Origin of the sequence: Rhodococcus phenolicus, from assembly GCF_001646785.1 — a bacterium.
Lineage (GTDB): Bacteria > Actinomycetota > Actinomycetes > Mycobacteriales > Mycobacteriaceae > Rhodococcus > Rhodococcus phenolicus.
Genome location: NZ_LRRH01000034.1, coordinates 1 through 56098, shown reverse-complemented (window position 1 = coordinate 56098; position 56098 = coordinate 1). Strand labels below are relative to the sequence as shown.

56 protein-coding genes, 1 tRNA gene and 1 pseudogene (1 of these 58 cut by a window edge) are annotated in these 56098 nt (G+C 69.5%); 30 read left to right on the top strand and 28 right to left on the bottom strand.

What is annotated here, in order from left to right; genetic code table 11:
• Positions 1-168, top strand: the 3' end of a protein-coding gene (locus A8G15_RS10675) for an arabinosyltransferase domain-containing protein (protein WP_068158936.1). It extends 3102 nt beyond the left edge of the window; only the last 168 of its 3270 coding nucleotides appear in the window; the start codon falls outside the window, past its left edge; it ends in the stop codon at positions 166-168.
• Positions 169-191: 23 nt separating this feature from the next.
• On the opposite strand, the gene A8G15_RS10670 is transcribed toward A8G15_RS10675, so the two are convergent.
• From A8G15_RS10670 to A8G15_RS10645, 7 genes and pseudogenes are all read right to left on the bottom strand, one after another.
• The gene (locus A8G15_RS10670) at positions 192-707 is read right to left on the bottom strand and encodes a hypothetical protein (protein ID WP_068158885.1); all 516 of its coding nucleotides are present in this window, start codon (positions 705-707) and stop codon (positions 192-194) included.
• A gap of 9 nt (positions 708-716) precedes the next feature.
• Positions 717-1364, bottom strand: a complete 648-nt coding sequence (locus A8G15_RS10665) for a Type 1 glutamine amidotransferase-like domain-containing protein (RefSeq protein ID WP_068158882.1) — start codon at positions 1362-1364, stop codon at positions 717-719.
• A gap of 26 nt (positions 1365-1390) precedes the next feature.
• Positions 1391-2239, bottom strand: a complete 849-nt coding sequence (locus A8G15_RS10660) for a maleylpyruvate isomerase family mycothiol-dependent enzyme (protein ID WP_068158881.1) — start codon at positions 2237-2239, stop codon at positions 1391-1393.
• Positions 2236-2676, bottom strand: coding sequence for an HIT family protein (locus tag A8G15_RS10655; RefSeq protein ID WP_068158934.1), 441 nt, complete (start codon positions 2674-2676; stop codon positions 2236-2238). Before A8G15_RS10655 ends, A8G15_RS10660 begins: the two co-directional genes overlap by 4 nt.
• A 5-nt stretch (positions 2677-2681) precedes the next feature.
• Positions 2682-3065: pseudogene (locus tag A8G15_RS10650) on the bottom strand (SIR2 family NAD-dependent protein deacylase).
• Positions 3062-3232: a hypothetical protein gene (locus A8G15_RS31065; RefSeq protein ID WP_169833881.1), complete on the bottom strand. Its 171-nt coding sequence runs from the start codon at positions 3230-3232 to the stop codon at positions 3062-3064. Before A8G15_RS31065 ends, A8G15_RS10650 begins: the two are co-directional and overlap by 4 nt.
• Positions 3232-3594, bottom strand: a complete 363-nt coding sequence (locus A8G15_RS10645; protein ID WP_068158877.1) for a DUF488 domain-containing protein — start codon at positions 3592-3594, stop codon at positions 3232-3234. Before A8G15_RS10645 ends, A8G15_RS31065 begins: the two co-directional genes overlap by 1 nt.
• Positions 3595-3835: 241 nt before the next feature.
• Here A8G15_RS10645 and A8G15_RS10640 point away from each other — a divergent pair, with 241 nt between their 5' ends.
• Genes A8G15_RS10640 through A8G15_RS10630 form a run of 3 tightly spaced genes read left to right on the top strand, consistent with a single transcriptional unit; the run spans position 3836 to position 6726 of the window.
• Entirely contained in the window at positions 3836-4963 is a 1128-nt protein-coding gene (locus A8G15_RS10640; protein WP_068158875.1) for a Re/Si-specific NAD(P)(+) transhydrogenase subunit alpha, read from the top strand.
• Positions 4964-5296, top strand: a complete 333-nt coding sequence (locus A8G15_RS10635) for an NAD(P) transhydrogenase subunit alpha part 2 (protein WP_068158873.1) — start codon at positions 4964-4966, stop codon at positions 5294-5296. It abuts the gene before it with no gap.
• Positions 5296-6726: an NAD(P)(+) transhydrogenase (Re/Si-specific) subunit beta gene (locus A8G15_RS10630; RefSeq protein WP_068158872.1), complete on the top strand. Its 1431-nt coding sequence runs from the start codon at positions 5296-5298 to the stop codon at positions 6724-6726. Before A8G15_RS10635 ends, A8G15_RS10630 begins: the two co-directional genes overlap by 1 nt.
• Positions 6727-6738: 12 nt before the next feature.
• Here the strand turns inward: A8G15_RS10630 and A8G15_RS10625 are convergent, their stop codons facing one another.
• From A8G15_RS10625 to pdhA, 4 genes are all read right to left on the bottom strand, one after another.
• Entirely contained in the window at positions 6739-7839 is a 1101-nt protein-coding gene (locus A8G15_RS10625) for an MFS transporter (protein ID WP_245687792.1), read from the bottom strand.
• Positions 7840-7962: 123 nt separating this feature from the next.
• Complete coding sequence (locus A8G15_RS10620) at positions 7963-9243, bottom strand: dihydrolipoamide acetyltransferase family protein (RefSeq protein WP_068158933.1); 1281 nt, start codon at positions 9241-9243, stop codon at positions 7963-7965.
• Positions 9244-9255: 12 nt separating this feature from the next.
• The gene (locus A8G15_RS10615; RefSeq protein ID WP_068158867.1) at positions 9256-10239 is read right to left on the bottom strand and encodes an alpha-ketoacid dehydrogenase subunit beta; all 984 of its coding nucleotides are present in this window, start codon (positions 10237-10239) and stop codon (positions 9256-9258) included.
• Positions 10236-11339, bottom strand: coding sequence for a pyruvate dehydrogenase (acetyl-transferring) E1 component subunit alpha (gene pdhA / locus A8G15_RS10610; protein ID WP_068158931.1), 1104 nt, complete (start codon positions 11337-11339; stop codon positions 10236-10238). The genes A8G15_RS10615 and pdhA overlap by 4 nt, the downstream gene beginning before the upstream one ends.
• A 168-nt stretch (positions 11340-11507) precedes the next feature.
• Here pdhA and A8G15_RS10605 point away from each other — a divergent pair, with 168 nt between their 5' ends.
• Complete coding sequence (locus A8G15_RS10605) at positions 11508-11978, top strand: Lrp/AsnC family transcriptional regulator (RefSeq protein ID WP_068158865.1); 471 nt, start codon at positions 11508-11510, stop codon at positions 11976-11978.
• A 107-nt stretch (positions 11979-12085) separates the two neighbouring features.
• Here A8G15_RS10605 and fepB read toward each other — a convergent pair whose 3' ends face one another.
• Entirely contained in the window at positions 12086-13129 is a 1044-nt protein-coding gene (gene fepB, locus A8G15_RS10600; protein WP_245687790.1) for a Fe2+-enterobactin ABC transporter substrate-binding protein, read from the bottom strand.
• An 80-nt stretch (positions 13130-13209) separates the two neighbouring features.
• Here fepB and fes point away from each other — a divergent pair, with 80 nt between their 5' ends.
• Positions 13210-14403: an enterochelin esterase gene (gene fes, locus A8G15_RS10595; protein WP_068158861.1), complete on the top strand. Its 1194-nt coding sequence runs from the start codon at positions 13210-13212 to the stop codon at positions 14401-14403.
• On the opposite strand, the gene A8G15_RS10590 is transcribed toward fes, so the two are convergent.
• The 3 genes from A8G15_RS10590 to A8G15_RS10580 all read right to left on the bottom strand — a co-directional run bounded on the left by A8G15_RS10590 (position 14400) and on the right by A8G15_RS10580 (position 17442).
• Positions 14400-15572 carry a thiolase family protein gene (locus tag A8G15_RS10590; protein WP_068158860.1) on the bottom strand — a complete coding sequence of 391 codons (1173 nt, stop codon included), beginning with the start codon at positions 15570-15572 and terminating at the stop codon, positions 14400-14402. The genes fes and A8G15_RS10590 overlap by 4 nt on opposite strands.
• Positions 15573-15670: 98 nt before the next feature.
• Positions 15671-16156, bottom strand: coding sequence for an acyl-CoA thioesterase (locus A8G15_RS10585; RefSeq protein ID WP_068158857.1), 486 nt, complete (start codon positions 16154-16156; stop codon positions 15671-15673).
• A 71-nt stretch (positions 16157-16227) separates the two neighbouring features.
• The gene (locus tag A8G15_RS10580; RefSeq protein WP_082899807.1) at positions 16228-17442 is read right to left on the bottom strand and encodes a benzoate/H(+) symporter BenE family transporter; all 1215 of its coding nucleotides are present in this window, start codon (positions 17440-17442) and stop codon (positions 16228-16230) included.
• A 274-nt stretch (positions 17443-17716) separates the two neighbouring features.
• Here A8G15_RS10580 and A8G15_RS10575 point away from each other — a divergent pair, with 274 nt between their 5' ends.
• Positions 17717-18148 carry a YciI family protein gene (locus A8G15_RS10575; protein WP_068158852.1) on the top strand — a complete coding sequence of 144 codons (432 nt, stop codon included), beginning with the start codon at positions 17717-17719 and terminating at the stop codon, positions 18146-18148.
• A 4-nt stretch (positions 18149-18152) separates the two neighbouring features.
• Positions 18153-19421, top strand: a complete 1269-nt coding sequence (locus A8G15_RS10570; protein ID WP_068158850.1) for an RNA polymerase sigma factor — start codon at positions 18153-18155, stop codon at positions 19419-19421.
• 238 nt (positions 19422-19659) lie between these two features.
• Here the strand turns inward: A8G15_RS10570 and A8G15_RS10565 are convergent, their stop codons facing one another.
• The 3 genes from A8G15_RS10565 to A8G15_RS10555 all read right to left on the bottom strand — a co-directional run bounded on the left by A8G15_RS10565 (position 19660) and on the right by A8G15_RS10555 (position 22744).
• Entirely contained in the window at positions 19660-20946 is a 1287-nt protein-coding gene (locus A8G15_RS10565) for a DUF1214 domain-containing protein (RefSeq protein ID WP_068158849.1), read from the bottom strand.
• 258 nt (positions 20947-21204) lie between these two features.
• Positions 21205-22023 carry a shikimate 5-dehydrogenase gene (locus tag A8G15_RS10560; RefSeq protein WP_068158846.1) on the bottom strand — a complete coding sequence of 273 codons (819 nt, stop codon included), beginning with the start codon at positions 22021-22023 and terminating at the stop codon, positions 21205-21207.
• A 73-nt stretch (positions 22024-22096) separates the two neighbouring features.
• Positions 22097-22744, bottom strand: a complete 648-nt coding sequence (locus A8G15_RS10555) for a dihydrofolate reductase family protein (RefSeq protein ID WP_068158845.1) — start codon at positions 22742-22744, stop codon at positions 22097-22099.
• A 190-nt stretch (positions 22745-22934) separates the two neighbouring features.
• Here A8G15_RS10555 and A8G15_RS10550 point away from each other — a divergent pair, with 190 nt between their 5' ends.
• Positions 22935-23294, top strand: coding sequence for a YciI family protein (locus A8G15_RS10550; RefSeq protein WP_245687791.1), 360 nt, complete (start codon positions 22935-22937; stop codon positions 23292-23294).
• Positions 23291-24562 carry an RNA polymerase sigma factor gene (locus A8G15_RS10545; RefSeq protein WP_068158843.1) on the top strand — a complete coding sequence of 424 codons (1272 nt, stop codon included), beginning with the start codon at positions 23291-23293 and terminating at the stop codon, positions 24560-24562. The genes A8G15_RS10550 and A8G15_RS10545 overlap by 4 nt, the downstream gene beginning before the upstream one ends.
• Here A8G15_RS10545 and A8G15_RS10540 read toward each other — a convergent pair.
• The 3 genes from A8G15_RS10540 to A8G15_RS10530 all read right to left on the bottom strand — a co-directional run bounded on the left by A8G15_RS10540 (position 24529) and on the right by A8G15_RS10530 (position 26631).
• Complete coding sequence (locus A8G15_RS10540) at positions 24529-25272, bottom strand: HNH endonuclease family protein (protein WP_245687789.1); 744 nt, start codon at positions 25270-25272, stop codon at positions 24529-24531. The two genes, A8G15_RS10545 and A8G15_RS10540, sit on opposite strands and share 34 nt — an antisense overlap.
• Positions 25273-25325: 53 nt before the next feature.
• Complete coding sequence (locus tag A8G15_RS10535; RefSeq protein WP_068158842.1) at positions 25326-25652, bottom strand: hypothetical protein; 327 nt, start codon at positions 25650-25652, stop codon at positions 25326-25328.
• 76 nt (positions 25653-25728) lie between these two features.
• On the bottom strand, positions 25729-26631 hold the full coding sequence (locus tag A8G15_RS10530) for an NADP-dependent oxidoreductase (protein ID WP_068158840.1): 903 nt from the start codon (positions 26629-26631) through the stop codon (positions 25729-25731).
• Positions 26632-26738: 107 nt separating this feature from the next.
• On the opposite strand from A8G15_RS10530, the gene A8G15_RS10525 reads away from it, so the two are divergent.
• The 7 genes from A8G15_RS10525 (at position 26739) to A8G15_RS10495 (ending at position 35891) form a co-directional block, all read left to right on the top strand.
• Positions 26739-29537, top strand: coding sequence for a DEAD/DEAH box helicase (locus A8G15_RS10525; RefSeq protein WP_211270146.1), 2799 nt, complete (start codon positions 26739-26741; stop codon positions 29535-29537).
• Positions 29538-29539: 2 nt separating this feature from the next.
• A complete protein-coding gene (locus tag A8G15_RS10520; protein WP_068158838.1) occupies positions 29540-30295 on the top strand; it encodes an SWIM zinc finger family protein in 756 nt (251 codons plus the stop codon).
• Positions 30296-30427: 132 nt separating this feature from the next.
• On the top strand, positions 30428-31960 hold the full coding sequence (locus A8G15_RS10515) for a CoA-acylating methylmalonate-semialdehyde dehydrogenase (protein ID WP_068158835.1): 1533 nt from the start codon (positions 30428-30430) through the stop codon (positions 31958-31960).
• Between the two features lie 38 nt (positions 31961-31998).
• A complete protein-coding gene (locus A8G15_RS10510; RefSeq protein ID WP_068158834.1) occupies positions 31999-33153 on the top strand; it encodes an isobutyryl-CoA dehydrogenase in 1155 nt (384 codons plus the stop codon).
• A complete protein-coding gene (locus A8G15_RS10505) occupies positions 33150-34208 on the top strand; it encodes an enoyl-CoA hydratase/isomerase family protein (protein WP_068158832.1) in 1059 nt (352 codons plus the stop codon). The genes A8G15_RS10510 and A8G15_RS10505 overlap by 4 nt, the downstream gene beginning before the upstream one ends.
• A 1-nt stretch (position 34209) precedes the next feature.
• Positions 34210-35118: a 3-hydroxyisobutyrate dehydrogenase gene (mmsB, locus tag A8G15_RS10500; protein WP_068158830.1), complete on the top strand. Its 909-nt coding sequence runs from the start codon at positions 34210-34212 to the stop codon at positions 35116-35118.
• Positions 35115-35891 carry an enoyl-CoA hydratase gene (locus tag A8G15_RS10495; RefSeq protein WP_068158829.1) on the top strand — a complete coding sequence of 259 codons (777 nt, stop codon included), beginning with the start codon at positions 35115-35117 and terminating at the stop codon, positions 35889-35891. Before mmsB ends, A8G15_RS10495 begins: the two co-directional genes overlap by 4 nt.
• 82 nt (positions 35892-35973) lie before the next feature.
• On the opposite strand, the gene A8G15_RS10490 is transcribed toward A8G15_RS10495, so the two are convergent.
• Positions 35974-36501 carry a MarR family winged helix-turn-helix transcriptional regulator gene (locus tag A8G15_RS10490; protein ID WP_068158827.1) on the bottom strand — a complete coding sequence of 176 codons (528 nt, stop codon included), beginning with the start codon at positions 36499-36501 and terminating at the stop codon, positions 35974-35976.
• 202 nt (positions 36502-36703) lie between these two features.
• Here A8G15_RS10490 and A8G15_RS10485 point away from each other — a divergent pair, with 202 nt between their 5' ends.
• On the top strand, positions 36704-37264 hold the full coding sequence (locus A8G15_RS10485; RefSeq protein ID WP_068158826.1) for an arsenate reductase/protein-tyrosine-phosphatase family protein: 561 nt from the start codon (positions 36704-36706) through the stop codon (positions 37262-37264).
• A 76-nt stretch (positions 37265-37340) separates the two neighbouring features.
• On the opposite strand, the gene A8G15_RS10480 is transcribed toward A8G15_RS10485, so the two are convergent.
• Genes A8G15_RS10480 through A8G15_RS10470 form a run of 3 tightly spaced genes read right to left on the bottom strand, consistent with a single transcriptional unit; the run spans position 37341 to position 40503 of the window.
• Positions 37341-38489 (bottom strand): sulfotransferase family protein, encoded by a 1149-nt coding sequence (locus A8G15_RS10480; protein WP_068158824.1) that lies wholly within the window; start codon positions 38487-38489, stop codon positions 37341-37343.
• A 59-nt stretch (positions 38490-38548) separates the two neighbouring features.
• A complete protein-coding gene (locus tag A8G15_RS10475) occupies positions 38549-39340 on the bottom strand; it encodes an SDR family oxidoreductase (RefSeq protein ID WP_068158821.1) in 792 nt (263 codons plus the stop codon).
• Positions 39337-40503 (bottom strand): hypothetical protein, encoded by a 1167-nt coding sequence (locus A8G15_RS10470; protein WP_068158820.1) that lies wholly within the window; start codon positions 40501-40503, stop codon positions 39337-39339. The genes A8G15_RS10475 and A8G15_RS10470 overlap by 4 nt, the downstream gene beginning before the upstream one ends.
• Before the next feature lie 84 nt (positions 40504-40587).
• On the opposite strand from A8G15_RS10470, the gene A8G15_RS10465 reads away from it, so the two are divergent.
• From A8G15_RS10465 to A8G15_RS10440, 6 genes are all read left to right on the top strand, one after another.
• On the top strand, positions 40588-41538 hold the full coding sequence (locus A8G15_RS10465; RefSeq protein WP_068158818.1) for an IclR family transcriptional regulator: 951 nt from the start codon (positions 40588-40590) through the stop codon (positions 41536-41538).
• A gap of 149 nt (positions 41539-41687) precedes the next feature.
• Positions 41688-42620, top strand: coding sequence for a sulfate adenylyltransferase subunit CysD (cysD, locus tag A8G15_RS10460; protein WP_068158816.1), 933 nt, complete (start codon positions 41688-41690; stop codon positions 42618-42620).
• The gene (cysC, locus tag A8G15_RS10455; RefSeq protein WP_068158815.1) at positions 42620-44443 is read left to right on the top strand and encodes an adenylyl-sulfate kinase; all 1824 of its coding nucleotides are present in this window, start codon (positions 42620-42622) and stop codon (positions 44441-44443) included. Before cysD ends, cysC begins: the two co-directional genes overlap by 1 nt.
• The gene (locus A8G15_RS10450; RefSeq protein WP_068158813.1) at positions 44440-45561 is read left to right on the top strand and encodes a 3'(2'),5'-bisphosphate nucleotidase CysQ; all 1122 of its coding nucleotides are present in this window, start codon (positions 44440-44442) and stop codon (positions 45559-45561) included. Before cysC ends, A8G15_RS10450 begins: the two co-directional genes overlap by 4 nt.
• A 60-nt stretch (positions 45562-45621) precedes the next feature.
• Positions 45622-46620, top strand: a complete 999-nt coding sequence (locus A8G15_RS10445) for an MBL fold metallo-hydrolase (protein ID WP_068158811.1) — start codon at positions 45622-45624, stop codon at positions 46618-46620.
• Between the two features lie 31 nt (positions 46621-46651).
• Positions 46652-47017, top strand: a complete 366-nt coding sequence (locus A8G15_RS10440; protein ID WP_068158809.1) for a limonene-1,2-epoxide hydrolase family protein — start codon at positions 46652-46654, stop codon at positions 47015-47017.
• 56 nt (positions 47018-47073) lie between these two features.
• Here A8G15_RS10440 and A8G15_RS10435 read toward each other — a convergent pair.
• The 3 genes from A8G15_RS10435 to A8G15_RS10425 all read right to left on the bottom strand — a co-directional run bounded on the left by A8G15_RS10435 (position 47074) and on the right by A8G15_RS10425 (position 48797).
• Positions 47074-47149 (bottom strand) — tRNA-Arg (locus tag A8G15_RS10435).
• Positions 47150-47253: 104 nt separating this feature from the next.
• A complete protein-coding gene (locus A8G15_RS10430; protein ID WP_068158806.1) occupies positions 47254-47961 on the bottom strand; it encodes a DUF305 domain-containing protein in 708 nt (235 codons plus the stop codon).
• A 2-nt stretch (positions 47962-47963) separates the two neighbouring features.
• Positions 47964-48797 carry a thioredoxin-like domain-containing protein gene (locus A8G15_RS10425; protein ID WP_068158805.1) on the bottom strand — a complete coding sequence of 278 codons (834 nt, stop codon included), beginning with the start codon at positions 48795-48797 and terminating at the stop codon, positions 47964-47966.
• Between the two features lie 145 nt (positions 48798-48942).
• Between A8G15_RS10425 and argS the strand changes: the two genes are divergently transcribed.
• From argS to A8G15_RS29805, 6 genes are all read left to right on the top strand, one after another.
• Positions 48943-50595: an arginine--tRNA ligase gene (gene argS / locus A8G15_RS10420; RefSeq protein WP_068158803.1), complete on the top strand. Its 1653-nt coding sequence runs from the start codon at positions 48943-48945 to the stop codon at positions 50593-50595.
• On the top strand, positions 50592-52013 hold the full coding sequence (gene lysA, locus A8G15_RS10415; RefSeq protein WP_068158801.1) for a diaminopimelate decarboxylase: 1422 nt from the start codon (positions 50592-50594) through the stop codon (positions 52011-52013). The genes argS and lysA overlap by 4 nt, the downstream gene beginning before the upstream one ends.
• Complete coding sequence (locus A8G15_RS10410) at positions 52010-53335, top strand: homoserine dehydrogenase (RefSeq protein WP_068158799.1); 1326 nt, start codon at positions 52010-52012, stop codon at positions 53333-53335. The genes lysA and A8G15_RS10410 overlap by 4 nt, the downstream gene beginning before the upstream one ends.
• A complete protein-coding gene (gene thrC, locus A8G15_RS10405; protein WP_068158797.1) occupies positions 53332-54423 on the top strand; it encodes a threonine synthase in 1092 nt (363 codons plus the stop codon). The genes A8G15_RS10410 and thrC overlap by 4 nt, the downstream gene beginning before the upstream one ends.
• A 73-nt stretch (positions 54424-54496) precedes the next feature.
• The gene (gene thrB, locus A8G15_RS10400) at positions 54497-55426 is read left to right on the top strand and encodes a homoserine kinase (protein ID WP_068158796.1); all 930 of its coding nucleotides are present in this window, start codon (positions 54497-54499) and stop codon (positions 55424-55426) included.
• A gap of 348 nt (positions 55427-55774) precedes the next feature.
• A partial coding sequence (locus A8G15_RS29805) for a Rho termination factor N-terminal domain-containing protein (RefSeq protein ID WP_211270145.1) occupies positions 55775-56098 on the top strand: 324 nt, incomplete at its 3' end.

The following is a 56098-nucleotide window of genomic DNA, read 5'->3' as shown; positions in this document are numbered from 1 at the left end:
GGGGCGCGCACGATCCCGTCCTATCTGGAACACGACTGGGGACGCGATTGGGGCTCGATCGAGCAGTTCGTCCCGATCGACCGTGCGGCCGGTCCGGCACGGATCGAGACCACCGCCGTGACCCGGCCGGGATGGTGGACACCGGGTCCGATCAACATCACGTCCTGACCGGGCCGGCGTCGGGATTCCGCTCAGGAACCCGGCGCCGCCGGAGGATGCGCGGCCCGGACCGCGTCGACGAACCGGCGTTTCTCGGTGACGTAGCGGTCCCGGAACGCGTCGGGGTCGTCGGTGCCGTCGCTCGACGACGCGGTGAGGAAGGCGAACGCGGATTCCGCCGCGGCGAGCACCGGATCCGGTGCGGTGAGCCGCATCTCGTTGACGATGGCGTCGAGGTCGACGATGCCGCGCGCGATCGCACGAAGGTGCGGATCGTCCGAGTGCAGCGCTTCGGCGAGTTCGACGTCGGCAAGTGCGGACCGGTCCAGTTCGAACAGATGGTTGTGCACGGTGTCCGCGGTGTGGAGGAACCGCACGTGCAGGGCGCGATCGCTCGCGCGCAGCGTCGGCGCGGGCGCCGGCTGACGGGCCGATCTCCGGCCGGCCCGCGTGGCGACGATCCCGAGCACCACGCCGACGACCAGCGCCACGGGCGCCGCCCACCAGGGTGCGGTCCCGGCGGTGAACAGATCCGACAGCGACTCCATCGTCGGATGTTAGCAGTGAGAAGTACCTGTTCCCTCCGACGTGTCCACGACGATCGCCTCGTCGTCGGTCAGCGCGCGGAACGCGATGTCGTTGCGCGTCAGGTGATCCACGGCGCGGCCGCTGCCGCCGTCGTCGAACGGCGACCCACCCGCGTGCGGCACGATCGCGAACTCCACCAGGCCCAGACCGTCCCACTGAGGGTCGATCCCGCACGTCGGCGGCACCTCGGCCGGATCGTCGGAGAACTCGACGCCGCTCAGCGTCGGTGTCACCACGCACGCCCCGGCGCTGTAACCGGCGTACGCGAGCGCCCCGGACCGCACGAGTTCGGTGAGCACGGAATCACCGCCGGACCGTGCGAGCTGGGCCCGCAACACGAACGTGTTGCCGCCGCGCACCCACACCGCCTCGAAATCGGCCAGGCGGGCGCGGAGCGATGCCGGCGAGCCGAGATGGTCGCGCAGATCCACCTCGACGGGATCGAACCCGAGTTCGCGCAACGGACCGAACTCGCTGAGCACCGTGGACCGCCGGGCCCGAGCGGGCCATGCGTCGGCGGCGTTCGCGATCACCGCGATCGGCCCGGGCGGGCCGGTGATGCGCAGCAGCGCCGCCGGGTCGGCGCCGAAACGATAGGAGGACAGGAACAGACGCATCGGCGTTGTCGGATCCGTGAACGCGGTCAGATGGTGAACGCGAGGTTCTCGACGATGCGCCGGCCGGTGGTGGTGTCGCCACCGAGCGTGATCTCGTCGAGGTGATCGAACGCGTGGACGCGCCCGCCCGCCAGCCGTGCGAACAAACCCGAATCCAGCGTGATCGTGCTGGTCGCCGGACCCGACAGTTCGGGAACCAGCGCGGCCCGTCCGTGGACCTCCAGGTGCAGGGTGCGGGCGAGCGGGCCCGTCAGTTCGAACGTGATGCGCGACCCGTCCGGGGCCTTGCCCAGCTTGCCGACGACGTACGCCAGCGACCCGACGATCTCGGCGACCGCCAGTTCCGCGCGCGCACCGCCCTCGTCGCCGGGAGTTCCGAGCGCGTCCCGGATGTCGAGTTCGTGCATCCAGCAATCGAATACGCGGATACGCATGAACCGCCCGTATGTCGCCGGACCCGCAGGGGTCTGCGCGGGCGCGTCGAACCATTCCTGCGTCATCGACGCGAGCTGGTCGTGGCGACGCGACACGATCCGCCGGTACCGGTCGAGGACACCGGCGCCCGGGGTGCCGCGCAGCGACTCCACCCACCGCTCGTTGAGCGCGCCGATCTCGTTGTGGACGTGCCCGAGAGCGTGCACGTCGATGTCGACGTGCGGAGTGTCCTCGCCCGCGAGGATCGACTCGGTACCGATCAGGTGCGCCACGATGTCCTTGACGGTCCAGCCCGGGAGCGTCGACGGCGTGAACCAGGTGTCCCCGTCGACGCCGGCGAGCAGATCGTCGATCACCGCGAACTGCTCGAACAGCAGCGAACGGATCTGCTCGACGGGAAACTCCGGGGTGGGGGATTCGGGAGTGTGTTCGGTGCTCAACGGGGGTCCTCCGCTTCCAATCGGTCCAGTCCGGCGCGAATCAGGGCTGCGATCGCGTCCGGATCGTGGGGACGGCGCCGGGCCAGCCCGGCCGCCAGGCGCAGTCGGTCGCCGCTCCAGCGGGGCAGCACGTGCAGGTGTGCGTGGGCGACGGTCTGGAACGCGGCCCGCCCGTCGTTGAGCACCAGATGCGCGCCGTCGGGCGCCAGGTCCGAACGGGTCAGCGCCCGCGACAGGTGCTGCGCGGTACGGAACATGGCCGCGCCGTCGTCCGGATCCAGGTCCTCGAGCCGTGCCGCGTGCGCACGAGGCACCACCAGGGTGTGACCGCGCGTGATCGGCCGGATGTCGAGGAACGCGACGACGTTCTCGTCCTCGAACACCGGTGTCGCCGGGGCTGTGCCGGCCACTATGTCGCAGAACACACAGGTTCCCACGTTCGTCACCTTAGCGCCGCGACCAGTTCGGGCAGTCCCACCGCCGCCGTGGTGCGCCACACGTGATCCGTCCGGTCGGAGATCTCCGTCGGTTCCGGCCCGATCTCGACGACCGGCACGCCGTGACCGCGAGCGAGATCCGGGCAGCCCGGCCGCGGGATACACCACACCCGAGGTGCCGACGACGGGCAACAGATCGGCGTCGGCGACGCATCGGCACGCCACCCCTCCGGGGTTGCAAGGGAGGTCGCGTCGAATTCGGACCACAGGCCGGCCCGGGCGTCCCGGAACGTCGGGACCCCGCTCTCGGCGGACATGCCCGCGCCCGTGAGTACGGTGACGCGGCGCGCGGCGCGAGCCGGGTCGAGGATCTCGGACGGAACGCTCATCGGGGTGACGGTAGGGGATCGACGCGATCGGTGTTCCCGGGTCCGTCGGCGTGTCCGCAGCGGGGGCAGGGCTCGTCCACGTCCTCGAGGAACAGTCCGCACTCCGGGCAGACCCGGTCGAGCCAGCACACCGGGTCGCCACCGGTGTCGTGGTCGCGGGCCGTCATCACGCCCCCCTGAGATGTTCGGCAAGGACCACGGCGCCGCTGTGGTCGAGATCGTGCGTCGCGGTGAGCAGCACGAGGGGGCGCCCGTCGGCGAGGCGGTCGAGCCGGGCGACGGCGTCGCGTCCGGATGCTGCCGTCAGTTCGTGGATGTACCGGATGCGGAATTCCGAGAACAGCGCGGCGTCGTGCGCGTACCACTTGCGCAGTTGCGCCGACGGCGCGAGGTCCTTTGCCCACTCGTCGTAATGGAACGCGTCCTTGCGTAGACCGCGCGGCCACAACCGGTCCACCAGGACGCGGAATGCGTCCTCGTCCGCGGGGTGGTCGTATACGCGCTCGACATCGACTGTGCGACGTGACATCCGGTTCCTCCTTGCTTGCACTCACGTCCGCTGGGCAGGATATGTGAAGTGAGCTGCATCACAATTCTTGCACCGCTTTCCTGTTCGGACTCGATTCAGACAGATCGGGCCGCTTGCAGTGGCGTCGCCACCACGGTAGGTCTGCTTTAGCCCATCGGCCCGGCGCGAAATGCTGTGGCCTCGATGTACGCAGCCCGCCGCCCTCGCGGCGAGGCATTTTCTCGAAGCAGGAGTCAGGGGAATGGATACCGAAGGATTGAGCACGGAAAGTGAGGCACAGCGTCGTCCGACCGTCGGCGTCGTTCGCGAGTCGAACGACGGTGAGCGTCGCGTCGCGCTGGTCCCGAAGATCGTTCCGTCACTGATCGGCAAGGGCCTCGACGTGATCGTCGAGGCCGGTGCCGGCGAGGCGGCGCTGATTCCCGACGAGGCCTACGCCGAAGCCGGCGCCACCCTCGGTGACGCCTGGGCCGCGGATGTCGTGGTCAAGGTCGCGCCGCCGTCGGACGCCGAGGTCGCGCGACTGCGCTCGGGTCAGACCCTCGTCGGGTTCCTGGCGCCGCGCAACGCCGAGAACCAGATCGGTGCGCTCACCGCGGCCGGCGTCCAGGCCTTCGCGGTGGAGTCGATCCCGCGCATCTCGCGTGCACAGGTGATGGACGCACTCTCGTCGCAGGCGAACGTGTCCGGATACAAGTCGGTGCTGGTCGCCGCGTCGGAATCGACGCGCTTCTTCCCGATGCTCACCACCGCCGCGGGCACCGTCAAGCCCGCGACCGTGCTGGTGCTCGGCGTCGGTGTGGCGGGTCTGCAGGCGCTGGCCACCGCCAAGCGTCTCGGTGGTCGCACCACCGGCTACGACGTGCGCCCGGAGGTCGCCGACCAGGTGCGTTCGGTCGGTGCGCAGTGGCTGGACCTGGGCATCGACGCCGCCGGTGAAGGCGGGTACGCCCGTGAGCTGACCGAGGCCGAGCGGGCCCAGCAGCAGCAGGCGCTCGAGGAGGCCATCAAGGGTTTCGACGTGGTCATCACGACCGCGCTGGTCCCGGGTCGCCCCGCGCCGCGTCTGGTCACCGCCGCCGCGGTCACCGGCATGAAGCCGGGCAGCGTCGTGGTGGACCTGGCCGGTGAGACCGGCGGCAACTGCGAGCTGACCGAACCGGGACAGACCGTCGTCAAGCACGGGGTGACGATCTGTTCGCCGCTGAACCTGCCGGCGACGATGCCCGAGCACGCATCCGAGCTCTACTCGAAGAACGTCGCCGCCCTGCTCGAGCTGATGCTCGACGACAACGGCGCGCTGGCACCGGACTTCTCCGACGAGATCCTCGACGGCGCGTGCGTGACCCGCTCGAAGGAGAACGCGTAGATGTACACCGAACTGCTCGCGAACATCGCGATCCTGGTGCTGGCCGGGTTCGTCGGGTTCGCCGTCATCTCCAAGGTCCCGAACACGCTGCACACGCCGCTGATGTCGGGCACCAACGCCATCCACGGCATCGTCGTGCTCGGCGCGCTGGTCGTGCTCGGGCACCTGCCCGGTGACGCCCCGTGGAGCATCAAGATCATCCTGTTCGTCGCGCTGGTGTTCGGCACCTTGAACGTGGTCGGCGGCTTCGTCGTCACCGACCGCATGCTCGCGATGTTCAAGCCGAAAAAAGACGCTGTGAAGGTGTCGGCTGAGAAGGGGGCTGACTCCTGATGACGTATCTCGTCACGATTCTGTACATCGTCGCGTTCGCGATGTTCATCTACGGTCTGATGGGCCTGACCGGCCCGAAGACCGCGGTGCGCGGCAACTACATCGCCGCGGTCGGTATGGGTGTCGCGGTGATCGCGGTGCTCATCGACATCCGCGAAACCGACAACTGGGGTCTGATCATCGGCGGCCTGGCCGTGGGTGTCATCCTCGGTGTCCCGCCGGCACTGAAGACCAAGATGACCGCGATGCCGCAGCTGGTCGCGCTGTTCAACGGCGTCGGCGGTGGCACGGTCGCGCTGATCGCGTGGGCCGAGTTCCTCGACTCGAACGGCTTCACCACCGTCGACACGGTGCCGTCGGTGCCGTTCATCGTCGGATCGCTGTTCGCCGCGATCATCGGCTCGATCTCCTTCTGGGGTTCGCTGGTGGCGTTCTCCAAGCTGCAGGAACTGCTGAACAAGAACTTCGAGAAGAAGGTCGTCGCGTCGGCGAAGCTGTTCCAGCTCGCCAACATCGTCCTGGCGATCGCCGCGATCGCGATCGCGATCTACATCGGTGTGCAGGCGAATCCGGCGAACGAGCCGACCTCGGGGATCTGGATCGCGCTGCTGCTCGTCGTCGCCGGTCTGATGGGCCTGTTCGTGGTGCTGCCGATCGGTGGCGCCGACATGCCGGTGGTCATCTCGCTGCTCAACGCCCTGACCGGTCTGTCCGCGGCGGCTGCGGGTCTGGCGCTGAACAACCAGGCGATGATCGTGGCCGGCATGATCGTCGGCGCGTCCGGCACGATTCTGACCAACCTCATGGCCAAGGCCATGAACCGCTCGATCCCGGCGATCGTGTTCGGCTCGTTCGGTGGCGACGGCGGCACCGGCGGCGCGGTCTCCGCCTCGGGCGGCACCGTCAAGGCGACGTCCGCGGCGGATGCGGCGATCCAGATGGCGTACGCCAACCAGGTCATCGTGGTGCCCGGCTACGGTCTGGCCGTCGCGCAGGCGCAGCACGCGGTCAAGGAGATGGCGGCGCTGCTCGAGGAGCGCGGCGTCGAGGTCAAGTACGCGATCCACCCGGTCGCCGGCCGCATGCCCGGTCACATGAACGTGCTGCTCGCCGAGGCCGATGTCGCGTACGACGCGATGAAGGAGATGGACGACATCAACGGTGAGTTCTCGCGCACCGATGTCACCATCGTCATCGGCGCCAACGACGTCACCAACCCGGCGGCACGGCAGGATTCGTCGAGCCCGATCTACGGCATGCCGATCCTCAATGTCGATCAGTCGAAGTCGGTGATCGTGCTCAAGCGGTCCATGTCGTCCGGTTACGCCGGTATCGACAACCCGCTGTTCACCGCGGATCAGACGTCGATGCTGTTCGGCGACGCGAAGAAGATGGTCGGCGAGGTCACCGAGGAACTCAAGGTCCTCTGACACCGATCGGCTCTACCCGGGACGCCCGCGCACCCTCGTTGCGCGGGCGTCTTCGCGTACCTGCGGGGCCATCGCCGCCGCGCCCAGCACACACGCCAGGGGCACCGCCATCGCCGCGGTCAGCGACGTCGCCTCCGACACCCAGCCGATGCACGCCGGGCCGGCCAGGAAACCGATGTAACCCATTCCGACGACCCGCGACATGTTCGCGCCCGGCGAGCCGGTCGTCATGTTCCCGGCGGCGGTGAACAACTGCGGAACCGAGCCGGCCAGACCCGCCCCGAACAACCCCCATCCCGCCAGTGTCAGCGGCAGCCACGGTGAGACGATCACCGCGGCCATACCGGCGGCGGCGACCAGCGCGCCGTAACGCACCAGCGCCACCGGCCCGATCCGCGCGGCGATCCGGTCCGCGGTGAACCGTCCGATCGTCATCGTCGCCGAGAACACCCCGAACGCGAGCGCCGCCACCGAATCGCTACTGCCCAGGTGCTCCTTGACCTGCAGGGCGCTCCAGTCGTTGGCGACGCCCTCGCACAGCATCAGAACGAATGCGAGCCCGCCGAGCAGCACCACCCGTCGCGAATAGCCGCCGTGCGGTACGGCGCCGGCGTGGTGCTCCCGGCGTGGCACCGTGACCAGGTGCCCGGACGCGACCGCGACCACCACCAGTCCCATCGCGCCCGTGGCGGCGAGTGACATCGCCGGAGCCCATCCCGCCGCGAGCGTCGCCGCCCCCACCAGAGATCCGGCGACGCCACCCACGCTGAACAGTCCGTGGAACGCCGCCATGATCGGCCGGCGGTAGCGCTGCTCGACGACCACGGCCTGCGAATTCATCGACACGTCCAGAGCGCCGTTCGCGAATCCGAACAGCACCAGAGCGGCCCCGAGCTGCCACGGCTGGGACGCCAGTCCCGGGCCGACCGCCGTGATCGCCAGGGCCGCCGCGGCGACGGTGGTGGTGCGGTCGCTGCCGAACCGGTCGGCGAGCCGCCCGGTCGCCTGCATGCCACCGATCGCGCCGACGGCGAGCATCAACAGGAGGGTGCCCAGCGTCGCGTTACCGATCCCGGCGCGCTGCTGGACCGCGGGAATGTGCACCACCCACATCGCGAGCAGGAACCCGTTGATCCCGAACACGGCGAAGACGGCGGCTCGCGCACGGCGATATTCGGCAGCGGTCACGGGATTCGACGCTACCGCTCTCGCGTGGACCGCCGCCGGGTGCGCGGGTCAGCGCCCCAGCAACGCGGGCACCGGATCACCGAGGACGGTGCCGATCCCGGCGAGCGCCCGCCCCGCCTGCTCACCGTCGACGAGACGATGGTCGAACGACAGCGACAGCGTGACCACGCGGCGCACCGCGAGCATGTCGTCGACCACCCACGGCCGGGGAGCGATCGCGCCGATCGCGAGGATCGCCGCCTGGCCCGGCACGAGGATCGGGGTGCCGGCGTCCACGCCGAACACCCCGACGTTGGTGATCGAGATCGTGCCACCGGTCAGGTCGGAAGGGGTTGCCCGCCCGGCCCGCGCGGTCGCGGTGACGGCCGCGATCGCTCCGGCGAGTTCCGGTAGCGACAGCACTTCGGCGCCCCGGATCACCGGAACGAGCAGGCCCTCGTCGGTGGCGGTCGCGATGCCCAGGTTCACATGGCCGGGTGTCGCGATCTCGCCGGCGTCCTGATCCCACGTCGCGTTGAGGACCGGCTGGTCCGCGACCACGCCCAGCAGCGCTGCCGCAACGATCGTCAGCGCGGTCGGATGCCGGTCCGCGAACGACGGGTGCGCGCGCAACCGTTCCACGAGGTCGACGGTCGCGGTGGCGTCGCACGTGAGGAACACGGTCGCGTGCGGTGCGGTGAACGCGCTGCGCGTCACGGCCTCCGCGGTGCGTCTGCGTACCGCGGTGACCGGCACCCGTGTTTCCCGTCCCGGCTCGGCCCGCACGCCCCGATCGGCAGCGCGCCGGACATCCGAGCGGGTGACGACCCCGCCGTTGCCGGTTCCGGTCACGGTGGTGAGGTCGACGCCCAGGCGTCTGGCTTCGCGTCGCGCCGACGGTTTCGCGTCGGGGCGCTGTGGCTCGGCGTGCAGGTGGGGTTCGGTGTGTCCGTCCGTCGACGGCACTGCCGGCGCCGGGACGCGGGTGGCGCGCCGGCTCACCGGTGCGGAGCCGGGACCGTAACCGACGAGCACCGGGGTCGGTGGTGTGGCGCCGCCGCCTGCGGCGTCGCGGTTGCCGTCGGTGTCCTGGCCGGCATCGGTGGTCACCGCGATCCGGATGATCGGTGTCCCGACCGGCACCGTCGTGCCGGGCTCGGCGAGCAACTCGGCGACCGTACCCGCGAACGGCGACGGCAACTCCACCATCGCCTTCGCTGTTTCCACTTCCGCGACAACCTGATTGAGCTCGACGCGGTCGCCGACGGCGACCGTCCAGGACACGAGGTCCGCCTCGGTCAGACCCTCACCGAGATCCGGCATCCGGAATTCCTCGACGGACCGATTCATGCGCATGTCCTCTCAGGCCGCGAGACTGCGGTCGACGGCATCGAGGATGCGGTCGGGGTCGGGCAGGTGGTGTGCCTCGAGTTTCGCCGGGGGATAGGGGATGTCGAATCCGCCGACCCGCAGCACCGGCGCCTCGAGTTGATAGAAACACCGTTCCGCGACCTGTGCGGCGATTTCCGCGCCGAGCCCGCAGGTCACCGGGGCCTCCTGTGCGACCACGAGCCGGCCGGTGCGGCGCACCGACTCCTCGACGGTGTCGACATCGAGCGGGGACAGCGACCGCAGATCGATCACCTCGATCGAGTGTCCTTCTGCTGCAGCGATGTCCGCTGCCTGAAGGGCCGTCGTCAGCATCGCGCCGAAGGTCACGAGCGTGACGTCGGTGCCCGGCCGGGTGATGCGCGCCCGGTCCACGGGCAACTCCGGCGGGGTGTCGAGATCGACCTCGCCGCGGTCCCAGTACCGGTGCTTCGGCTCGAGGAAGATCACCGGATCGTCCAGCGCCACCGCCTGCTGGATCATCCAGTAGGCGTCCGACGGGGTACCCGGGCTCACCACCCGCAGGCCCGCGGTGTGCGTGAAGTACACCTCGGGGGATTCGGAATGGTGCTCGACGGCACCGATCCCGCCGCCGTAGGGGATCCGGATCGTCAACGGCGCGGTGACCGCGCCCGCGGTGCGGTAGTGGATCTTCGCGACCTGGGAGACGATCTGGTCGAAGGCGGGATAGACGAACCCGTCGAACTGGATCTCGCACACCGGACGGTATCCGCGCAACGCCATCCCGAAAGCGGTTCCGACGATGCCGGATTCGGCGAGGGGAGTGTCGAGCACCCGGTTGTCACCGAAGTCCTTCTGCAACGTGTCGGTCACACGGAAGACGCCGCCGAGCCGGCCGACGTCCTCACCCATGATCACGACCTTGCGGTCGTGCTCGAGCGCGCGGCGCAGGCCGGCGTTGAGGGCGGCCCCCAGGGCCAGCGTGGTGGTGGTCACGACACGACCTCCTCGTGCGATGCGGACTCGAAACCTGCGAGGTACTCGGCGTAGCGGGCGCGTTCGCCGGCGAGCGCCCGGTGATCGGTGGCGTAGACGTGGTCGAACACGGTGAGCGGCTCGGGGTCGCGGGCGGTCACCGTGCCCGTGCGCAGGCGGTTCGCGGCGTCGTCCGCGTCGGCCTGCACCGCGGCGAGGTAGGTCTCGTCCGCGAGGCCTTCGCGGTCGAGCAGCAGCCGCATCCGGTTCAGCGGGTCGCGATTTCTCCACTCCTCGAGTTCGGCGGGGGTGCGGTAGCGGGTCGGGTCGTCGGACGTGGTGTGCGGGCCCATGCGGTAGGTGAGGGCCTCGACGAATGTGGGGCCGGCGCCGTCGCGGGCGCGGCGCGCGGCCTGCCGCGTGACGGCCAGGACGGCGAGGACGTCGTTGCCGTCGACCTGCACGGCGGGCATGCCGAATCCTGCCGCCCGGTGGGCGAGCGGCACCGGGCTCTGCACGTGCACGGGAGAACTGATCGCCCAGTGGTTGTTCTGGCAGAAGAACACCACTCCGGCGCTCCAGCTCACCGCGAATCCGAGGGCCTCGGAGATGTCGCCCTGACTGGTCGCGCCGTCGCCGAAGTAGGCGACGGTCGCGATCTCGGCGCCGTCCAGATGGGCGCCCATCGCGTAGCCGGTGGCGTGCAGTCCCTGCGATCCGACGACGATCGCAGGGTTGGTGGTGTTGACGGTCGACGGATCCCAGCCGGAATGCGTGCAGCCCCGCCACATCCGTGTCATGTCGGCGGGGTCGACACCGCGGCACCACGTGACGCCGTGTTCGCGGTAGCTGGTGAAGACGTAGTCGTCGGGTTCGAGCGCGTGTGCGGATCCGACCTGGGCGGCCTCCTGGCCGAGCAGGGAAGCCCAGAGGCCGAGTTCGCCCTGACGTTGCAAGGCGGTGGCTTCGGTGTCGATGCGACGCACGACGACGAGGTCGCGGTAGAGGGTGCGCAGCTCTTCGGGACCGATGTCGGCGACGAGCGCGGAGTGCTCCGGGTTGTGAACCCGCCGGCCGTCCGGCTGGATCAGCTGGACCGGGTAGGCAATCTTGTCGACCACCGTGACCACCTCGTTCGGGCCGGCCCGGGCGCCCTTGTGGGGCGATCCCCGGGCATACCTGTGTTGTACCTCACATCATCCACGCCGGGGACAGTTGCGCAATCGATTCGAGAAGGATTGCGCAGAACGCACGGTTCCAGGGGGCCAGCCGGTGTCATACTGCGGATTGTGACCAGTCTCGATGCGACCGACGCCCGGCTGCTGCTCGAGCTGGCCCGCACGCCGCGGGCCACGGGGGTCGAGTTGGCGGCGCGACTCGGATTGTCGCGCAATACGGTTCAGGCGCGGCTCGCGCGCTGGGAGGCGGACGAGGTGCTGGCGTCGTTCGAGCGGCGCGTGGACCCGCGCGCGCTCGGTTATCCGCTCGCCGCGTACGTCGCGACGAGGGTCGACCAGCACCGGCTCGACAGCGTCGTCGCGGCGCTGGCGGAGATCCCCGAGGTCACGGAGGTCTACGGGATGACAGGGCAGACGGACCTGTCGGTGAAGGTCGTCGCGACCGACGCGGACGACCTGTACCGGCTGGCCGGGCAGATCCTCGAGATTCCCGGCGTCGAGCGCACCAACATGGCGTTGGTGATGCGGGAACTGGTGCCGCAACGTACGGCGCCGCTGCTGCGGCGGTTGTCGCAGGCCTGATGCGCGGGCGCCCGGCCCCCGCTCCGCCGGGTTCGCATCGGTCGGGACGACGGTGGCCGGGCACCGTACGGTGCCCGGCCACTCGTCGCGTCCGGTTCGGAAGCGATCTACGTCAGCGCATCCACGATGCGGTCGACGACGTTGTTCGCGCTGTAGTAGTCGAGACGGAAACTGTCGAAGCCCAGCGCGTAGATCCTGCCCGACTGCACCGACGGGGTTTCCGCGAGCAGCGTATCGGTCTTCATCCGCTCCTCGGCGGACTCGTCCGCGCTGATGATGAACGTGACGGTGCCGGGCAGGGCGCGGGAAAGGTTCTCGACACCGGCGGGGACGACGTCGGCGCGACCGGCCATGGTTCCCTTGTCGGCGTTCTCGATGTCCTCGGGCAGCGCTGCCGTCACGAGGCCCAGGCGCTCGGCGAGCTGGCCCTGCGCCGACACGGCGGTGAAGATCCGTGAGTCCTGCGGAGAGTTGTAGGTGAGGATGTTGGCCTCGTCGGACTCCGCGAGCGCGGGCGCGATCGCGGCGCGGGCCTCGTCGACCTTCGTGTCGAACTCGGTGATCAGTTCGGTGGCGCGGTCCTCGGCGCCGATGGCGTCGGCCAGCTGCGTGGTGATCTCCTGCCACGACTTGTCGGTGTAGTCGAAGACGAGGGTGGGTGCGATCCGGGACAGCACGTCGTAGCTGTCCTTCGTCGAATCGGCGCCGCTGGCGGAGACGATGATGAGGTCGGGAGCCGCCGCGGTGATGCGCTCGACGTTGATCTCGCCCTGGTAGAGCGTCTCGACGTCCCGTTCGGCGGCCACCTCCGCCCACTGCCTGAACAGGCCCTGCTCTGTGGTGGCGGAGTTGGCGCCCGAGCTCGGGGGCTGGGCGCCGGTGCCGACGAGAGGTGCGTCGAGTGCGAGCAGGGAACCGGTGAGCGTGACACTCGTCGAGACGATGCGTTCCGGCTGCGTTTCGAGCGTGACCGGGCCGTCGGCGGTCTCGACGGTGCGCGGCCATTCACCGGATCCGGTGGTCACCGGGGATGTCTCCGCGACGTCGTCGTTCGAGGAGCATGCGACGGTGGCGGCACCGATGGCAAGCGCGCCGAGCGCCACCGCGAACCGGGCGGCGAATCCTCGGCGACGAGGCATTGTCGGGGACAAAGGAAATCCTCCTGTGAGCAGCAGTGGTACTGCGCTGTACCCTACTGTTAGGTGAGGTTGTCCTAAGAAAAGGGGTCCTGGTGTTCGATGCGGATCTGGTGGAGCGCCGCCTGAGGGACGAGGGTTCCCCGCTGATCGATCCGGGGCCGCCGGGCCGGGTGACCGCAACGTTCGTGTTCCGCGTTCCCGCCGGCTCGGGCATACGTCACGTCTATCTCGAGGCCAACGGGATCACCGATCGTCACGACCCCGAGGCTCACGCGCTGAAGCCGCTCGGGGAGGGTGATCTCTGGTCCGTCTCCGTGGTGTTGCCGGAAACCTGGCGCGGCGGCTACGGGTTCCTGCCCCGGACGGAACCCGTCACGCGGCCGTCGGACGATGAGACCGAGTGGGAATGGTGGCGTGGTGTCCTGGGCGATCTGGTGACCGATCCCTGGAACCGGCTGCCGAGCTACTCGTCCATGGGGCAGCGTCCACGATCCGAGGCCGTGATGCCCGGTGCGCCGGCGCAACTCTGGTGGCGGCACGCGGCGGAGGAGGCTCGAGGCGTCCTGACCGAGGAGATGCGTGAACTCGCGGGTGTGCGTCGCCGGATATGGATCTACGAGCCACCAGGGCTCGCCGAGGCCGGCCGCCCCGTCCTCGTGGTGTTCGACGGCAAGGTCACGGCCGTGGAGATCCCTCTCGCCCCGGCCCTCGACAGGCTCGCCGAACGCGGAGTCCGTGTTCCGCTGGTGGTGATGATCGACAGCATCGACCCCGCGACGCGATCGCGTGAACTACCGTGCAGCGCAGACTTTCTCGACGCCCTCACCGGCGACCTTCTGCCGTGGCTGCGAGCGGAGTGGAGGACGACCGCGTCGGCCGCATCCGTCGTGGCGGCCGGCTCCAGCTACGGCGGGCTCGCGGCAACCTACGCGGCGTTGCATGCTCCGCGGCATTTCGGTGGCGCCGTCAGCCTGTCCGGGTCGTTCTGGTGGCCGCGACCCGGCATGCCCGGGCAACCCGACGAGGAAGCGCAGTCCGTGCAGCAGCAACTCGACGGCCTCGACGTACACGGCTCACGGTTCTGGATGACCGCGGGCGAGCTCGAGCCGCGGTTGATCGCGGAGAATCGCGAGGTGCGGGACCTCTTGCGCGCAAAGGGGTTCGACGTCGAGTATCGCGAATTCTGCGGTGGTCACGACTATGTGCACTGGCGCGACGCGCTGGTGGCCGGGGCGGCGGCACTGCTGGGTCCGGCCGCCGCCCGCGAACCACGTCGTCGCGGTTAGAGGATCTCGTAGATGGTGGCGTTGGCGGTGCCGCCGCCCTCGCACATGGTCTGCAGGCCGTAACGACCACCGGTGCGGCGCAGGTGGTGGATCAGCGTCGCGGCGAGGCGTCCACCGGAACCGCCGAGCGGGTGGCCGAGCGCGATGGCGCCGCCGAGCGGGTTCAGCTTCTCGATCGGGGCGCCGGTCTCGCGCTGCCAGGCCAGCGGCACCGACGCGAATGCCTCGTTGACCTCGAACGCGTCGATGTCGCCGATCGACAGGCCCGACTTCTTCAGCGCCAGCGCAGTCGCGGGGATGGGGCCGGTGAGCATCTTGACCGGGTCGTCGCCGGTGACGACGGCGGTGTGGACGCGGGCGAGCGGCGTCAGGCCCAGGGCCTTCGCCTTCTCGGAGGTGGTGACGAGGAGGCCGGACGCGCCGTCGGAGATCTGCGAGGCATTGCCCGCGGTGACGACACCGTTCTCGCGGAACGGAGCCTTGAGGCCGGCGAGCTTCTCGACGGTGGAACCGCGGCGCACACCTTCGTCGGTGTCGATGACGGTGCCGTCGGGCAGGGTGACCGCGGCGGTCTCGTCGGCGAACAGTCCCTCGTCCTGCGCGCGGGCGGCACGCTCGTGCGACTGCACCGAGTACTCGTCGAGTTCGGTGCGGGAGATGCCCCACTGCTCGGCGATGATCTCGGCGCCGACACCCTGGTTGAAGCGGCCGTTGAAGCCGGGGGCGGTGAGCTCGTCGGCGTAGCGTTCGCGGGCCGGGCCGCCCATCTGGCCGGTGCCTTCCGGTGCGGACGAGCCGAGCGGGATCGCGGACATGATCTCGACACCACCGGCGACGATCAGGTCGGCCTGGCCGGAGATCACCGCGGCAGCGGCGGTGGAGATGGTCTGCTGCGACGAGCCGCACTGGCGGTCGACGGTGAAGCCGGGGACGGATTCGGGCCACCCGGCGCCGAGCACGGCCATACGGCCGATGTTGCCGGACTGCATCCCGACGGACTGGACGGTGCCCCAGTGCACGTCGTCGACGAGTGCCGGGTCGATTCCGGTCCGCTCCGCGATCGCGCGCAGGATGTGGGCGGACAGCTCGACGGCGTGGACGCCGGACAGGCCGCCGTTGCGCTTGCCGATAGGGGTGCGTACAGCTTCGACGATTACTGCGTCACGCATGTGTTCGGATCACTTTCCCTCGATGGAACTGCAGTTTCGAGGAGTCTAATCCGGTAGATGAATGTTCTGCCAAGCGGATGCTTGGTCAGAGGTTGGTGTCAGGGTGCCGGACGCTCCGGCGAGCCCTTGACCAGCTGGATCACCGCCTTGCGGATCTCGTCCGGAATCGGCACCGGCCGGCGTGTGCGGGCATCTACGTAGACGTGGACGAACCGGCCGGTCGCGGCCGGAACCAGCGCCCCGTCCGCGCCTTCGCGGAAGATCGCCAGCTGGTAGGTGATGCTGCGGGTGCCCAGCCGGTCCACGGCGATACCGACCTGGAGTCGATCCGGGAACGACAGTTCCGCGAGATAACGGCAGGACGTCTCCGCGACTACGCCGATCGCCTCGAGCTCGCGGATGTCCACACCCGTCGTCGCCATGAGCCAGCCGTTGACCGCGGAATCGAAGTATGAGTAGTACGTGACGTTGTTGACGTGGCCGTAGTGGTCGTTGTCGGCCCAGCGCGTCTGCATCGGCCACAGCGCCGGGAACCGGGCCGGGTCGGGCTGAGCGTCGGGGGTCGTCGGCTGGCGGTTGGTCACTCGATCATTGTGTCAGGAAGCACGGAACTTCACCGGAAGAGAGAACCTCGAGGGTCGTACGGTCCGAATCGTTACCGCTCCACAATCTTTCCTGCGTCCGAATTCGGCCGTTCGGAGGACAGGACCAGCCGCACCACGAGGCCCGCCACCAGCGCCCAGAACGCGGCGCCGATACCGAAGACGCTCAGGCCCGACGCCGCGACCAGGAAGGTCACGACCGCGGCTTCGCGTCCGTCGCTGTCGCGCAACGACGATGCGAGCGCACCGCCCAGGGTCGCGAGGAGCGCGAGACCGGCGACCGTTTCGACGACACCTTCCGGGGCGAGGGCCACCAGGGTCGCCACCGCCGTCGAGAGCAGCGCGAGCACCAGATACGACCAGCCCGCGGTCCATGCCGCGATCCAGCGGCGTTTCGGATCGGGGTCGGCCTCGGGCGCCGCCGCCAGGGCCGCGCTGATCGCCGCGAGGTTGACGGCGTGCCCGCCGGACGGGGCACCGAGTACCGTCCCGAGTCCGGTCACCGTCATCGCCGCACGCCAGGGCGTCCTGTACCCGAACGACGAGAGCACCGCGGTCCCCGGGATGTTCTGTGAGGCCATCGTGACGATGTACAACGGCAGGGCGATACCGAGCAGCGCCTGCCAGGTCCACGCCGGCGTGGTGAACGTGATCGACGGCAACAGATCCGCCGGCGCCGGACGCGTGCCCGATCGTGCGAGGCCGATCGCGATCACGATCGCGGCCGCCGCGAAGGCGGCCGGTACCGCCCAGCGCGGCCGTAGCCGCAGCATGATCAGCCAGGTCAGCGCGACCGGGGCGATGGCCGCCGGATCTGCGACCAGTGACGTCACCGGGGCCAGGCACAACGGCACCAGAACCCCGGCGAGCATGGCCTGCGCCAGCGACGTCGGAATCGCCGCGATCACCCGGCCGAGATGGGGGGACAGGCCGGTCGCGGCGATCGCCACACCCACCGTGATGAACGCACCGACCGCCGCGGGCCAGCCGCCTGCGGCGGCCCCGGCCCCGGCGAGCAGCGCCGCACCCGGCGTCGACCACGCCAGGGTGATCGGAATGCGGTAGCGCCGGGCCAGCCACAGGATGCCCACGGCCTGTGCCACGCACAGCGTGAGCAGCCCGGATGCGGCCTCCGGCCCCGACGCGCCCACTCCGCGCAGACCGGTGAGCACGACCGCGAACGAACTGGTGAATCCGACCAGCGCCGTCACGATCCCGGCGCCGATCGGCTGGGACAACGGAACCGGAGTCTGCGAGGCGGTGGTCACCGACCGGATTCTGCCTCAGCCCCGACCGTGACGTCCGCCGCAGGGCACCCGCATCGCGACGGGGTCGGCACCGCCTGCGGCACCGATCCCGGGCCGGTTTCGGGCCGGACGGTCGTCCCCGTCCGGGTGTCCGACTACGGTCGACTGCGTCGGCCCCGGATCGCCTCCGGAAACTCCGCGAAAAAATTCTCGCGGATGTGTCGATCGGCGGCCGCATCGTTCGACGTGTACATGAACGGACCGGACACGCGGTCCCGCGACGGAGGAGAACCTCATGAAGTACATGCTGATCCTGCGAGCCACCGACCAGGCCGTCGAAGCGGCGAAGAACGCGGATTTCGAGGAGATCGTCAACGCGATGGGCCGGTACAACGAATCGCTCATCAAGGCGGGCGTTCTGCTCGCCGGAGACGGATTGGCCGACGCCGAGGAAGGATTCGTGGTCGACTTCGACTCCGATCCGCCGCTGGTCTCGGACGGTCCCTACGGCGAGACCAAGGAACTGTTCTCCGGGTTCTGGATCATCCAGACCTCGACGAAGGAAGAAGCGGCGGAGTGGGCGAGGCGCTGCCCGCTGGGGCCCGGCAGCAAACTCGAGGTGCGCAGGGTGACCGAGCTCGAGGACTTCGATCAGGACAACGAGTACATCCGGAAGGAAGCGGGCTGGCGCGAGCAGCTGGGCACGGACCGCCCGGTCGCCGGCTGAGCCTGTGCCGGAGAACGCTGCCGAACCCGCGGCGCGCCGGGCGGTCGAGGCGGTGTGGCGCATCGAATCGGCGAAAATCGTTGCGGCGCTGACTCGCATCGTCGGCGATCTCGACCTCGCCGAGGACGTCGCCGGCCAGGCCCTGCTCGAAGCCGTCGAGCAGTGGCCGGCCCGCGGGGTCCCCCGCAATCCCGCCGCCTGGCTGACCGCCGTCGCCAAGCGCCGGGCGCTGGACGGGGGGCGGCGCCGGGACCTGCTCGACGAGCACTACTCGGCCATCGCGCGGGACCTCGACCGCGACGCCTCGCACGTCGACGGCGACGCGTGGGATCCCGACCGCATCGACGACGACGTGCTCCGGCTGATGTTCGTCGCATGCCACCCGGTGCTGGGCCGCACCGCGCAGGTCGCATTGACGCTCCGGGTGATCGGTGGCCTGACCACCGAGGAGATCGCCCGGGCATTCATGATCCCGACCGCCACCGTGCAGCAGCGCATCGTCCGCGCCAAGAAGACACTCAGCGCGGCGAAGGTTCCGTTCGAGGTGCCGCCCCGCGCCGAATTCGCGAACCGTCTCGGAGCGGTCCTCAACGTGCTCTATCTGGTGTTCAACGAGGGATACGCGGCGTCCTCGGGGCCCGAATGGATGCGGGCCGACCTCGGCGCCGAGGCGCTGCGGCTGGCCCGGATTCTCGCCGAACTCGTTCCGCGGGAACCCGAACCACACGGGCTCGTCGCACTGATGGAACTCACCGCGGCGCGTTTCGGGGCGCGCACCACCTCGACGGGAGAACCGATCCTGCTGGCGGACCAGGACCGCACGCGGTGGGACCGGGCCCAGATCACCCGCGGTGCGGCCGCGCTGGCCCGCGCCGACGCGATCGGCCGCGGTCGCGGCCCGTACGCCCTCCAGGCGGCGATCGCCGAGTGTCATGCGCGCGCCGCAACCTTCGAGGACACCGATTGGAAGACGATCGTCCTGCTCTACGAGGCGCTCGCGCAGATCGCCCCGTCACCGGTCGTCGAACTCAACCGGGCCGCCGCCGTGTCCATGGCATACGGCCCGGCGCCCGCCCTCGAACACGTCGACAGGCTCGTCGCCGACGGGGACCTCGCCGGATACCACCTGCTGCCGAGCGTGCGCGGCGAGCTGCTCCGGCAGCTGGGGCGCATCGACGAGGCCCGTGCCGAACTGCTCGAGGCGGCGCGCCTGGCCGGGAACGAGCGGGAGCGGGCGGTTCTCACCGCGAAGGCCGAGGAACTCGGGACTTGACGTCTCTCCTGCCTGAAGGGCAGGAGATTCCCGGCTCAGACCGCAACCGCCCTACCCCGAAGGGAGGTGATCCGTTTGACTCACGTCGTCCCGACACCAGTGTTTTCGTCGGCGATGGGGATCGGCAGCGCGACGCGGGTCACCGCGAACGAGGCCGCGCGATGTCTGAAACCGCAGGTCGCGAAACGGCTCTGGCGGACACTGCGTGACGACCATCAGTTCGCTTCGGGTGTGCGCCTCACTGCCTGGCCGTGTCGTCGACTCGCGTCACGGGTGGTGGTGCCCAGTGGCCACCGCCGACGGAGGGCTTGGGCACGTAGCAGCGGAACGTCAGGGAGAAAGGGCTGCCCGGAGCGGTGGGAAGCCAGTTCGATTCGGCAACGCCGGAAACCGGCTGTGTGCCGAAGGCGAGGTCGAGGGAGCCGTCAGCGTTGTAGGTGAGGGCGGAATTGCTGTTGAAGTTGTATCGGTGCAGAGCATTCGGTACGACGCGGAAGTCCGGCACCGATACCAGGATCACCGACCAGTAGCCGTTGACGGCATCGGCGGGCAGCTTGTCGGCGGGAAAGTGCAGTGTGTAACTTCCGTCACCGGTGAGGGGTTGTTCGGTGGCGTCGTGGCTGGCGACGAAGTAGATCACCTCGTCTGCGGTGTTGGCCCAGATTCCGACGAGGTTGGCCACGCTGCGCAGTGTGTAGTTTCCGTCGTAGTTTCCGACCGCGCCGCCGCCGAGCCAGTGGTTGACGTATGGGGCGCTTTCGGTGAGGGCGTACTGCTTGAATTCCGGTGCAACGGTCTCTCGCAGGAAGCGTTCCGCCTCCGTGCGCGCGTCGGGATCGCCGTCGAGGTGGTCGGCGATGGAGCGGGCCAGGACTTGCATGCGTCCGGCGGCGGGCGAGACGTCGGTGGCGCTGAGAAGGACCTCGTCGAGGTTGTCGAAGATATCGGCGCCGAGCAGGTCCGCGTTGGTGAACTGCGGGATCGTCGGTGGTGCCGGCGGCGTGGCCTGACCGATGACGGTGGCGGTGAATTCGTGCTGAAGCGCGACCGCGCCCTCGGGATCGTCGGCGAGTTCGACGCGTGCCAGCATCTTGGCCTTGGCCGAGTGCAGTTCCAGTCGCGTCGCATCAGCAGGGATGGGTGGGCTCGCGCCTGGTTTCACCAGTGCAAAGGTGCCGAACGGCTTCGACGGGGTCGTGCGGTCGTTGATGTTGACGACGACTTCTCCCCACTCGTCGAGGAGTTGCAGCGTGTAGTAGCGGCCGACGACCTCGGGGACCTCGAGTAGCACCGCAGACCGATCGTCGACGGCGAACCACGCCTCGAGATACGCGACGTCGAAATTCGGGTTGACGAAGTCCGCGGACCCCAACGGGTTGTAGCGGATCCGGTTGTACGCGAACCCATCACTGGACCGATCGATGTGCTCCTGACGGATCACGAGCATTCGACCGAGCAGGTAGATATACGCCTGCCGGATCTGGTCCTCGGTCGGCTTCCATGTTCCCGATGCTCTGTCAGCCATGGATTCGACTCCTCTCGCCAGTGGTCACCCCCCGACTGAGATCATCGCGGACTCCGACTCGCCGGCCATCGCCCACAACGGATGAACTGCCACGCAAGGCGGCTACTCGAAAGACGGTGCGGGCCGATATTTCCCTCGTCGACCCGCACCGGGATCATGCGGCCGGTGTTCGAACCCTCCTGGGTCGACAGAACACACCGGAACCCTCCCTCGTGAACGGGGGAGTATCCGCGACGAACCGATCGATGGCCGGCGACGTCAGGAGCGGGAGAACTCCGATGCCCGGCGTACCTGTTCGGGTGTCGGGGTCACGCCCGTGTACAGCGCGAACTGCAGGGCCGCCTGCAGCGCGATCACCTCGGCTCCGGTGATGACCGTGTGAGCGTGCGCGCGTCCCGCCCGGATCAGCGGGGTCTCGGGTGGCATCGCCACCACGTCGAAGACCACCGTCGCCGCCTCGACCACGGTGGACGGGAACGGCAGCAGCTCGGCCTCGGGGCCGCCCACCATGCCGATCGGGGTCGCGTTGATCAACACGGCGGGGGAGGAGTCGCCGACCTCGGCGCGCCATCGGAAGCCGTACCGGTCGGCGAGGGCCCGGCCGGCAGTCTCGTTCCGGGCGACCACCGTCACGTCGGTGCAGCCGTGCGTGCGCACCGCCGCCACCACCGCCTTGGCCATGCCGCCGCTGCCCGCGACCGCGACGGGCAGCGCCGGATCTACCCGGTGGTCGCGCAGCAGATCCAGCACCGCCTGGAAATCGGTGTTGTAGGCGTGCAGCACCCCGTCGTCGTTGACGATCGTGTTGACCGAATCGATCGCGCTGGCCGACTCGTGCATCACGTCGACGAGCGGAATCACCTTCTCCTTGAACGGCATCGACACGCCGGCGCCTCGGATGCCGAGCCCGCGGATACCGGCGACCGCGGCCTCGATGTCGGTGGGCGCGAACGCCTTGTACACGTAGTCCAGCCCGAGCTCGTCGTACAGGTAGTTGTGGAATCGGGTGCCGATGTTGCTGGGCCGGCCCGACAGGGAGATGCACAACCGGGTGTCCTTGGTGATCCGCGAAGCCATGACCACCAACCTAACCCCCGGTCACGCCCACGCGCCCCCGGGTGGCGGGAACGATCACGCGGACGGCGGCCGATCACCGCGTGCGGACGAATCGGGCGTGAGCGACCGTGGGGGACGAGACGAACTCGACGCACTCGAAATCGGTCGTGAGCACATCGTCGCCGAACACGCGTTCGCCGCGGCCGAGGAGCACCGGCACGATCGCCAGGTGCATCTCGTCGACCAGTCCCGCGCGCAGGTACTCGCGGACGGTCGCGGGACCGCCCCCGACCCGCACGTCCGCGCCGTCGGCGGCGGCGACGGCCTGCGCGAGCGCGTCCTCGATGCCGCCGGTGACGAAGTGGAACACGGTGCCGCCGCCCAGGGCGAGCGGGTCCCGCGCGTGGTGGGTGAGCACGAAGACCGGGTGATGGAAGGGCGGTTCGTCGCCCCACCAGCCCGACCACTCGTCGCTGTCCTCCCATCGCCCACGGACCGGGCCGAACATGTTGCGGCCCATGATGGTCGCGCCGATCCCGTCGATGCCGCGGGCCATGAAGTCGTCGTCGACGCCGACCGCGCCACCGTCGTTGCCGAACGATCGGTGGAACGACCGCGTCTCGTGCACCCACCCGAGGATCCGCTCACCGCCGATCCCGCCCGGGTTCTGCAGGCTCTGATCCGGCCCGGCGGAACATCCGTCGGCCGTGATCGCAAAATTGTGTACGCGAAGCTTCGCCATGGTTGAACTCCCTCGAATCGTCCGGTCGGAATCGTGCCCGTGTCACAGTGAAGTCGGAGAACGCGCCGCCGTCCGGACATCGGAGATCGGACAACGTGTGATTCGTGATGTCCGGACCGGCGCAGCCGCTCCGACTTCAGGGGTGAGGGCCCCGTCCGGGGGCACGGCAGAGGAGACCACCGTGAAATACATGCTCATGATCTACAACCGCCCGGGCTTCGTCGAGGAACTGGGCGACAACGCGCGGGAGGAACTGTTCGGGGAGGTCGACGCCATCATGGCGGAACTCACCGAATCCGGTGAACTCGTCGGCGGACAGGCGCTGACCGACCCGTCGACGGCCCGCACCGTACGGCAGGGCGCGAGCACCGCCCACACCGTCACCGACGGGCCGTTCATGGAAAGCAAGGAACAGTTCTGCGGCTACGTCGAGGTCGACGTCGACAGCCTGGACCGGGCCGTGGAGATCGCCGCGCGGTGGCCCGACGTGCGCTTCGGCGGGGCGATGGAGGTCCGGGCCGTGATGCACGACGGCGGGGCCGAGATGTGAGCGACCCGCAGGACCTGCTGCGCACCCTCGCGCCGCAGGTCCTCGGGTACCTCGCGGCGCGGCACGGGCAGTTCGACGCGTGCGAGGACGCCGTGCAGGAGGCGCTGTTCGCGGCGCACCGGCAGTGGCCCGCGGAGGGCGTCCCGTCGAATCCCCGCGGCTGGCTGATCACCGTCGCCCGGCGGCGCCTCACCGACGAATGGCGCAGTGACAGTGCGCGCCGCGACCGCGAACATGCCTGGGTGGCAGCGGAACCCGACCGTCCTGCGGACGATCCCGCGGATGCCGAGCAGGCCGGCGACGACACGCTGACCCTGCTGATGCTGTGCTGCCATCCGGCGCTGTCGCCGTCGTCGCAGATCGCGCTGACCCTGCGCGCGGTCGGGGGACTCGACACCGCGCGCATCGCCCGCGCGTTCCTGGTGCCGGAGGCGACGATGACCCGGCGCATCACCCGCAGCAAACAGGCGATCCGCGACGCCGGTGCGATGTTCACGCTGCCTGCCACGGCGGAACGCGCCGAGCGGCTGCGGACGGTCCGGCACGTGCTCTATCTGATCTTCAACGAGGGATACACCAGTTCCGGCGGACCGGACCTGACCTCGCGTGAACTGAGCGGCGAAGCGATCCGTCTCACCCGCCTGCTGCACGCGCTGCTGCCCGAGGACGCCGACACCACCGGTCTGCTCGCCCTCATGCTGCTCACCGACGCGCACCGCGATGCCCGCACCGATCCGTCCGGCGCCCTCGTTCCGCTCGCCGACCAGGACCGCACCCGCTGGGACCGGGCGCAGATCGCCGAGGGAACGGTCCTGGTCACCGCGGCGCTCACCGCCGCACCGCCCGGTCCGTACCAGCTGCAGGCGGCGATCGCCGCGGTGCACGCGGAGGCCACCTGCGTCGAGGACACCGACTGGGCACAGATCGTCGCGCTGTACCGGGTGCTGTCGCACGTCGCGCCCAACCCGATGGTCACGGTCAACCGGGCGGCCGCGGTGGCCATGCTCGACGGCCCGCGCGCCGGGCTCGCCCTCCTCGCGACCGTGGCGGACGACCGGCGGCTCGCCGGGAACCACCGCGCGCTCGCGGTCCGGGCACACCTGCTGGACCTGGCGGGGGACACCGCCGCCGCGCGCGCGGCGTACCTCGAGGCGGCCAGGTTGACGGCGAGCGTGCCCGAACAACGCTATCTGCGGGGCCGGGCGGCCCGCCTGGCCCCGAACGGGAAGGGCCGTCACGACGACGAGGAGGATCGCGCCGAACCCTGACTCGCGTCGGGACAGGTCGCGGCCGCGTCGGTGAGCGCGCGATGATCGGCCGCCGTCACGGGCAGTCCGTACCGCACCGCGACCGTCAGGTACTTGCCCGCGAACCAGCAGCGGGTGCTCGCCGCCGGCGGGAGCCAGTCGGCGGGGGTGTGGTCGCGTTTGTCCTCGTTCGCGGTCCCGTCCACGGCAATGAGGTTGAAGTCGATGTCGTTGGCGAACTGCCGGCGCAGATCCCGGGACCAGCTCGCGGCACCGAGATCCCACGCCGCGGCGAGAGGGAAGATGTGGTCGATGTGCACCGCGCGGGAAGTACTGCGACGGAACAGGATCCGGGTACCGGTGTACGGATCGTCGAGGGTTCCCGACTGCACGGCGCACTCGCCCGCCCCGGGCCGGAACGTCACCTCGCGCAGGTCGCGGGCGAGCACGTTGTTGCGGGTGTCGCAGCCGTCGTGCCCGCCGCGGCCGGGATGATCGTCCGACCACGCCGGCCCGAACACGCATGCCTCCCCGGCGCCGCAGCCACGGTGATATCCCGGAACGTGCGGACGCTCGAAAACCACGGTGACGCTCGCGAGCAACCGCCCGAGTTCCTCGCGGGACGGGCTTCCCGGCGCGGCAGGATCCGGCGGGCCGGCTCGTTCCCACCAGCACGAGGCGACGATCGCGACCGCCACGACCAGAATCCAGATGCCTTTGCCCCCACGCACCGGCCGATCGTCGCAGCAGGCACCGACAACCGGGAACGATCAGCGGCGGGCCGTCATCCGTCGACGGTCAGCGGGAACCGCGCGGCGTGGATGGACGCGACCGTGCGGCCGTCGTGCCCGACGATCCACGAGCCGCCGCTCTGCTTGCACTGGGCGATCCGGTCGAACACGGTGAGCAGGAAGAAGATCGCCTGCTCGGGACTCGCGGTCGCGGCCAGGCGATGCGACTCGCCGTGTTTGCTGCCGTCGAGCCACACCCCGCACTGGCCGTCCAGACGGAGGGTGGTGATGTGGCCGGAATCGACGAACGCGTACTTGACCTGCTCCCACGGGGTGTTGGAGCTGTAGGTCTGCTCGAGGACCTGGATCAGAATCGACATGGCGGACTCCTGGTGAGTTACCTGGTCACCAGTGTCCCAGGGTCGTCCGCGGTGTGCGCCCGATCCGCCGGGGCGTTCAGCGAACGGCGATGACGACCTTGCCCCGGGCGTGCCCGGACTCGACGGCGGCGAGTGCCGCACCCGCCTCCGAGAGCGGAAACGTCTGCTCGACGCAGGGATCCACGGTGCCGTCCGCGATCAGCGCCGCAACGGTTGTGAACACCTCGGTGGTGCGGCGCCGCTCCACCCCGGAACCGCCCAGTTCCGCCGCGCCGGCCGGATCCGCGACGGAGACGATGCGGGCTCCCGGCACTGCCGCGGCGAACGTCCGGAGGGTCGCGCCGCCGACCAGGTCGACGATCGCGGTGGTGCCCGCGACACGGGTGGCGGCGTCGTCCCCGGATTCGATCCAGGAGGCGCCGGCGGCTTCCACGAGATCCCGTTTCCCGGCCGACGCCACACCGAGCACGCGCGCACCGCGTGCCCGCGCGAGCTGGGTCGCGGCGGATCCGACGCCTCCGCCCGCACCGACGACGAGCACGGTGTCCGCGTCCGACACCGCCAGCGCATCGACGATGTCGAAGGCGGTGCCCACGGCCACCGGCACGGTCGCGGCGGCGGCGAAACTCACCCGCTCCGGTTTGTGCGCGGTGCCGTGGGCGTTGAGCAGCGTGTACTCGGCGTACCCGCCGAACCCGGTCGCGGTCGCGCCGAACACCGCGTCGCCGACCGCGAACCCGTCGACGCGGTCGCCGACAGCGGTGACGACACCGGACACCTCCCGCCCGAGGACCGCAGGCAGGGTGACGGGAACGGTGTCCTTGCGGGTGCCCGCGCGGATCTTCCAGTCGGCCGGATTCACGCCCGCGGCGTGCACCGCCACCAGCAACTGTCCGGGGCCGGGTTCGGGGACGGCCGGGTCGAGGAACTGCTGGGTATCGGGGCCGCCGTATTCGGCGAAACCGTACGCGAGGGGCATGCGCACAGCCTAGGGCGGCTCCGCCACCCGTGTGCCTTTGTGGCGGCCCTGACCGCCACAAAGACACACCGGCACCGGAGGTGCCTGCGCCTGGCACCATGGTGGGCATGTTGCATGGGGTCTGGTCACCGGGATCGGGACTGTTGTTGTGGCGCGACCCCTCCGCCCCGCGCGACGACGACGCGCTGCCGGCGGCCCTGCGCCGCTGGACCGACCGTCCGTTCCGCCATCGCGTCGAGCTGCGTCTGCCCGGCGACGACGAGCCGCAGGCACTGCCGGCCGTCGCGGTGGCCCCGCCCGATGCCGCCGGACTTCTGCTGGAGCTGCCGCGCCGGCCCGACGGCGTCTCCGGTGACCTGCGATTCCTCGCGCACGTCGCCCGAGGGATCGAACGCTGGGCGCAGGCCGGACGCGTCGCACCCGGCATGCATCGCGCCGAGAAACAGTGGTGGGTGCGCTGGCAGCTGCTCGGCGGTGACCGGACCCGGGCGTGGAAGGCGGAACTGGTCGCCGCGATGCCACCGGTGCAGCGCCGGCTGGGCACTCCGTCGACGCTGCTCGAGAACCTGTGCACCGAACTCACCGACCCGATCGTCCGGACGATGCTCGGCTCCGGCACATCCCTGCACCCGCTGGTCGCGGCCCTGTCCGAGGGGGTGCCGCACCACGGCGGCAGCCAGCGCATGGCCGACGCTCTCGACGAGTGGCGGGCAAGCCTGTCCGGCAACGAACCGGACCTGGTGCTGCGCCTCGTCGAACCCGACGAGGGCGACGATCCCGCCGACGCCCTGTGGCGGCTCGAGGTGTGCCTGCGTTCGGAGGGGCAGGCCCCGGCACCGGTGCCGGTCGGCGGCACCGACGCGGAGCTGCTGCAGATCGGGATCCGCAAGCTCGGCGCCGCGTTGAAGGCCTACCCGCGGCTGCAGGACGTGCCGCGCGACCCCGACAGCCTGGACCTGTTGCTGCCCACGCCCGTCGTCATCGACCTCGTCGAGCACGGTGCGCGTGCCCTGCAGGATGCCGGTGTGGCCCTGCTGCTTCCGCGCGCGTGGGCGACGGTCGAACCGTCGCTGCGGCTGCGCGTCGATTCCGCCGCCGCCCCCGTCGCGGCGGAGGAGAGCGCGGTCGGCATGAACGCGATCGTCTCCTACGAATGGCAGCTCGCAGTGGGGGACATGCTGCTCAGCACGGCCGAGATGGAACAGCTCGTCGCCGCCAACAGCGACCTGGTCAAGTTGCGTGGCAAGTGGGTCAAGGCGGACGCGGCGGCGCTGGCCCAGGCCGCCCGGTACGTGACCCGCAATTCGGGGCAGGACACCACGCTCGGCTCGCTGTTCGCCCAGTTCACCGGCGACGAGGTGCCGCCCGCCGAAATCACCGACATCAGCGCCTCCGGCTGGGTCGCGACGCTGCTCGACGGTCAGGCACACCCGGAACCGGTCCCGGCGCCGGCCGGCCTGCACGCGACCTTGCGCCCCTATCAGCAGCGCGGTCTGGACTGGCTGGCGTTCATGAACGGGCTCGGTCTCGGGGCGGTGCTCGCCGACGACATGGGTCTCGGCAAGACCGTGCAGGTGCTGGCGCTGCTGGTCCACGAACGCACCCTCGGCCCGGTCCGGCCGACGCTGCTGGTGTGCCCGATGTCGGTGGTCGGCAACTGGCAGCGCGAAGCCGCGAAGTTCGCCCCCGGCCTGCGTGTTCACGTCCACCACGGGTCGGGCCGGCTGCGGGACGACGACCTGGCCGCCGCGGTCGACGACAGCGACCTCGTCATCACCACCTACTCGATCGTCGCGCGCGATCTCGCGCACGTGCGGGCACTGCCGTGGCACCGGGTGGTGCTCGACGAGGCCCAGCACGTCAAGAACGCGAACACCGCGCAGTCGCGCGCGGTGCGCGCGGTGACGGCGTCGCACCGCGTCGCGCTGACCGGCACCCCCGTCGAGAACCGGCTCGAGGAGTTGCGGTCGATCCTCGACTTCGCGAATCCGCGGCTGCTCGGCTCCGCGACCTCCTTCCGCGCGCGGTTCGCGGTGCCCATCGAACGCGAGCGCGACGCGGCGGCCGCGGCCCGGCTGCGGGCACTGACCGCCCCGTTCGTGCTGCGCCGGGTCAAGACCGATCCGGACGTGATCGCCGACCTGCCGGAGAAGTTCGAGCAGACCGTCCGCGCGAACCTCACCGCCGAGCAGGCCGCGCTGTACCGGGCGGTCGTGGACGACATGATGCGCAAGATCAAGGAGAAGGAGGGCATGGCCCGCAAGGGCGCCGTCCTCGCGGCGCTGACCCGGCTCAAGCAGGTGTGCAACCATCCGGCGCACTATCTCGCCGACGGATCTCCGGTTCTGCGCCGCGGCCGGCATCGCTCCGGCAAACTGGGCCTGGTCGAGGACATCGTCGAATCGGTGCTCGCCGACGGCGAGAAGGTCCTGCTGTTCACCCAGTTCCGTGAGTTCGGCGAGCTCATCGCCCCGTATCTCGCCGAGCGGTTCTCCACGCACGTGCCCTTCCTGCACGGCGGTGTGTCCAAGAGCCGCCGCGACGCGATGGTCACCGGATTCCAGGAACCGGGTGGGCCGCCGATCATGCTGCTCTCGCTCAAGGCCGGCGGAACCGGCCTGAACCTGACCGCGGCCAATCACGTGGTGCACCTCGACCGGTGGTGGAACCCGGCGGTGGAGAACCAGGCCACCGACCGGGCGTTCCGGATCGGTCAGCGACGCGATGTGCAGGTGCGCAAGCTCGTGTGTGTCGGCACTGTCGAGGAACGGATCGACGAGATGCTCACCGGTAAACAGGAACTCGCGGATCTCGCGGTTGGTGTGGGGGAGAACTGGATCACCGAACTGTCCACCGACCAGCTGCACGCCCTGCTGACCCTGAGCGACGACGCGGTGGGTGAATAGACATGGCACGAAACGACTTCCGTGGATACGGCACCCCGATCCGGGTCGACGGCGGCATCGAGGCCCGAGCCAAACGCGGCTCGATCGGACGCAGCTGGTGGTCGAAGGAACTGATCGGCGCGATGGAACAGGTGGCCGACAAGGGCCGGCTGACCCGCGGCCGCACCTACGCGCGCTCGGGTCAGGTGCTCTCCATGCGGCTGGAACCGGGAGCGGTCGTCGGCGACGTGCAGGGCAGTCAGCTGCGCCCGTTCACCGCGACGGTCACCGTGCGCACCCTCGACGACGACGCGATCGCCGAACTGGTCACGCAGGTGCGGTCCGCGCCGGGGATGCTCGCGCGGCTCGCGGCCGGGGCGCTGCCGGAGGAACTGGGACCGCTGCTGTTGCCTCGTCGTGCCGGCGAACTCGACTTCGATTGCACGTGCCCCGACGACGGTTGGCCCTGCAAGCACGCCGCGGCCGTGGCGTATCTGCTGGCCGAGCACGTCGACGAACATCCGCTGGCCGTACTGACGCTGCGGGGCGTCGGTCTCGAGACGTTGATCGGCGGGGTCGACGCGGCGCCACCGCCCACCGACGACTTCTACGGTGACGACACCGAGCTGCCGGAGCTGCCGATGGAACGGTTCCGGCCCGCGCTCGAGGATCTGGACCCGATGCTGTTGCGGCGCGCGCTGCGTGCGGGCGGCACGGACGAGGCCGTGGTGATCCGGGCGGTCTCCGACCTCGAGAACCTCTACCGCCGGCTGCGCTGACACGTGCCGACTGCGGTGGCGGGGTGTGACGGTAGACATACATGGACTTCCAACTATAGGATGGACACAGACTTGCGGGGTGCTGTCGGTGCCTCGCGTCCGTCACCGTCGATCAGCAAAGGACTCGCGACAATGAGCATTCGTGAACTCACCCACTTCATCGGCGGCGAGCACGTCGCCGGGACGTCCGGACGATTCGGGGACGTCTTCGACCCCAACACCGGCGAGGTGCAGGCACGCGTCCCGCTCGCCACGAAGACCGAGGTCGAATCCGCGATCGCGAATGCCGAGGAAGCCCAGAAGGAATGGGCGTCGTGGAACCCGCAGAAGCGCGTCCGGGTACTGATGCGCTTCCTGCAGCTCGCGCAGGACAACATGGACGAACTCGCGCGGCTGCTGTCGAGCGAGCACGGCAAGACGATCCCCGACGCCAAGGGCGACATCCAGCGCGGACTCGAGGTCGTCGAGGTGGCCCTCGGCGCCCCGCACCTGCTCAAGGGCGAATACACCGAGTCCGCGGGCACCGGCATCGACGTCTACTCGATGCGGCAGCCGCTCGGCGTCGTCGCCGGCATCACCCCGTTCAATTTCCCCGCGATGATTCCGCTGTGGAAGGCCGCCCCGGCGCTCGCCTGCGGCAACGCGTTCGTGCTCAAGCCGTCCGAACGCGATCCCTCGGTGCCGCTGCGTCTCGCCGAGCTGTTCCTCGAGGCCGGTCTGCCCGCGGGCGTCTTCAACGTCGTCAACGGCGACAAGGAGTCCGTCGACGTCCTGCTGAACGACAAGCGCGTCAAGGCCCTCGGCTTCGTCGGCTCCACGCCGATCGCGCAGTACATCTACGAGACCGCCGCGCAGAACGGCAAGCGCGCACAGTGCTTCGGCGGCGCGAAGAACCACGCGATCATCATGCCCGACGCCGACCTGGACCAGGTCGCGGATGCGCTCGTCGGTGCCGCCTACGGTTCGGCAGGTGAGCGCTGCATGGCGCTGTCCGTCGCCGTTCCCGTCGGCGCGGAAACCGCCGACCGGCTCGTCGCCAAGCTCACCGAGCGCATCGCGGAGCTGCGGATCGGCACCAGCTTCGACGAGAAGGCCGACTTCGGCCCGCTCGTGACCGCCGCCGCCCGCGACCGCGTCCACAACTACATCGCCTCCGGTGTCGAGGAGGGAGCCGAGCTCGTCGTCGACGGCCGCGGATTCGTCCTCGAAGGCCACGAGAACGGCTTCTTCTCCGGCGCCACCCTCTTCGACAAGGTCACCACCGACATGTCGATCTACCGCGAGGAGATCTTCGGTCCCGTGCTGACCGTCGTGCGTGCGAAGGACTACGAGGACGCTCTGCGGCTGCCGACCGAGCACGAGTACGGCAACGGCGTCGCGATCTTCACCCGCGACGGCGACACCGCCCGCGACTTCACCACCCGCGTGCAGGTCGGCATGGTGGGCGTCAACGTCCCGATCCCGGTGCCGATCGCGTACTACACCTTCGGTGGCTGGAAGGCGTCCGGATTCGGCGACCTCAACCAGCACGGCCCCGATGCCTTCCGCTTCTACACCAAGACGAAGACCATCACGCAGCGCTGGCCGTCCGGTGTCAAGGAGGGCGACCTCGAGGGCGCCCACGTCGCCGACACCGACCACTTCGTCATCCCGACCATGGACTGAACGGTCCGGACGGAACGACAGACCGAGACAGGACCACCATGTTCAACCTCACCGACGACGACCGGGCGATCCGCGACACCGCCAGGGACTTCGCCACCGAGTACCTGGCCCCGAACGCCGTGGAATGGGACCAGGCCAAGCATTTCCCGGTCGATGTGATGCGCAAGGCCGCGGCACTCGGGATGGGCGGCATCTACGTCCGCGAGGACGTGGGCGGCTCGGGACTGCGCCGACTCGACTCGGTGCGCATCTTCGAGGAACTCGCCAAGGGCTGCCCGTCGATCGCCGCGTACATGTCGATCCACAACATGGTCACGTGGATGATCGACAAGTTCGGCAACGACGACCAGAGGCGCCGCTGGGTGCCGGGGCTGTGCTCGATGGAACAGCTCGGCAGCTACTGCCTCACCGAGCCGGGCGCCGGCTCCGACGCGGCCGCTCTGAGCACCAAGGCCGTCCGCGACGGTGACGAGTACGTGCTCACCGGCGCCAAGCAGTTCATCTCCGGCGCCGGCACCTCCGACGTGTACGTCGTCATGGCGCGGACCGGGGAGCCCGGTCCGCGGGGTATCTCCGCGATCATTGTCCCGAAGGACACGCCCGGCCTGTCCTTCGGCGCCAACGAGAAGAAGATGGGCTGGAACGCCCAGCCCACCCGCCAGGTGATCTTCGACGGCGCGCGGGTGCCGGCCGAGAACCTGCTCGGGACCGAGGGCAGCGGCTTCCGCATCGCGATGCAGGGCCTCAACGGCGGTCGCCTCAACATCGCCGCGTGCTCGGTCGGCGGCGGCCAGACCGCCCTCGACCGGACCGTCGCCTATCTCGCCGAACGCAAGGCGTTCGGCGAGCGGCTGCTCGACTCCCCGGCACTGCAGTTCCGCCTGGCGGACATGCGCACCGAACTGGAAGCGGCCCGGACCCTGCTGTGGCGGGCGGCGGACGCGCTCGACGAGGGCACCGACGACGTCGTCGAACTGTGCGCGATGGCAAAGCGTTTCGCCACCGACGCCGGTTTCGAGGCGGCGAACGAGGCGCTGCAGCTGCACGGCGGCTACGGCTACCTCGCCGAGTACGGTATCGAGAAGATCGTGCGGGATCTGCGCGTGCATCAGATCCTGGAAGGAACCAACGAGATCATGCGGGTGGTCGTCGCGCGCAGCGTGGTGGCCTCGGCGCAGACAGGAGCGGCATGACCGGGCAGGAACCGGAAGTTCTCGTCGAGGTGGCGGACGGCGTCGGCCGTCTGACCCTCAACCGGCCCAAGGCCATCAACGCGCTCAACCACGGCATGGTTCGCACCATGGCCGAGAAACTCCTCGAATGGTCCGCCGACGAGACCGTCACCGCGGTCGTCGTCGACGGCGCGGGGGAGCGGGGATTGTGCGCCGGCGGCGACATCGTCTCGATCTACCACGATGCGAAGGACGGCGGCACCGGGTCGCAGGAGTTCTGGCGCGACGAGTACATCCTCAACGCCGCGATCGGCCGCTACCCCAAGCCGTACGTGGCCATCATGGACGGCATCGTGATGGGCGGCGGCGTCGGTATCTCCGCGCACGGCAACGTGCGGGTCGTCACCGAACGCTCCACCATCGCGATGCCCGAGGTGGGTATCGGCTTCGTCCCCGACGTCGGCGGCACCTTCCTGCTCTCGCGTGCCCCCGGTGAACTCGGCACCCACATCGCGCTCACCACCGGGCGGCTGAAGGCCGGCGACGCGATCGCCCTGGGCTTCGCCGACCACTTCGTCCCGTCCGAGTCGCTGGACAAGTTCGTCGCCGCGATCGGCTCCGCCGGACTCGACGACGCGCTCACCGAATACTCCCGTCCGGCACCGGAATCCGAACTGATCGCGCAGCAGACGTGGATCGACGCCGCCTACTCCGCGGACACCGTCGAGGAGATCGTCGAACGCCTGCAGGCTTCCGATCTTCCCGAGGCGCAGGCCACCGCCGAGCAGATCCTCGGCAAGTCGCCCGTCGCACTGAAGGTCACGCTGCGCTCGCTGCGGCAGGCACGCGCCGCCGAGTCGCTCGAGGATGTGCTCGACGAGGAGTTCCGGGTCTCGCTCGCGTCCCTGAAATCCCACGACCTCGTCGAGGGCATCCGAGCGCAGGTCGTCGACAAGGACCGCAACCCGCAGTGGTCGCCGGCGACCCTCGCCGACGTGACCACCGCCGACGTCGACGCCTACTTCCAGCCGCTCGGCGAGCTCGAACTCGGCCTCGCCGCCTCCCAAGGAGAATGACATGAGTGCTCTCCCCACCGTCGCGTTCCTCGGTCTCGGCCACATGGGCGGGCCGATGGCCGCGAACCTCGTCAAGGCCGGATACGCGGTCACCGGATTCGACCCGGTGCCCGCCGCGCAGGAACAGGCGACCAAGGACGGGCTGACCGTCGTGGCCTCGGCCACCTCGGCCGTGCGCGACGCCGATGTCGTCGTCACCATGCTGCCCAACGGCAGGCTGGTGCTCGACCTCTACGACGAGATCCTCCCCGCCGCGAAGCCGAACACCCTGTTCGTCGACAGCTCCACCATCGACGTCGCCGACGCCCGTGAAGCCGCCGAACGCGCCCACAAGGCCGGGCACCGGGCCATCGACGCACCCGTCTCCGGCGGCGTCGCCGGTGCCACCGCCGGCACGCTCGCGTTCATGGTCGGCGGCTCCGAGGAGGACTTCGCCACCGCGCAGCCGCTGCTCGACGTCATGGGCCGCAAGGTGGTGCACTGCGGCGCCTCCGGTGTCGGGCAGGCCGCGAAGATCTGCAACAACATGATCCTCGGCGTGTCGATGATCGCGATCAGCGAGGCCTTCGTGCTCGGCGAGAAGCTGGGTCTGACCAACCAGGCGTTGTTCGACGTCGCGTCCAACGCGTCCGGACAGTGCTGGGCGCTGACCAGCAACTGCCCGGTCCCTGGGCCCGTCCCGACGACCCCGGCGAACAACGACTACCAGCCGGGCTTCGCCGCGGCCCTGATGGACAAGGACCTCGGCCTGGCCGCGAACGCGCTCCGGGCCAACGGAGTGGAGGGCGAACTCGGACTGCGTGCGGCCGAGATCTACCATCGCTTCAACACCGGTGGCGGCGGCGGGCTCGACTTCTCCGCCATCGTCACCGACATCCGTGCCCGTTCGACTGCAGAGGACAACCAGTGACCGACTTCGAGACCATCCTGCTCGACCGCAAGGGTCGCGTGGGACTCATCACGCTCAACCGGCCCAAGGCGCTCAACGCGCTCAACAGCCAGTTGATGCGCGAAGTGGTCGCGGCCGTCGAGGAACTCGACGCCGACCGCGAGATCGGCGCGATCGTGATCACCGGCTCGGAGAAGGCGTTCGCCGCCGGAGCCGACATCAAGGAGATGGCCCCGAAGACGTACTCCGAGGCGTACGGCGAGGATTTCTTCTCGGACTGGGACAAGATCTCCTCGGCGCGCACCCCGATCATCGCCGCGGTCTCCGGTTACGCGCTCGGTGGCGGCTGCGAGCTGGCGATGCTGTGCGACTTCATCATCGCGTCGGACACCGCGAAGTTCGGGCAGCCCGAGATCAAGCTCGGCGTCATTCCCGGCATCGGCGGTTCGCAGCGCCTGACCCGCGCCGTCGGCAAGGCGAAGGCCATGGACATGTGCCTCACGGGCCGCAACATGGATGTCGAGGAAGCCGAACGCGCCGGGCTGGTTTCGCGCATCGTGCCGGCCGCCGAGTTGCTCGACGTCGCGCTCGAAACCGCCGCCACCATCGCGTCGATGTCGCTGCCCGCCGCGATCATGGCGAAGGAAGCGGTCAACCGGGCGTTCGAGACCACCCTCGCCGAGGGCGTGAAGTTCGAACGCCGCGTGTTCCATTCGACGTTCGCCACCGCCGACCAGAAGGAAGGCATGGCCGCGTTCATCGAGAAGCGGACACCGGACTTCAAGCACGCGTGAGCGTGACACTGCAGGGCCGCCCCGGAAGGGGCGGCCCTGCAGTCGTTTTCGGGTCCGCACCCCGGTCGTGGACCGGGTACGGTCACCACTTCGTGGGCGAGCCACCGGTGTCGAAGTCGCCGGCGTCGTGCCGCATCCCGGCCAGTATCCGCAGCAGCGATTCGATCTGATCGTCGGGAATGCCGGGCCGTGAGAACACCTCCGCGTTGAGCTTCTCGGTCGTCTCGATCGCCAGTGCCCGTCCCTCGTCGGTGAGTTCGATCAGCGTCGCACGACGGTCGCTCGGATGCGGGGTGCGGCGCACCAGCCCGGCCGACTCGAGCCGGTCCACCGCGTTCGTCACGCTCGTCGGATGCACCTGCAGGCGGGCGCTGGCCTTGGCCATCGGCAGGGCCCCACTACGCGTGAAGTGCAGCAACGTCAGCAGTTCGTAGCGCGCGAAGGTCAGACCGAACGGTTTGAGCACCTCCTCCACCCGGGCCATGAGGATCTGCTGGGCCCGCATCAGCGAAGTCACCACGGCCATGCCGTCCGCGACCTCACCCCAGCCGTGGTCGGTCCACTGGCGGTGGGCTTCGGCGATCGGGTCGAGCGGTAGCGGTGCAGGCATACCCCGATCATCCCACGCCGGAATGCCTGGTCGGGCCGCGGACACGGCACCGGGAGACCGGGCAGGGATCGCGGATCGCGGTTGCGGCGGCGGTGACGGGTGTGAACGGCCGGTGTCGGGCGCCGGAACGGTCGGTGTATCTCCGATGACCACCAACTATGCGCTGCCACCGCGTGTTTCGCTCCCGCTAGAGTGCCGCCCCGTGCACATACTGTTCGTCTGCAGCGGCAACGTGTGCCGCTCGGTGATCGCGGAGCGGCTCACCCGCGCGTACGCCACCGAGCACGGCCTGACCGGGCTCACGGCCGAGAGCGCCGGAACCCGCGCGCTCGTCGGCTATCCCGTCGAACCGCGCACCGCCGCGGTGATCAGGGGTCTCGGCGGCGACCCCTCCGGATTCCGCGCCCGCCGGCTCTGCGAACGGATGGTCGCGGCGGCGGACCTGATCCTGACGATGACCGAGGACCAGCGTGACCGGGCGTCCGCGCTCGCCGCCGGTGCCGCCCCGAAGTCCTTCACACTCCCCGAGGCCCACCGCATCGCGACCCTCACCGGTGCCGACACCGTCGCGCGGCTCGACGTCTTCCGCGACCCGAGCGGGGCGGCGCGCGTCCCCGGGATCTCCGATCCGGTGGGACTGTCCGACCGGGCGTTCGTGGAGGTCGGGGACCGTATCGCCGAGACGCTGTTCCCGCTGCTCGCACGGCTCGCGCCGCTCCTGCCCCGACCGTCCTCGCCCGGGGCCACCGTGCCCCCCGGGTGAGGGGAACCATCATTCGGCCTGTCCGGGTATCGGGTCCCATCACCCGGAGGGCGGGGGCGGCGGTCGGCAGGGGCGGTCAGCGGAAGGCGTAGTCGGGGAAGCGTTCGTCGACGTCGGCGGCGGTCAGCCCGAACTCCTCGAGGGTGTAGCGGTGCACGGGCTTGCGGTCGCCCCGGCGGCTCTCGCCCTGCAGTGCCGCCATCGCCGACTCCGCATCGGCGCTCAGCTCGAGCCCGAACCGGTCGTACAGCGACCCGACGGTGCCGAGAGGGTCGGCGACGAAGTCGCGGTAGTCGACGTCGACGAAGTGCGCCGGGTCGTGGCGGGCGCGGACCTCGCTGAACTTGTCGAACCCGCGCGCCCACAGGTCCAGCTGCCCGCGGCCGATCGTGTCGCCGACGAACACCTCCGACCAGCCGTCGGACGCCTGCGCGGACAGGCTGCACACCGACGGGATGATGGTGCGCGGGTCGCGGTGGGTGACGACGACGAGCGCGTCCGGGTACACGGTGAGCAGTTCGTCCAGTGCGAACAGGTGACTGGGGTTCTTGAGCACCCACCGCTTGTCGGTGTCGTTCATGCCGATGAGCTGAAGATTGCGACGATGCCGCCGGTACGTGCTCGTCCAGTCCTGGTCGGCGAGCCACCCCGAGTAGGTGGGCAGGTGCGCGAGGCATTCGTACGAGACGGACCGGAACGACTGGCGCAGCAGCTGCCAGCACTCCTCGACCTCTCCGGCGGACATGTAGTGCACGCCCATGAACTCGGGGTGCTCGATGTGGTGCTGCGCGAAACCTGCCTCGATGCCCGCGAAGACCGGATCGTCCGCCCACGTGTCGCGGGGCGGTCGCGGTTGGGGCATCTCCGTCAGCCACATCTCGAGGCCCTGGTGCGACGGGTCGGCGGTGAGCAGCCGGTGCAGCGCGGTGGTGCCGGTGCGGGGGAGCCCGGTGACGAAGATGGGCCGGGTGACAGCGACGTCGGCGTGTTCGGGGTGCTGCTTCCACGCGGCCTCGGACAGCAGCCGCGCGACGAGGGCGCCGCGCAGATACACCCGGGCCATCTTGCTGCCGAGCGGGGTCAGTTTCTCGTCCCGGGCGTACGACTCGAGCAGTACGTCGAGGGCTCCGCGGTAGTCGTCGTCACCGAAGTCGGTCAGGCCGGTCCGCCGGCTGGCGGACTCGTGCAGCGATTCGGCGTCGCCGATGGTGGTGCGTTCTGTCATGGTGGACTCCGTCCCCGTGTGCCTTCGTGGCGGCTCCCGCCGCCACGAAGGCACACGGCTCAGTGATGAAATTCGCCGCAGTTGACGTCGAGGCACTGCCCGGTGACGGCCGAGGCCATCGGCGAGGCCAGGAAGATCACCGCGTCGGCGATCTCCTCGGTGGTGGGCAGGCGTCGCAGGTCGGCTGCCGCGGCGGTGTGCTCGTAGATCTGCTCGACCGTGGTGCCGTATTTTCCGGCCTGGTGCTCGAAGTACCCCTGCAGGATCGGACCCCAGATATAGCCGGGGGCAACGGAATTCACTCGTATTCCCTGCGGTCCGAGTTCGGTGGCCAGCGACTGCGACATCGCCAGGAGGGCGGACTTGGCGAGCTTGTAGCTTCCGTACCGTTCCTGCGAATGCCGCAGCACCATCGAATTGATGTTCACCACAGCGCCTTCGGTTGCCGTCAGGGTGGGGGTGAACAGCTGGGTCAGGCGGAGCGCACCGAGGACCGTCAGTTCGACACTGTCACGGATCTGCTGGAAGTCGGTGCGCGCCAGCGGTTTCATGGACGGCACCGAGAAGGCGTTGTTGATCAGCACGTCCACGGCGCCGAATTCGTCGACAGCGGTGGCGACGAGGGCGGCGGCGGACTCGTCGTCGGTGATGTCGGTGGGTACGCTCAGCGCTCGCCGGCCCAGCGCGGTGACCTCCGCCGCGACCTCGTCGAGACGTTCGCGGGTGCGGGCGGCCAGGACGACGTCGGCGCCGTTCTCGGCACAGCGCACCGCCAGTGTGCGGCCCAGGCCGGGACCGACACCCGAGATCGCGACGACTTTGCCTCCCAGCAGTCCCGTCGCCGCGCTCATGCCTGCATCCGATCAGCGATCGCGGTCTGCCGGGCGGCGATCCGCCGGGACCACCCCTCGGCGGTGATGCGGTTGGCTTCGTGGAACGGAAGAGACTCGGCGATCTCGTCGAACGGGACGACCTGCGCTGTGGGACCGTCTGCGGCCGTGAGTTCGCGATCGATGCGCTGCCAGCGGAACTGCAGGATGCCGCGGCTGCGGCCGAGCGTCTCGATCCAATTGGTGATGCCCGGGTTGCGGTTCGAGATCACGATGCGGACGTTGCCGTCCGGATCGACCTGCGCCTGGGAGTTGTTCAGCGACGTCTGGTGGTGGATGTAGTCGAGCGAGATGTACCAGAGGCTGCCGATCTGGAATCCGAGGTAGGGGGCGTCCGAGGCGGGAACGGTGAGGATCATGGCTTCGTCGTCGGCGAGTTCGTAGTGCCCGACGGACGAGTACTGCGTGTCCAGGCCGCCGGGGGTCCGGCGCGGCTCGGTGAGCGTGTTGACCGGCAGTTTCAGGTAGAACCACTCGGGGAACTGCAGCCACGTCTTCACCCGCGAGACGAGCGCGCGACCCGCGCGTTCGTAGCGTTTGACGGCGTCGGCCTGCGTCGGTTCCGGCGCGGGGGTGCCGAGGGTGTCGACGCGATCGATGCGGATGGTGCCGCGTCGCTGTGTCCAGTCGCTGTACACCTCGCGGATGACGAGTTGCGTCGATCCGGGCGCGAGGGTGAAGTAGTTGCGCTCGGGGTCGGCGGGGCCGGGGCCGAAGCGCAGCTCGAACGTGCCGTCGTCCTCCATGCGGATCGCGCGGTCGTCGAACGCGGTGACGTTGCCCGGCACGCCGGCGTCGGTGTAGTTGCCGGCGAGCACCTGGAAGCTCAGGTCGCAGGTGGTGCCGCGGCGGCCCGTGACGACGTATTCGGCGTCGTCGCGCACGGCCGCTCCCCAGTACAGCGTGTCGGGGTTGTCCAGGCCCATCTTGTTGTAGGGGCCCGTGCCGGTGATGAGTACCGGGTGGGTGCTGCTGTGTGCCCAGGCGGCGTGGACGCACGCCGAGATGCCGCCGGAGAGGTAGGCGTAGCCCTCGGCGAGGTCCTGGTCGGTGCGGATGTGCGGCGCGGTGGCGACGATCTTCTCGGCTTCGGAGATCGCCGCGGTGAGTGGATCGGTGAGCACTTCGATCTCCCTGTGGTCCAAATATGTACCGCTGCGGTAGTCTTCGTTTCGCCCGACGATAGAACCTGTTACAGGGAGTGGTCAATGGTTCGTCCCAGTGAGCCCGCGGCGCCGATCCCGGACGCCCCCGAGCCGGCTGCGGGATCCGCGCGGCGTTCGCCCCCGACCGAGCGCGTCGTGCAGGTTCTCGACCACCTCGTCGCTCATCCCGACACACGGTTCGGGCTGTCCGAACTCGCCCGCGAACTGGACCTGAGCAAGCCCACCTGCCTCGGCATCCTCAGCGCGCTCGTCGACGCCGGCTATCTGATGCGCGACCCCGTCGGCAAGACCTACGGGCTCGGACCCGCGCTGATCGTCGCGGGCCGCGCGGCGCAGCGCGGCTTCGCGGTCGGTCCGGTCGCGCACCGGCACCTGGCCGAACTCGGTGCGCGTTTCGACGCTGCGTGCACCGCGTCGGCCGTGGTCGGCGACCGCGTCGCGGTGCTCGACGTCGTCGGACCGCGCGGGGCGACCGCCGCGGCGAGCGTGGGGGAGGTGTTCCCGTTCGCGCCGCCGGTGGGCCTGATGTACGTACTGTGGGACACCGACGAGCGCCTGGAACGGTGGTTGGCGCGCGAACCGACCCTGCCCGTCCGGCTCGACCGCCCGCGTCTGCAGCGCGTGGTCGACGAGTGCCGGCGCACCGGGTATCTCGTCGAATCGCTCACTCCGGGTGGTCAGCGGTTGTTCGCGCTCATGGCCGGGGTGGTCGCGCACGATCTGGCGCCGGAACTGCGCGAACTGCTCGGAGAGCTGGTGTCGAGTCCCGGGGAGCGTGTCCTGTTCCCGGAGGAGGCGCCGGCCGGCGAGTTGCTCGCGGTGAACCTGCTCGCCGCTCCCGCATACGACCCCGACGGACATCAGTCGCTGGTGGTGGTGCTGCACGTCGAGGACGAGATCGACGCTGGGGAGATCGCGCGGCGCGGCGCGGCACTGGTGGCGGCGGCCGACGCGATCACCGCGGAACTCGGTGGGCGGCGTCCCGAGCGCTGAACGCGGAAGGCAGGCTCGCCGCCGGTCGGTCCTGAACCCCCGAATCGACCGTTGACCCGGAATTGGAACTCGTTCTATCGTTGCGGTAGTTCACTTTCGACCGATTCGGTACATATTTGGACCGAACTCTCCGGGCTGGGAGTATTCCGATGACCACGGCGCAGCCGTTCCGACCACCGTCCTACGAGTTGACGCCCCTCGGCGCGCTCGAAGCCGAATCCGTGCACATCTTCCGGGAGGTCGCCGCGACCTTCGAACGTCCCGTGCTGCTGTTCTCCGGCGGCAAGGATTCGGTGGTGATGCTCCACCTCGCCGCCAAGGCCTTCTGGCCGGCTCCGCTGCCGTTCCCGGTGCTGCACATCGATACCGGTCACAACTTCGACGAGCTCATCGAGTTCCGGGACCGTGTCGCCGGAAAGCTCGGCCTGCGCCTGCTCGTCGCGTCCGTCCAGGACGACATCGACGCCGGCCGCGCGGTCGAGGAGACCGGGCCGAACGCCAGCCGCAACCGGCTGCAGACCGGCACCCTGCTGCGCGCCCTGCGGGAAGGCGGCTTCGACGCCGTGTTCGGCGGCGCCCGACGCGACGAGGAGAAGGCCCGCGCCAAGGAGCGCATCTTCAGCTTCCGCGACGAATTCGGGCAATGGGATCCCAAGGCGCAGCGACCCGAACTGTGGCACCTGTACAACGGGCGGCACCGCAAGGGTGAGCACATCCGCGTGTTCCCGCTGTCGAACTGGACCGAACTCGACATCTGGTCCTATCTCCGCGACGAGAACGTCGATCTGCCGTCGTTGTACTACGCACACCGCCGGCCGGTCGTCGAGCGCGACGGAATGCTGCTCGCGCACACCAGGTTCCTGACGCTGCAGCCGGGGGAGGAGACGCGTGAGGCGCTCGTGCGGTTCCGCACCGTCGGCGACGCGACCTGCACCGGATGCGTCGAATCGAACGCCGCCACCGCGGAGGAGGTCGTCGCCGAGGTCGCCGCGAGCCGTATCACCGAACGCGGTGCCACCCGTGCCGACGACCGGATCTCCGAGGCGGGCATGGAAGACCGCAAGAAGGAGGGGTACTTCTGATGTCCCGCATGCTGCGCATCGCGACCGCCGGCAGCGTCGACGACGGCAAATCCACGCTGATCGGCCGGCTGCTGTTCGATTCCAAGGCCGTCTTCGAAGACCAGCTCGACGCCGTCGCCCGCACGAGCCGCGCCCGCGGTGCCGAACACACCGACCTGGCGCTGCTCACCGACGGCCTGCGGGCCGAACGCGAACAGGGCATCACCATCGACGTCGCGTACCGCTACTTCGCGACGCCGCACCGCAGCTTCGTCATCGCCGACACCCCCGGCCACGAGCAGTACACCCGCAACATGGTCACCGGCGCCTCGACCGCCGATCTGGCGCTCATTCTCGTCGACGCCCGCAAGGGAATCCTGGAGCAGACCCGCCGTCACGCGTTCCTGTCGAGCCTGCTCGGCGTGCCGCACCTGGTGCTGTGCGTCAACAAGATGGATTTGGTGGACTGGTCGCAGGAGCGCTTCGACGAGATCTGCGACGAATTCCGGCGTTTCGCAGCGAAATTGGAGATCCACGACCTGAGCTTCGTGCCGATCTCGGCGCTGCAGGGCGACAACGTCGTCAGCCGCACCGCGAACATGCCGTGGTACGAGGGGACCTCGTTGCTGCACCACCTCGAACAGGTGCACATCGGTTCCGATCACAACCTCATCGATGCGCGCATGCCGGTCCAGTACGTCATCCGGCCCGACGCCGACTTCCGTGGTTACGCGGGCACCGTCGCCAGCGGGGTGTTCAAGCCGGGCGACGAGGTGGTGGCTCTGCCCTCCGGATTCGGCACCCGCGTCAAGCGCATCTGGGGTCCCGGTGGTGAACCGCTCGAGTACGCGTTCGCCGACGCCGCCGTGTGCGTCGAACTCGAGGACGAACGTGACATCGGCCGCGGGGACATGCTGTGCCGGCCCAACAACCGACCGCTCGTGGGCTCCGAGATCGACGCGATGGTCTGCTGGCTCACCGAACGCTCGAGCCTGGACCCCGGCACGCGGTACACCCTGCTGCACACCACGAAGGCCGTCCACGCCCGCGCCGTGCGGCTCGACTACCGGCTCGACGTCAACTCGCTGCACCGGGACGAGTCGGCAACAACGTTGCACCTCAACGAGATCGGCCGCATTCAGCTGCGCACTCAGCAGCCGCTTCTGTTCGACCCGTACCGGCGCAACCGCACCACCGGCAGTTTCGTCCTCGTCGACGAGTCCACCGGCAACACCGTCGCCGCCGGCATGATCACCGGTCCCACCCTCGCCGAGACCGGCGCCGTGTGGCATCCCGCCGAGATCGTCCGCGCGGACCGGGCCACCACCGGGCGGACCGTGTGGCTGACCGGCCTGTCCGCGTCCGGGAAATCCACCGTCGCCGCCGAACTCGAACGCCGCCTGCTCGCGGCGGGTGTCCCCGCGTACCGGCTGGACGGCGACAACCTGCGTCACGGTCTCAACGCCGACCTCGGATTCGGACCCGAGGACCGCGCCGAGAACGTGCGTCGCGTCGGTGCGGTCGCCCAGTTGATGGCCGATGCCGGCCTGGTCGCGATCTGCTCGCTGATCAGTCCCTATCGGGCCGATCGCGACCGTATCCGGCAGCAGCACGCCGACGCCGGCCTCCCGTTCCTCGAGGTGTTCGTCGACACTCCGCTGGCCGACTGCGAGGCCCGCGACCCCAAGGGCATGTACGCCCGCGCCCGTGCCGGCGAGATCACCGGCTTCACCGGCGTCGACGACCCGTACGAGCCGCCGCGGAGGCCCGACCTGGTGCTCCGCCCGTCCGACGGCGATCCGGTCGCCCAGGCGGCCCGGATCATGGAAGTGTTGGGCGCATGACCGACGATGCTGTCCTGGCCGCCGAGATCGCCTCGGCTGCAGGTGAACTGTTGCTGACCGTCCGGGCCGCCGAGGCCGAGACCCTCACCGGCCGGGAACTCGGCCGGCGCGGTGACCGCGATGCGAACTCGCTCATCCTCGATCTGCTCGCCGAGCGCCGCCCCGGTGACGCCGTGCTCTCCGAGGAGTCCGCGGACGATCCCGCTCGCGTCGACGCCGAGCGGGTCTGGATCATCGATCCGCTCGACGGGTCGAAGGAATACGGGATGCCGGGCCGTTCCGACTGGGCGGTGCACGTGGCGTTGTGGGAGGCAGGACGCGGCCTCACCGCCGCCGCGGTCGCCCAGCCGGGTCTCGGCGCGGTCTACAGCACGGACGGGCCGCCGATCGTCGAGCGGCGCCCGCTCGACGACGGCCGGCCCGCGATCGTCGTCAGCGGCAGCCGCCCGCCCGAGTTCGTCGGGGAGGTCGCCCGGGCCGTCGGCGCCGACCTCGTGCCCATGGGCTCCGCCGGCGCGAAGGCGATGGCCGTGCTGCGGGGCGAGGTCGACGCATATGTCCACGCCGGTGGCCAGTGGGAATGGGATTCGGCGGCTCCGGTCGCCGTCGCGCAGGCGGCGGGACTGTTCTGCGCCCGCATCGACGGCAGCGAACTCGAATACAACCGGCCGCACCCCTACCTGCCCGATCTGGTGATCTGCCGACCGGACTGGGCGCCGGCGCTCATGACGGCGATCGCCGAACACGCGACCGCCCGGGCCGACAGCCCGCGGGTTGCGATGGCCCGCGCGTACATCCGGTCGCTGATCAGCCACGACGCATCGCACGTACGGTTGGCCGCGGACGCCTGGCGGGTGGAGAACGGGCAACGCACCGGCGACACCGGCGCCGAGATCCGGGAGCAGCTCGAGCAGGGTCCGGAATACCGGCCGCTCCGGCGGGTGCGCGACCTGACGTTCCACGAGTGGCATCACGACGTCGTCGCACGGTTCCTGCTCGACATGGACGCAGGCGCCGATGCGGAGACGACCGTGTCGGTCACCGAGCATTTCCGGATCCCGGCGGGGGAGATCCGCTCGATTCTCGCGATAATCGAGCCCCATCGGCAGAATAGTTGAACCCTTTGCGCTAGCTTCGAAGAAGTTGATGCAGTAGTGCAGATTTCGGAGGCGGCAAGAATGGAACAACTCAACGAAGCCCGGGACATCGGGGACGGCATCCACGCGATCCCCGTTCCCGTCGCGGACCTGCCGGTCGGCGACACCCAGGTGTACGCGGTCGAGTCCCCGCGCGGCGTGATCCTCGTGGACGTGGGATGGAACAACGACACCTCCTGGAACGCGCTGCAGACCGGACTCGCGTCGGCCGGGCTGTCGGTGACCGACGTCGAAGGCGTGGTCGTCACGCACTTCCATCCCGACCACGTCGGCCTCACCGGCCGCATCCGCGAAGCATCCGGATGCTGGGTCGGCATGCACGAGGCGGACTTCGAGCAACTCGGGCACATGATGGCCGGACACGACTGGACGAACCGGGAACTCGACCAGTGGCTCAAGGCCGGGGCGCCCGCCGAGCAGATCGAGGTGTTCCTCGCCGCCGGCCGCGACAGCGGCGGCGTGCCGGACGAGAAGCCCGACCGGATCCTGAAGGCCGACGAGGTGATCCCGCTCGCCGGGCGCACCCTGCGCACCGTGTTCACCCCCGGCCACACACCGGGCCACGCGTGCTTCTACATCGAGGAACACGGCATCCTCTTCAGCGGTGATCACGTACTCGCCAAGACCACCCCACACATCGGCGAGTTCGACTTCCCCGTCGCCGAACGCGACGCGCTGGGGGAGTTCCTCGATTCGCTGCGGGCCGTCGCGTCCCTGCCCGCGCGGCGCACCCTGCCCGCGCACCGTCAGCCCATCGACGACCTCGCCGCCCGGACCGAGGCGCTCGTCGAACACCACGAACGCCGCCTCGACGATCTCTACGATTCGTTCGGGGACGAGGAGCTGACGTTGTGGCAGGCCACCGAACGCATGAAGTGGTACCGGCCGTGGGACGAAACCCCGCCTCGCGGTAAGCAGATGGCCATGTCCGAAGGCTCGGCGCACATCCGCCACCTCATCGAGCGGGGCCGCGCGCGGCGTGTCCCCGGAACCGACCCGGCGCGGTTCGTCCGCGTGTGATCCTCGATCGGACCGCCACAGGAGGGAAGCGATGACACCGGAACAGCTCGTGACCGAATTCTGCGCCGCCTGGGCGGATCCGGAACCGGCCGCGCTCGCCGCGTACTTCACCGACGATGCGGTGTACCACAACATTCCGTTGGAGGCGGTCCACGGCCGGGCTGCCATCGAGGAGTACTTCGCCGGGATGGTCGCGTCGTTCGGCGGAATCGACTTCCGCATCCACCGGCAGTTGGCGAACGGCAACCTGGTCCTCAACGAACGCGTCGACGTGTTGACGGTGAACGGGCGCACGGTCGAAGTGCCCGTCATGGGCTCGTTCGAGGTGGCCGACGGGAAGATCACCGCGTGGCGGGACTACTTCGACATGGGGTCGCTGACCGCGCCGGCCGAGTAGACCGGACGACAGAAGACGGGCCCCGCTTCGAAATCGAAGCGGGGCCCGTCTTCTCGTGGTGCCCTCGGCAGGATTCGAACCTGCGACTTCTTGCTCCGGAGGCAAGCGCTCTATCCCCTGAGCTACGAGGGCAATCCGGAACCACCGGCTGACCGGCGGTGCGGAGTTAGCCTAGCGCATTGTTGCCCATACGCCACATCGCCTGGTCAGCAGGGGTTTTTCGGCCCGGATGGGCGTCAGTTCATCGGTAGCGGCTGCGCGCCGCGCTCGGTGAGCATCGACGTCATCAGCTGCGACTCGGCGGTCTGCGTGTCCACCATCGTCTGCGCCAGCGTCCGCACGGCAGCCACCTCGGCATGTTCGGCGCCGTACTCCATCATCGGCAGGCCGCCCTCGTGGTGCCGCAACATCAACTGCAGGAACAGCACGTCGAGTTCGGGACCCGAGGCGGCCCGCAGCGCCGCCAGTTCCTCCGACGTCGCCATTCCGGGCATCGGACCCGATCCCGCGCCTGCCGAGTCGTGTCCGGCCGTCCCGTGGCCGGCATGGCCGTCCATGTGCGCGTCGTCGTCGCCCATCCACGTCATGTACTCACCGGTGGGCAGCGGCGCGCGGTCCCACAACGTCAGCCAGCCCTGCATCTGGCCGACCTGGTTCTGCTGGGTCGTGAGGATGTCGTACGCCAGGTTCTTCACCCGCTGATCCGACGACCCGGTGAGCGCGACGGTCGCCATCTCGATCGCCTGGTTGTGGTGCACGCTCATGTCCTGGGAGAAACCGACGTCCACGGAATCGGCCGCCGGAACGTCCTGCGCATCCCCGTGCGGAATCAGGAAACCGAGCAGGAAACCGATCGCGACCGCGGCGATCACCCCGAGTACCACCAGCGTCCGGCGCTGTCCGGAGCCCGCGACGGGCCGATCCTGCGAGAGATCGTCGCTCATGGTCAGCTACCCGCCGGAGCCTGCATGTCCGTCTGCACCTCGGCGGTGTCGACGGTTCCGCCGTCCATCGGCACCGCGTCGGGGCCCGGAGCCGACGGATCGAACGGCGGCGGGTTCGCCGGATCGAACGAGCCGGGGATCGTCGCGCAGCTCGCACCGACCTCCGGGTACGTGTAGCGGTTCTGGCGCAGCGAGGCGATGAAGTGGTCGATCCGCTCGTCGTCGGCGGAATCCACCGCGAGCTGATGACCCCACGACTGCAGCGAGATCGGCGAGGACTGACCCGGGTACGGCGACATCATGGTGTACGACTTGCCGTCGACCTTCGCGCTGAGCGTGTCGATCGCGGCGGCATCGACCAGATCCGGGTTGTAGGTGATCCACACCGCACCGTGCTCGAGCGAATGCACCGCGTTCTCGGTGCGGATCGCGTCCGGGTAGACGGTGCCGGTGCACGTCGCCCAGATCGCGTCGTGCGGCCCACCGAACGGCGGGGTGCGGTCGTAGGCGACGCGCTGCGTCGAATCGATGTGCTGACCCGCGGGATACTCGACCGTCACGACCCCGTCGATCTCGCTCGACGGATCCTGGTTCGATTCCGACGGCGTCCAGGCCGCGAGCTCCTGCTGATCCTGGTACTTCGGGATGATGCTCACCGCGATCACGGCGATCAGAGCGACGACTGCGACGACGCCACCGATCACCATCCAGGGGATCTGACGCTGCTTGGGAAGTCCGCGGCTCCCGCCGCTCTTCTTCGCCGCGGCCGAAATGGCCTTCGCGGACTTGGCGCCGGACTTCTTGCCGGAACCACCGTTCACCGAACCGCTGGGCATCGCTGGTAGCTCTTTCGATCGGACGGACAACATCGGATGGACAACGAGACCGCGGCCCCGGGCCGCGTGCCCCCACAACTGTACGGGCGTGCTCATGCGGGGCACCGTCGGTGCTCGTCCGCCCCAGCCAATAGGATGAACCCCTGTGACTCCTGCCGACCTTGCCGAACTGCTCCACGGAACCGCTGCGAGGGTGCTCGCCGAGCGTGACCTCGACGTGTCCGTCCTGCCCGAGACCCTCACCGTCGAGCGGCCCAGGAACCCGGAGCACGGCGACTATGCGACCAACGTGGCGATGCAGGTCGCGAAGAAGGCCGGCGTGAATCCGCGCGAGCTCGCGACCTGGCTCGCCGAGGCCCTCACCGCCGCCGACGGCATCGACTCCGCCGACGTCGCGGGGCCGGGCTTCCTCAACATTCGTCTCGCGGCCGACGCGCAGGGCGCGATCGTCGCGAACGTGCTCGGCGAGCTCACGGCGTACGGCAACGCCGACACCCTCGCCGGACGCAGGATCAACCTCGAATTCGTGTCCGCGAACCCCACCGGCCCGATCCACCTCGGCGGCACCCGCTGGGCCGCCGTCGGCGACGCGCTCGGCCGGATCCTGTCGACGCAGGGCGCCGAGGTCACCCGCGAGTACTACTTCAACGACCACGGCGCGCAGATCGACCGTTTCACGCGGTCGCTGATCGCCGCCGCCAAGGGCGAACCGGCCCCCGAGGACGGGTACGCCGGCGACTACATCGTCGACATCGCCGCAGCCGTGCAGAAGCAGGCGCCCGGGGCGCTCGAGCTGCCCGAGGCCGAACAGCACGAGACGTTCCGGTCCATCGGCGTCGACCTGATGTTCGCGCACATCAAGCGCACGCTGCACGAGTTCGGCGTCGACTTCGACGTGTACTTCCACGAGAACTCGCTGTTCGAGTCCGGCGCGGTCGACAAGGCCGTCGAGACGCTCAAGAGCTCCGGCAACCTGTACAACGCGGACGGCGCCTGGTGGCTCAAGAGCACCGACTTCGGCGACGACAAGGACCGCGTCGTCATCAAGTCCGACGGTCACGCCGCCTACATCGCCGGCGACATCGCCTACTTCCAGGACAAGCGCTCGCGCGGCTTCGACCTGTGCATCTACATGCTCGGCGCCGACCACCACGGCTACATCGGCCGCCTCAAGGCCGCGGCGGCCGCGTTCGGCGACGACCCCGACACCGTCGAGGTCATGATCGGCCAGATGGTCAACCTCGTCCGTGACGGCCAGGCCGTGAAGATGAGCAAGCGTGCCGGCACCGTCATCACCCTCGACGACCTCGTCGAAGCGATCGGCGTCGACGCCGCCCGCTACTCGCTGGTGCGGTCCTCGGTCGACCAGAGCATCGACATCGACCTCGAACTGTGGGCCTCGACCGGCAACGAGAACCCGGTGTACTACGTGCAGTACGCGCACGCCCGCCTGTCGTCGATCGCGCGCAACGCCGCCGACCTCGGGCTCGGGGGTGAAGGCGCGAACCTCGCGCTGCTCACCCACGACCGCGAAGGCGACCTGATCCGCACCATCGGCGAATACCCGCGCGTCGTCGCGAAGGCCGCGGAACTGCGCGAACCGCACCGCGTCGCGCGCTACCTCGAGGAACTCGCCGGCACCTACCACCGGTTCTACGACGCGTGCCGCATCCTCCCGCAGGGCGACGAGGAGCCCGGCGATCTGCACACCGCGCGGCTCGCGCTGTGCGCGGCGGCACGCCAGGTTCTCGCCAACGGCCTCGGCCTGCTCGGCGTCAGCGCTCCGGAGCGGATGTGAACGCGCATCCCGCCGGGCCCCGGCACGCCGAGATCCCGCACGCACCGGGACTGTCCGAACGACCCGCGACCACCGAGGAAGTGAACGCGCTGCACCCGCAGGTGTGGCCGCGCGGCACGAGCCGCGGCGACGACGGTGTGATGCGTATCGCCGGTGTCCCGGTCACCGAACTCGCCGAGAAGTACGGCACACCGCTGTTCGTGATCGACGAGGCCGACTTCCGGTCCCGCTGCCGCGACATCGCCACCGCCTTCGGTCCCGACACCAAGGTGCACTACGCGTCCAAAGCGTTCCTGTGCAGCGAGATCGCCCGCTGGGTGCACCAGGAGGGACTGTCCCTCGACGTCGCCTCCGGCGGTGAACTCGCGGTCGCGCTGCACGCCGGGTTCCCCGCCGAGAAGATCGCGATGCACGGCAACAACAAGTCCGTCGCCGAACTGCGCACCGCGGTCGCGGCCGGCGTCGGGCACATCGTGCTCGACTCGATGGCCGAGATCGATCGGCTCGACGCGATCGCCGGGGAAACCGGTGTCGTCCAGGACGTCCTGATCCGCGTCACGGTCGGGGTCGAGGCGCACACCCACGAGTTCATCTCCACCGCGCACGAGGACCAGAAGTTCGGTCTCTCGCTGGCCGGGGGGGTGGCCATGGCCGCCGTGCGCCGCGTCTTCGAGACCGACAACCTGCGGCTGGTCGGCCTGCACAGTCACATCGGTTCGCAGATCTTCGACGTCGACGGGTTCGAACTGGCCGCGCACCGGGTGATCGGCCTGTTGCGCGACATCGTCGCCGAGTTCGGCGTCGAGAAGACCTCGCAGCTGAACATCGTCGACCTCGGCGGTGGCCTCGGCATCTCGTACGTGCCGAGCGACGACCCGCCGCCGGTCGCGGACCTGGCGGCGAAGCTGCGCGACATCGTGCGCACCGAGTCCGCCCTGGCCGGGTTGCCCACGCCGACGCTCGCGGTCGAGCCGGGCCGGGCGATCGCCGGCCCGGGCACGATCACCCTCTACGAGGTCGGCACCGTCAAGGACGTCGCCGTCGCGGCCGGGCAGGCCCGCCGCTACATCAGCGTCGACGGCGGAATGAGCGACAACATCCGCACCTCCCTGTACCAGGCCGAGTACGAGTCCCGGCTGGTGTCCCGCGTCAGCGACGCCGACCCGGTCGTCGCGCGCGTGGTGGGGAAGCACTGTGAGAGCGGCGACATCGTGATCCGCGACACCTGGATGCCCGAGGATGTCGGCGCCGGTGATTTGCTGGCGGTCGCCGCGACCGGTGCATACTGCTACTCGATGTCCAGCAGGTACAACCTGCTGCCCCGTCCCGCCGTCGTGGCGGTCCGGGACGGCGCGTCACGCGTCGTCCTTCGTCGGGAATCCGTGGAAGATCTGCTCAGCTTGGAGGTTACGGAGTGACGACCGAAACGGAGACCAGTCGATCGCCGCGTTCCGTCGGCGTGGCTGTGCTCGGCCACGGCACCGTCGGCGCGGAAGTCGTCCGCATCATCCGGGACGACGCGGCTGATCTCGAAGCGCGTATCGGTGCGCCGCTGGAGTTGCGAGGCGTCGCGGTGCGCACCGTCTCGGAGGACCGGGGTATCCCGGTCGAGCTGCTCACCACCGACGCGGAATCCCTGATCACCCGCGACGACGTGGACATCGTGGTCGAGGTCATCGGCGGCATCGACCTGCCCCGCAAGCTCGTGCGGGCCGCGCTCGACGCCGGCAAGTCCGTGGTCACGGCGAACAAGGCACTGCTGGCCGAGTACACCGGCGAACTGGCCGAGGCCGCGGAGGCCAAGCGCGTCGACCTGTACTTCGAGGCCGCCGTCGCCGGTGCGATCCCGGTGATCCGCCCGTTGACGCAGTCCCTCGCGGGCGATCGCGTCAACCGGGTGATCGGCATCGTCAACGGCACCACCAACTACATCCTGTCCGCGATGGACGAGACCGGCGCCGACTACGCCGAGGCGCTCGCCGAAGCCGGCCGCCTGGGCTACGCCGAGGCGGACCCGACCGCGGACGTCGAAGGTTTCGACGCCGCCTCGAAGGCCGCGATCCTCGCGTCCATCGCCTTCCACACCCGGGTCACCGCCGGCGACGTGTACCGCGAGGGCATCTCGAAGATCACCGCGGCAGATCTCACCACGGCGCGCGCCCTGAACTACAACGTCAAGCTCCTCGCGATCTGCGAGCGCATCACCGGCGAGGACGGCAAGGAGAAGGTGTCCGCGCGGGTCTATCCGGCGCTGATCCCGCGGGAGCATCCGCTGGCCAGTGTCGCCGGCGCGTTCAACGCCGTGGTCGTCGAGGCCCAGGCGTCCGGCCGGCTGATGTTCTACGGCCAGGGCGCCGGCGGCGCCCCCACCGCGTCCGCGGTGATGGGTGACCTCGTGATGGCCGCGCGCAACCGCGTGCAGGGTGGTCGCGGACCGCTCGAATCGCGCTACGCCGATCTCGAGATCGCGCCGATGAGCGAGATCGTGACCCGCTACTACGTGAACCTGCAGGTCGCGGACCGGGCCGGTGTGCTCGCCGCCGTGGCCGCCGAGTTCTCCAAGCGCGGGGTCAGCATCTCCGCCGTGCGCCAGGAAGGCGCCGGGGACGGTGCGCGCCTGGTGGTGCTCACGCACCGCGCCACCGACGAAGCGTTGTCGAGTACCGTCGCAGCACTCGACCAGCTCGAATCCGTAACTGCTGTGACCAGTGTCCTGAGACTGGAGGGATCCGCCGAATGAGCGCGGCCGAGAAGAACATCACCCCCGTGCACACGCCGTGGCCGGGCCTGATCGAGGCGTACCGCTCTCGCCTGCCGATCGGTGAGGGCTGGAAGACGGTGACGCTGCGCGAGGGTGGAACGCCGCTGCTGCCGGCCCCCCGCCTCTCCGAGATCACCGGCTGTGACGTCCACGTCAAGGTCGAGGGACTCAACCCCACCGGTTCCTTCAAGGACCGCGGCATGACGATGGCCGTCACCGAGGCGCTGGCGACCGGCAAGCAGGCCGTGCTGTGTGCCTCCACCGGCAACACGTCGGCCTCGGCTGCCGCGTACGCATCCCGTGCCGGCATCGGCTGCGCGGTGCTGGTGCCGCAGGGCAAGATCGCCATGGGCAAGCTCGCCCAGGCCGTCATGCACGGCGCGAAGATCGTGCAGGTCGAGGGCAACTTCGACGACTGCCTCGAGCTGGCCCGCAAGACCACTGCCGAGTTCCGGACCATCGGCTTGGTCAACTCGGTCAACCCGGTCCGTATCGAGGGACAGAAGACCGCGGCGTTCGAGATCGTCGACGCGCTCGGCGACGCACCCGACGTGCACGTGCTTCCGGTCGGCAACGCCGGCAACATCACCGCGTACTGGAAGGGTTACTCCGAGTACTTCGCGGACGGCCTCAGCACCCGCCGTCCGCGCATGCTCGGTGTGCAGGCCGCCGGCGCGGCCCCGCTCGTTCTGGGACACCCGGTCAAGGATCCCGAAACCATCGCCACCGCCATCCGGATCGGCGCGCCCGCGTCGTGGAACGGCGCGGTCGCCGCGAAGGAGGAGTCGGACGGCGCGTTCCGTGCCGCCACCGACGACGAGATTCTCGAGGCGTACCACCTGCTAGCGAAGTCCGAGTCGATCTTCGTCGAGCCTGCGTCGGCCGCCTCGATCGCCGGTCTGCTCGCGGCCAGCAAGGAAGGCTGGCTACCTCGCGGCCTGCGTGTTGTGTGCACCGTCACAGGAAATGGCCTCAAGGACCCGGACACCGCACTGCGCGACGTTCCCGTGGTGCAGCCGATCCCGGTCGACCCGGTCGCTGTGGCCTCGGCACTCGAGCTGGCCTAGGACTCGAGCAGGCACGGTGACCGCTTCGCCCTCCTCTGTTGTTGGGAATCACGCTGGTGTTGGGAATCACGACATGACGCAGACTCTGCCGGTAGGAATCTCGGTGACGGCCCGGGTTCCCGCGTCGAGTGCGAATCTGGGACCCGGATTCGACTCGCTCGGTCTCGCCCTCGGGCTGTACGACGAGATCACCGTCACGACAACCGGATCCGGCCTCGACGTCCGCGTCGAAGGGGAGGGCGCCGAAGAGGTGCCGTGGGGTCCCACCCACCTGGTGGTGCGTGCCGTCGAGCGTGGCCTCGAAGCCGCGGGTGTGTGGGCGGACGGCCTGGACATCGTGTGCCGCAACGTCATTCCCCACTCGCGGGGGCTCGGCTCGTCCGCGTCCGCCGTCGTCGGCGGACTCGCCGCGGCGAACGGCCTGGTGCGGAAGGTCGCGCCCGAGCGGGTGCTCGACGACGCGCAGCTCGTGCAGCTCTCCTCCGAGTTCGAGGGGCACCCGGACAACGCGTCGGCGAGCGTGCTCGGCGGTGCGGTCGTGTCGTGGAGCGAAGCGGGGGTGGACGCCGAGCAGCGTGCCTACCGGGCCGTGACGCTGCCGGTGGACCCGGCGATCAAGGTCGTGGTGCTGGTCCCCGCGGTTCGGTCCTCGACCGCGCACACCCGCGGCCTGTTGCCGGATCTCGTGCCGCATCGGGATGCCTCGTTCAACGTCAGCCGCGCCGCGCTCGCGGTGGTCGCGCTGACCCGGCGTCCCGACCTGTTGATGCCCGCGACCGAGGACATGCTGCACCAGGCGCAGCGGGCTCCGGCGCTGCCGCTCACGACCAAGTGGATCGCGGTGCTGCGCGAGGCCGGGATCGCTGCGACGGTGTCCGGCGCCGGACCCACCGTGCTGGCGTTGACGACCGAACCGTTCCCCGCCGAGTTGCGTGCCGCGGCGGAAGCGGACGATCTCGCCGTCCTCGAACTCGACGTCGCCGGCGGCGTCCAGGTGCTCTGAGAACCGTCGATGCGAGGGGCGGAACACGCCGGTCCGGGCGGTGTTCTTGCTCAACGTACAGTTCGTCGCTATCCTGTGGTTTGTCCGCACGTCGTGCGTTTCAGCCGTCGGCTTCTTCAGGGTATTGTCTCCAGCTCCATCGGAGCGCCAGATCCTGGACCGATCCTCAGTTGTCCTCGTCTCGAGGGGTCAAGGGACTGCAATTGCCGGGGGATGGCGTGATAGCGGACGTGCCGACCGTTCGATTCCGTGAACACGTACGGCAAATCCCGGATCGGTGTACGAACTGATCTGTGGGAACGAACCCTCGACTCTGCGTGGCGCGAGTGAGGGAAGGAAAGGATCTCCGTGACCGATACGGATCTGATCGCTACGCCTGTTCTCGACGCCCCGGGGTCATCCGCGGGGGCGCAGGCGGACGATTCTTCGCAGACCTCTTCGCCGCGCGCCGCCGGGCGCCGCGGTGCCGGCCTCTCGGGCATGGTGCTCGCCGAGCTGCGGACCCTCGCGGCCGAACTCGGCATCAAGGGCACTTCCGGGATGCGCAAGGGCGACCTGATCGCCGCGATCAAGGAACGCCAGGGTGGGGGCGCGTCGAGCGCTCCGGCCACAACGAACAAGGCGGCGGCCTCCGAGGAGGAACCCGCCGCCGAGACCGCGCGGCCCGCGCGG

Excerpts from the sequence above, each read along its gene's own strand:
- A8G15_RS10670 (WP_068158885.1), bottom strand. The coding sequence starts at position 707 with ATGGAGTCGCTGTCGGATCTGTTCACCGCCGGGACCGCACCCTGGTGG.
- A8G15_RS10665 (WP_068158882.1), bottom strand. The coding sequence starts at position 1,364 with ATGCGTCTGTTCCTGTCCTCCTATCGTTTCGGCGCCGACCCGGCGGCG.
- A8G15_RS31065 (WP_169833881.1), bottom strand. The coding sequence starts at position 3,232 with ATGACGGCCCGCGACCACGACACCGGTGGCGACCCGGTGTGCTGGCTC.
- A8G15_RS10645 (WP_068158877.1), bottom strand. The coding sequence starts at position 3,594 with ATGTCACGTCGCACAGTCGATGTCGAGCGCGTATACGACCACCCCGCG.
- A8G15_RS10640 (WP_068158875.1), top strand. The coding sequence starts at position 3,836 with ATGGATACCGAAGGATTGAGCACGGAAAGTGAGGCACAGCGTCGTCCG.
- A8G15_RS10635 (WP_068158873.1), top strand. The coding sequence starts at position 4,964 with ATGTACACCGAACTGCTCGCGAACATCGCGATCCTGGTGCTGGCCGGG.
- A8G15_RS10630 (WP_068158872.1), top strand. The coding sequence starts at position 5,296 with ATGACGTATCTCGTCACGATTCTGTACATCGTCGCGTTCGCGATGTTC.
- A8G15_RS10625 (WP_245687792.1), bottom strand. The coding sequence starts at position 7,839 with ATGTGGGTGGTGCACATTCCCGCGGTCCAGCAGCGCGCCGGGATCGGT.
- A8G15_RS10620 (WP_068158933.1), bottom strand. The coding sequence starts at position 9,243 with ATGAATCGGTCCGTCGAGGAATTCCGGATGCCGGATCTCGGTGAGGGT.
- A8G15_RS10590 (WP_068158860.1), bottom strand. The coding sequence starts at position 15,572 with ATGCGTGACGCAGTAATCGTCGAAGCTGTACGCACCCCTATCGGCAAG.
- A8G15_RS10575 (WP_068158852.1), top strand. The coding sequence starts at position 17,717 with ATGAAGTACATGCTGATCCTGCGAGCCACCGACCAGGCCGTCGAAGCG.
- A8G15_RS10565 (WP_068158849.1), bottom strand. The coding sequence starts at position 20,946 with ATGGCTGACAGAGCATCGGGAACATGGAAGCCGACCGAGGACCAGATC.
- A8G15_RS10560 (WP_068158846.1), bottom strand. The coding sequence starts at position 22,023 with ATGGCTTCGCGGATCACCAAGGACACCCGGTTGTGCATCTCCCTGTCG.
- A8G15_RS10555 (WP_068158845.1), bottom strand. The coding sequence starts at position 22,744 with ATGGCGAAGCTTCGCGTACACAATTTTGCGATCACGGCCGACGGATGT.
- A8G15_RS10550 (WP_245687791.1), top strand. The coding sequence starts at position 22,935 with ATGCTCATGATCTACAACCGCCCGGGCTTCGTCGAGGAACTGGGCGAC.
- A8G15_RS10535 (WP_068158842.1), bottom strand. The coding sequence starts at position 25,652 with ATGTCGATTCTGATCCAGGTCCTCGAGCAGACCTACAGCTCCAACACC.
- A8G15_RS10530 (WP_068158840.1), bottom strand. The coding sequence starts at position 26,631 with ATGCCCCTCGCGTACGGTTTCGCCGAATACGGCGGCCCCGATACCCAG.
- A8G15_RS10525 (WP_211270146.1), top strand. The coding sequence starts at position 26,739 with ATGTTGCATGGGGTCTGGTCACCGGGATCGGGACTGTTGTTGTGGCGC.
- A8G15_RS10520 (WP_068158838.1), top strand. The coding sequence starts at position 29,540 with ATGGCACGAAACGACTTCCGTGGATACGGCACCCCGATCCGGGTCGAC.
- A8G15_RS10515 (WP_068158835.1), top strand. The coding sequence starts at position 30,428 with ATGAGCATTCGTGAACTCACCCACTTCATCGGCGGCGAGCACGTCGCC.
- A8G15_RS10510 (WP_068158834.1), top strand. The coding sequence starts at position 31,999 with ATGTTCAACCTCACCGACGACGACCGGGCGATCCGCGACACCGCCAGG.
- A8G15_RS10505 (WP_068158832.1), top strand. The coding sequence starts at position 33,150 with ATGACCGGGCAGGAACCGGAAGTTCTCGTCGAGGTGGCGGACGGCGTC.
- mmsB (WP_068158830.1), top strand. The coding sequence starts at position 34,210 with ATGAGTGCTCTCCCCACCGTCGCGTTCCTCGGTCTCGGCCACATGGGC.
- A8G15_RS10490 (WP_068158827.1), bottom strand. The coding sequence starts at position 36,501 with ATGCCTGCACCGCTACCGCTCGACCCGATCGCCGAAGCCCACCGCCAG.
- A8G15_RS10480 (WP_068158824.1), bottom strand. The coding sequence starts at position 38,489 with ATGACAGAACGCACCACCATCGGCGACGCCGAATCGCTGCACGAGTCC.
- A8G15_RS10475 (WP_068158821.1), bottom strand. The coding sequence starts at position 39,340 with ATGAGCGCGGCGACGGGACTGCTGGGAGGCAAAGTCGTCGCGATCTCG.
- A8G15_RS10465 (WP_068158818.1), top strand. The coding sequence starts at position 40,588 with ATGGTTCGTCCCAGTGAGCCCGCGGCGCCGATCCCGGACGCCCCCGAG.
- cysD (WP_068158816.1), top strand. The coding sequence starts at position 41,688 with ATGACCACGGCGCAGCCGTTCCGACCACCGTCCTACGAGTTGACGCCC.
- cysC (WP_068158815.1), top strand. The coding sequence starts at position 42,620 with ATGTCCCGCATGCTGCGCATCGCGACCGCCGGCAGCGTCGACGACGGC.
- A8G15_RS10450 (WP_068158813.1), top strand. The coding sequence starts at position 44,440 with ATGACCGACGATGCTGTCCTGGCCGCCGAGATCGCCTCGGCTGCAGGT.
- A8G15_RS10445 (WP_068158811.1), top strand. The coding sequence starts at position 45,622 with ATGGAACAACTCAACGAAGCCCGGGACATCGGGGACGGCATCCACGCG.
- A8G15_RS10440 (WP_068158809.1), top strand. The coding sequence starts at position 46,652 with ATGACACCGGAACAGCTCGTGACCGAATTCTGCGCCGCCTGGGCGGAT.
- A8G15_RS10430 (WP_068158806.1), bottom strand. The coding sequence starts at position 47,961 with ATGAGCGACGATCTCTCGCAGGATCGGCCCGTCGCGGGCTCCGGACAG.
- A8G15_RS10425 (WP_068158805.1), bottom strand. The coding sequence starts at position 48,797 with ATGCCCAGCGGTTCGGTGAACGGTGGTTCCGGCAAGAAGTCCGGCGCC.
- thrC (WP_068158797.1), top strand. The coding sequence starts at position 53,332 with ATGAGCGCGGCCGAGAAGAACATCACCCCCGTGCACACGCCGTGGCCG.
- thrB (WP_068158796.1), top strand. The coding sequence starts at position 54,497 with ATGACGCAGACTCTGCCGGTAGGAATCTCGGTGACGGCCCGGGTTCCC.